Below are 45036 nucleotides of genomic sequence, written 5' to 3' on the forward strand. Positions count from 1 at the left end.
TCTCGTGCGGATGTCCTCAGAATCCGCTGCATCATGGCCTGGAAGGCGCGCGGGCTCCTGTAGCCGACTGCGGCCGCCACCTCATGCCTGGCGCCCCCGCGGGCCTGCCGGGTCAGCGCCTCGAGCAGGCGGACGCGACGCAGCCACGCGCCCAAGCTCAGGCCGGTCTCCTGCCGGAACCGCCGGGTGAGCGTCCGCCGGCTCACCCCCACCTCCTCCGCCCAGGTGTCGATGCCGCCGTCGCGGCCGGGATTGTCGATCAGCGCGCGGCAGAGCCGCCGCAGGCGCGGGTCCTGCGGCAGAGGCAGCGCGAACGGCGTGTCGGGCGCGCGGTCGATCTCGTCCAGCACCAGTGCCGCCAAGTGTCCACCCCTCTTGGCCGGGTCGTAGAGGACCGGCTCGCCGGCGAGCGCAACGAGGGCGGCATCCAGGAGCGCCGAGACCCGCAGGACCCGGCAGGTGGATGGCAGGGTCACGAGCGCCTCCGGGGCGAGATAGGCCGTGCACATCGCTACCGCGCCATGCATGGCGACTTCGTGCATCACGCCGGGCGGGATCAGAAGGGCGTGGCCCGCCGGCACCGCCCATGTCCCGTCCCTGGTGGTCGCGACCATGAGCCCGGCGGTCGCGTACAGAAGCTGGGCGCGGGGATGGCCGTGCCGCCCCGTCGTGGAGCCGGACGGGAAGTCCTTCGCCATCACCGCGACGGGGCGGGGAGCGTCCTGGTAGTCGTCGGCGAGGGTGGAACGCATGGCGGCCGCGCGCAGTTTGACCCGAACGCTGCCGAAGTTGGCCCGACGCCGCGAACGGGTCAAGCTATGATGGAATTCTGGCTCCGCATGCCGGAAGGAAAGCAATGGCCCCCGACGTCCTGTCCCGCCGTACGGTCCTGTTCGTGAACATCGCGCATGCGCTCGATCACTTCGCGCTACTGATCTACCCCACCGCCGTGCTCGCGATGGCCCCCGAGCTGGGCCTGACCTATGCGGCGCTGATCAGTCTCTCGACGGGCACCTTCGTTGCCTTCGGCCTGTTCTCCCTGCCCATGGGCTGGCTCGCCGAGCGCTGGGGGCGGCGCAACCTGCTGGTGATCTTCTTCGGCGGTTGCGGGTTCTCGCTCCTGGGCCTCGCCGCCGCCTCCACTCCGGCCGTCATCACGGGATGGCTGCTCGTGCTCGGCCTGTTCCTGGCGATCTACCATCCGATCGGCTCGGCCATGCTGGTGAGCCATGCCCGCCGCCTCGGCCGCGACCTGGGCCGCAACGGGGTGTGGGGCAATCTCGGGGCGGGCTTCGCCTCGGGCGTCACGGCGCTGATCGCGGCGTGGCTCGGCTGGCGGGCGGCCTTCGCCATGCCGGGTCTGGTGTGCCTCGCGGCTGGAGCGGCGTTCGTGGCGCTGGTGCCAGGGGACGGGGACGGGCACAAGGCCAAGGTCGGTGCGCCGACGATCCCGGTGGCCCATCCGTTCCTGCTGCTTGCGGTCTTCGCCGTCGCGATCGTCGCCGGCGGCATGACGTTCAACGTCACCACCATCGCTCTGCCGAAGGTGCTGGACGAGCGGCTGGGTTCGGCACTGCCCCTTGCCCTGACGGGCTCTCTCGCCACCGTGGTCTTCGTGTTCGGCGCGCTGACGCAACTCCTCATGGGCCGGCTCGTCGACCGCTTCACCCTGCCTGCGGTCTTCGCGTGCTTGGCGCTGCTGCAACCCGTCGGGCTTGGGCTCGCGGCGGCGACCACAGGCGTCCCCCTGCTCGCCGGCCTGGTCATCGCCATGGCGTCTATCTATGGGCAGGTGATCATCAACGACGCGATGGTCGCGCGCTACGTCCCGCCCCGGCTGCGCGCCAAGGCGTTCAGCGTGCGCTACTTCCTCGGCTTCACCACGAGCGGTCTCGCCGTGCCGCTCATCGCCCTGCTGCACGGGTGGGGCGGCTTCCCGGCCGTGCTCGGCGTCTCGGCCATGTTCGGCGCGGTCGTGTCCGCCTGCGCGGCCGGGTTCTTCCTCGTGGCGTCAGGCGGGACGGCGCGCGCGGGGGAGGTTCCAGCCGAGTGAGCCTCGGCACCCGCCGCCGTCTTTGCGACGGTTCCGACCTTTGCGCAAGCGCCCTAGCCGCTCTTGTAGAGCCGAAGCTGGGTCACGCGGCGGCGATAGGTCTCTATCCGCTCCATCAGTCCGGACTTCCTGCGCGTCGCGACGCAGTGCAGCAGAAGGTTGAGCGCCATGGTGAGCCCGCCGGTGGACTCCAGGATCAAACCCGTCTTGGTCTTGAGCGTGACGACGTAGGGCGTTGCGATGTCGCGGGCGATGCCGTACTCGTCGGCGAACACGACCAGGTCGGTGTCCTCGTCCCGGCATTCGCGTGCGAAGGTGAGCCCCGCCTCGGCATAGGGGGCGATGTCGACCAGGATCAGGCAACTGCGCCCGGCCCGACGATCGAGCCAGGGGCCTAGAACGCCGCCATAGAGATCCAGGAAATTGACGTCGGACCGGACCAGCGCGAGGCGGTTCGCGAAATCCTCGGCGAGCCCGCGCACGGTCTGGAAACCGCATACGAAGACGCGCTCGGCGCCGCTGACCACCTCGACGATCTCCCTCCACTGCTCGGTTCCCGCCTGCTCGTAGAATGCCGCCAGCGCCTCGATCTCCTGATTGAGGTTCTCGGCCAACCCGTCGCCGTTGGCCTCTATCCGGTCCAGCAGCGTCTGGCTCAGAAGCGACTGCACCCGGAGGTCGTCGCGCAGTTCCTCCTTGAGGCTCTTGAGGCCCTTGTAGCCGAAGCGCCGGAGGAAGCGGCTCACGGTGTTGGGGCTGACCCCGCTCTTCGCCGCGAGCGAGGCGCCGGTCTCGAAGACGATCGTCTCCAGGTTCGCCGTGATGTAGGCCGCGAGCTGCCGCTCCGTCGGCGTCAATTGGTCGGACAGCTCACTCAGTCGCTCGTGGAACATCGGCCCCGCCGTTCTGACATTTTTCTGTCAGCTTGGTTGATTTTCGCAGAAACATACTAGAGACTTCACGGGTAGCCAAGATGCCGGCACGCGGCATCGGTTCGGCCTCTAGCTGCGCTAAGGGAGGAAACATGATCGAACGGCACCGCCATCGTAAGCTGGCCTCGGTTGCTGCACTGGCCGCACTCGGCACCGCGGTCTTGGCCGGATCGCCCCCCGCCCACGCCGCCGGCGAGCTGAATCTCTACAACTGGGGCGACTACATCAATCCGGAAATCCTGAAGATTTTCGAGGAAGAAACCGGCATCACGGTCCGGCTCGACACCTACGGCAGCAACGAGGAGATGCTGGCCAAGATCCAGGCCGGCGCCACGGGATACGACATCGTCTTCCCGTCGGCCCACATGCAGGACATCATGCATCACCTCGGCCTTCTGGCGGAGACCGGGATCAACGAGGCGAAAGGCTTCGAGAACATCGATCCGGCCTTCCTGCGCGCCGACACCGATCCCGAAGGCAGATACTGCCTGCCCTACGCCTGGGGCACCGTGGGCATCTTCTACAACAAGACCCGCGTCCCGGAAGTGAAGTCCTGGGCGGACTTCTTCGCCATCCCGGAGACCACCGGCGGCGAGATCATCCTGCTGGACGACATGCGCGAGACGATCGCGATCGGCCTCATCGTCAACGGCCACTCCGTCAACACGACCGATCCGAACGAACTCAAGGAGGCGGAGGAGTTCCTGATCTCGAAGAAGCCCCGGGTATCGTCGTTCACCTACGACAGCGTGCCCCTGGTGCAGTCGGGCGACGTCGCCGCCGCCCATTACTTCGTCGGTGCCATGATGTACGTGCGCGAGGACCCCGAGAACCTCGCCTACGTCATCCCTGAGGAAGGTGCGACGATGTACCAGGAGAACATGTGCGTGCTGGCGTCGGCGCCCAACAAGGAGAACGCGCGCAAGTTCATGGAGTTTTACCTGCGCCCCGAGATCGTCGCCGCGAACGTCGCCCAGCAGATGAACAGCACGCCCAATCTCGCCGCCCAGGAACTGCTTCCGGACGAGTTGAAGAACAACCCGAACACGAACCCGCCGCCGGAGGTTCGGGAGCGGCTGCAGATCTTCCGCGATCTCGGCCGGGATCTCAGGACCTACGACCGCGCCTGGACGCGCATCCGCACGGCCCAGTGAGCCCGGGGCCCTCCGCTCATGAGCGAGACCGTCTCCCCCGACATCGTCGAAGTGATCGACGGCGTGAAGTCCTTCGTGACGCCCGAGGGCGACGACATAGTCGCCCTGGGCGGGGTCCGCCTGTCGGTACGCCGCAACGAGTTCATCACCCTCCTTGGTCCCTCCGGTTGCGGCAAGACGACGCTGCTGCGCTGCATCAGCGGGTTCGAGGACCTCGATGCGGGCACGATCCTGCTCGACGGGAAGGACGTCGGCGGCGTCCCGGCGCATCGCCGGCCGGTGAATACCGTCTTCCAGAGCTACGCGCTGTTCCCGCACATGAGCGTCGGCGACAATGTCGGCTACAGCCTCGATGTCGCCGGCGTGGCCCGGCGCGAACGGGACCGGCGCGTGGCCGAGGCGCTCGAACTCGTGAACCTGGCCGGGATGCAGCAGCGCAAGCCCCGGCATCTTTCGGGCGGCCAGCAGCAGCGCGTGGCGCTCGCCCGCGCCATCATCAGCCGGCCCAAGCTGCTGCTGCTCGACGAACCGCTGTCGGCGCTCGACCGGAACCTGCGCGAAGCGATGCAGTTCGAGCTGAAGACGCTCCAGCACGAACTCGGCATCAGCTTCATCTTCGTGACGCACGACCAGGGTGAGGCGCTGACGATGTCCGACCGCATCGTCGTGCTGAGCGGCGGTACGATCCAGCAGGTTGGTGAACCGACCGAAGTCTACGACACCCCGAGCAACGCCTTCGTCGCCCGCTTCGTCGGCGACAGCAATCTTTTCGCCGGGGAGGTGATCCAGCGCGACGGCGACCTCGCGCTGGTCCGCACCGACGACGGCCATCTCCTGCGCGCCCGCGCGGGGATCTTCGCGGTCGGAGAGCGAGCGATGCTCATGATCAGGCCGGAACAGTTCTTCGTCGCGGCCGGGCCCGGCGAGAGTGCCGCGGCCGTCGGCGGGACGATCCAGCGGAAGGTGTTCACGGGGACCGACCACACGCTGGTCGTGCGCCTCGACGGCTCCGGCTCGCTCGTGAAGGCGCTGCTGCGCGACGAGCAGCGCAACCGGGTCACGGAACTGGAAGTGGGCCGGCCGCTGACATTCGCCTACATGCCGGAAAGGGCGCACCTGATGCGCCCGGAGGCGGCCTCATGAGCCTGCAGACGCGTCGGACGGGCCAGCTGGCCTTCCTGCTCGCACCGGTGAGCCTGTTCCTGCTGGTGTTCTTCGTCGCTCCGCTGTCGATCATGCTGGCCTACAGCTTCCTGGAGCCCGGCCTGTACGGCGGCGTGGTCTGGGAGTTCTACCACTGGAACTACGGCCGCGTTCTCGGATGGGCCGACGGGGTTCTGGAGGAGTTCGAGCCCGTCTACCTGTCGATCTTCCTCGGCTCGCTGCGGCTGGCGCTGCTCACGGTCGCCGTGTGCATCCTGGTCTGCTATCCGGCGGCGTTCTGGGTGAGCCGCCTGCCCGAGCGGTGGAAGACGCTCTGCCTCTTCCTCATCACCCTGCCGTTCTTCGCCAGCCTCATCGTGCGCCTGTACGCCTGGATACTGATCCTCAGGCCGTCCGGCTTCCTGAACCATGTCCTGCTGGAGGCCGGCCTGATCGACCGGCCCCTGCAGATGATCTACACCGAGGGCGCCGTCGTGACGGGCATGGTTTACATCATGATCCCGTTCATGTTCCTGCCGATCTACGCGAGCGTCGAGAAGCTGGACACGTCCCTGGTCGCGGCGTCCCAGGACCTGGGGGCCACCCGCTTCCAGACCTTTCGCCGGATCGTCCTGCCCCTGACGCTGCCCGGCATCGTCGGCGGCTCGATCATCGTCTTCATCCCCAGCCTGGGCAACTTCGTCGTCCCGTCGCTGCTGGGCGGCGCGAAGGTCCTGATGATCGGCAACCTGATCGAGCAGCAGTTCCTCTATGCGCGGAACTGGCCCTTCGGCGCGGCGCTGGCCATGCTCGTAATGGCGACGGTGATGCTCTTCCTGCTCGCCTACGTCACGCTGGTGCTGCGCCGCGACGACGTTCCACGGACCGGCTGAGGGGGCGTGATGACGAGAAAAAGCATGCTCGCCCGCCGGCTCCTGACCGCCTACGGCATTCTGTTCTTCGTACTGGTCTATCTCCCGATCGCGCTCATCCTCGCCTATTCGTTCAACGCGAACCCCGTCAACATGATGGTTTGGAGCGGGTTCACCTTGGACTGGTACTGCTCCATCTTCGGGCTGGAGACGGAGCTGTCGCAGCAGATCCTCTATGTCGAATCGACGGATGCGCTGCTGTCGGCCGTCCGCAACAGCTTGGCCATCGCGCTCACGACGACGGCCGTGTCGACCGTGCTCGGAACGGCGACGGCGCTCGCCATCGCGCGCTACCGGTTCCGGCTGGAGAAGTTCTACCAGACGCTGATGTTCATGCCGATGATCATGCCGGACATCGTTCTCGGCATCGCGCTCCTGATCTTCTTCATCTCGATCGGCATCGACCTCGGCATCCTCACGATCATGATCGGGCACTGCACGTTCCTGACGAGCTACGTGTTCATCGTCGTCAGTGCGCGGCTCGCCGGCATGGACCGTTCGCTCGATGAGGCGTCCGCCGACCTCGGCGCGAACGAGTGGACGACGTTCCGGCGGGTGGTGCTGCCGTTGATCATGCCCGGGGTGGTCGGCGGCGCGCTGCTCGCCTTCATCATCTCGATGGACGACCTGGTCATCACCTACTTCATCGCCGGCGTCGATTCGACGACCCTGCCTGTCTACATCTACGGCATCCTGCGCCGCGGCATAAAGCCGGAGATCAACGCGATCGCGGTCCTGATGCTGTCCTTCTCGATCGCGGTCGCAGCACTCGGCCTCTACATCCGGTCGCGCCGCCGATGACCCAAGCCGGACATGAGAACATGATGCCGAAGCCACGCGCGCGCGATCTCGGTCTGCGCTTTCCCGGCACGCCCGGACGGCACAATGCGATCACCGACGTGCCGGGCGTCCAGGTCGGTTACCGGACGCTGATCAGTGGAGGGGACGGCCCGCTCACGGTCGGGCGGGGTCCGGTGCGGACCGGTGTCACGGCCATCCTGCCGCGCGGGAGGATCGATTCGGCCAACCCCGTATGGGCCGGGTTCCACGCCCTCAACGGCAACGGCGAGATGACCGGCACGCACTGGATAGAGGATGCGGGCCATTTCGTCGGCCCGATCTGCATCACCAACACGCACGCGGTCGGCATTGCGCACCACGCCGCGACGCGCTGGATGATCGACACCCATCGCGATCTCTACGGCAGCGAACACCTGTGGCTGATGCCGGTGATCGCCGAGACCTATGACGGCGTGCTCAACGACATCAACGGCATGCATGTCGGAGAAGCCGATGTGCGCGCGGCGATAGATACCGCGGCCAGCGGGCCGATCGCCGAAGGCAATGTCGGCGGCGGCACCGGCATGATCTGCTACGAGTTCAAGGGGGGCACGGGCACGGCTTCGCGCATGCTCGCGATGGACGACGGCCGGGAGCACGTCGTCGCCGCCCTCGTACAGGCCAACCACGGCCTGCGCGACTGGCTGACCGTGCTCGGCGTGCCGGTCGGGCGGGAACTGGCGGACGACCGCCTGCTGGAGGCGGAGCAGGGCTCCATCATCGTCGTACTCGCGACGGACATCCCGATGCTGCCTCATCAGTTGCGCCGCCTGGCGCGCCGGGGCTCGATCGGTATCGGTCGAGGCGGCACGCCCGGCGGGAACAATTCCGGGGACATCTTCCTCGCCTTCACGACCGCCAACCGGATGGCCGCCCCACAGCGTTCGGCAGCGCGCCAGACATTCGAAGCCATCAACGACGACCGCCTCGACCCGGTGTATCGGGCAGCGGTCGAGGCGATCGAGGAAGCCGTGGTCAACGCCCTGGTCGCGGCCGAGGACATGGTGACGCTCAAGCCGCCGGGCCGACGTTGTGCCGCGATCGACCATGGTGCGCTCGTGGCCGTGCTGCGCCGGCACGGTGCGGCCTGACCGGAAGAAGTTTGCCGCGCGCCGGAGATGGCTGCTATATCAGCCACACCTCCTTTCCTGCCGCGGAGTTCACCGTGCCCGCCCCGAGGACCATTGCCTTCGTCCTGTTCGAGAATGCGCTCGCGCTCGACGTCACGGGCCCGGCCGAGGTCTTCTCGACGGCCGACCGACTGACCGGCAATCCGGAACCGGCTTATCGGCTGGTCTACCTCTCGGCCCGCGGCGGGCTGGTCGGCACCACGTGCGGCCTCGCCCTGCAAACCCGGCCTTGCGCCGGGTTCGACCTGGAGGGGCTGGACACGATGATCGTCGTCGGCGGCCCGGCGGCCGCCATACCGACACGCGATGCGGAGCTGATCGCCTGGATCGGGAGGGCATCGCGGGCCGCCCGGCGTACCTGCAGCATCTGCACGGGCGCATTCCTGCTGGCCGCGGCGGGGCTGCTCGACGGCCGGCGGGCCGTCACCCATTGGAGCTCGGTCGAGGCGTTGCGCGCCCGGTACCCGGAAGTGCGGGTGGAGCTCGATCCGATCTATGTCCGGGACGGCGACGTGTGGACGTCGGCCGGCGTGACGGCGGGGATAGATCTCGCCCTGGCGCTCGTGGAGGCGGATGCCGGGCGGCGCCTCAGCCTGGCGGTCGCCAAGGAGCTCGTCGTCTATCTGCACCGCGCGGGTGGGCAGGCCCAGTTCAGCCGCATGCTGGCGGTGCAGACCGGCCTGGAGGCGGGACGTGCGAACTCGGGACTGGACGACCTGCATCTCTGGATCGCCGACCATCTGGGCGAGGATCTCGCGGTGGAGCGCCTCGCGGCCCTGGCGGGGATGGCGCCCCGGACCTTCGCCCGCAGGTTCGTCGACCGCTACGCCTGCACCCCGGCCAAGCTGGTGGAGGATCTGCGCGTCGAGGCGGCGAGCCGGCATCTCGAGGAAGGGGACGCCACCATCAAGCAGATCGCCCTCGCCTGCGGCTTCGGCGACGAGGAGCGCATGCGCCGCGCCTTCATGCGGCGCATGGGCATACCGCCCGCGGCCTATCGGGACCGGTTTGCGGCGCCTCACGTCTCCACGTATGTCGCTTCGTAGGCGATCGGAAAACTCACGGACCGTGCGATGAAGCAGTACCGATGGACCTCGTGGTGGATGGCGTCCGCCCGGTCGAGGTCGGTGCCCGCGGCCACGCCGATCCTCGGCTTCAGCGTCGCCCGGACGAAGCGCCCGGCCCCGTCGGGAGCGGTCTCCCCGATGCCCACGGGATCGTCGGAGTAAGCCTGCACGACAATCCCCGCGGCGCTGGCGAGATGCAGGTACCAAAGCATGTGGCAGGCCGAGAGCGCGGACAGCAGCAGGTCTTCGGGATTGGGCAGCGCGGGGTTTCCGCCGAGCAGCGGATCGTTCGAGCACTGGATCACCGGCTTGCCCGGCGTCCGGATGTCCCAGGTGCGGTCATAGCCGCGGTAGCGCCTGGTTCCTTCGCCGCGATTCCCGGTCCACACGATCTGGCAGGTATAGGGGTGTTCCTTCGTCATTCGACGTCCCGTCCGAGTTCGATGCCTGTCCACGCCGCTCAGCGCTCGTCCGGTGCGATGCCCCGGATGCGCTGGGCGAAGCTTTCGATGTCTTCGCGCGACCGCGTCGTGTGCCGCCGCTCCGTGCTCGCGGGATCGTGCCGCAGGCCCAGGCCCGACCCCAACCGCCATTCCGCCACCGGCCGGATGGGCCGGGGCACGAAGTTTCCTCCGCAGGACGGGCAGACGTCATGCAGGACGGTATCGACGCAATCCGCGCAGTAGGTGCACTCGTAGCTGCATATCCGTGCGTCCTTCGCCGTGGGCGGCAGGTCGCGGTCACATAGCTGGCAGTTCGGCCTCAGCTCCAACATCTGCATGTTCCTTCCGGATGCTCCTCTCCCTGCATGCCATAGTTGGCCCGAGGCATAAATGACATCATGCCCTCGAATCCTGCCGCCCGTGTCCGTGGGGCGGAGCAGCATGATAGAGCCGCTGCGCGCCTATGTCCGCGGCGGTGGAATGCCGATCGGTACGAATGCCGGAGCAATGCTGATGACGCCCGATGTCGCCCCCGACGCCCTCTCCAGGAATGCGCGGCCGATCGTCGCTTTTGGCGACGGCAAGGGTATCACTGTGAGAGACCGACAAATCACTGCAGTGGGACGATCCCTGTGGATCGAGGCGGGAAAATTCGGACCTTCGCGGAAGGAAACTCAGGTTCGTGTGCTTGAGCCCCTTTGCGGGCTGCTGTCCTTTCGCCGAACACCCCCTGGCCCGATAACTCGGCCGATTCACACAGCTGTGCTGGCGACGGGCTCGCAGTAATTGTGATCAAGATCGGTCCGCGAGGAATTCGAGCACGAGGGAATTCTTGTCAGCCCCTGCGCGGCAACGCGGCTGACGCTCGTATAGGGTTGGCGAATGTAGTCTGAGCAAAGGCAGTGGATACGAACGTCAGCGACCGCACGGCGCCGCAGTTGGGCGGGCCGGCCCCGAAAACCAAAAGCCCTGCCAAGTGCTTGACTTGGCAGGGCTTCGTGATGGTAGCGGAGGAGGGATTTGAACCCCCGACACAAGGATTATGATTCTTCATCGTATAGTATTCCTTAGTGCGCCCCAGCTCGCCCGAGCATGAAATTCAAAAACCAAATCAACCACTTATATTCTACCCCGATTTCTCACGTTGCCCCGAGTTTCCTTCCCGCTGCTTACTGCGTGCTTACTGGAAACGGTCAGCGCGGGAAGCGGAAACGGCCATGCGGATCACCAAGAGAAGCGTCGACGCGGCGCAGCCGGGAACCCGGGACACGTTCCTGTGGGACGCGGGCGTGAAGGGCTTCGGCCTGAAGGTCACCCCGGGCGGATCGAGGGTCTACATCCTGCAGTACCGGATGCTGGACGGCCGAAGCCGCCGGTTCACGATCGGCAAGCACGGATCCCCCTGGACCCCGGACCTCGCCCGGCAGGAGGCCGAGCGGCTGCTGCGGGCGGTGGCCGAGGGCCGGGATCCGCAGCAGGAGAAGGAGACCGCGCGGGTGAAGGAGACCGGCGACACGGTGGCGGAGCTGTACGAGCTGTTCATGAAACGGCACGTCAGCCAGACCAGGATCGAGCGGGAATACCGCAGCGCCTTCAAGAACGAGATCCTGCCCTATTAGGGCCGCAAGCGCATCGGAACGATCACCAGGCGCGACGTAATCGCTATGCTCGACCGCATCGTCGACCGAGGCACCAGGATCCGCGCCAACCGCGTGTTCGCCTACACCCGGAAGTTCTTCAACTGGTGCATCTCGCGGGACCTGATCGCGACCTCGCCCTGCGTGGGCGTGAAGCCGCCCGCGGAGGAACGAAGCCGCGACCGGGTCCTGTCCGCCGAGGAGCTGCGGTTGGTCTGGCTGGCCACCGAGCGGCAGGACTGGCCGTTCGGCCCGTTTGTGAAGCTGCTGCTCCTGACCGCCCAACGGCTGAACGAGGTGGCGGGCATGCGCTGGTCGGAACTGGACCTGGATGCGGCAATGTGGACGCTGCCGGCCGAGCGCGCGAAGAACGACAAGGCCCATCACGTGCCCCTGTCGGTTCAGGCGATCGCGCTCATCCGGTCCCTGCCCCGCCTCGACGGAACCGATTTCGTCTTCACGACCACCGGCCGGACCCCGATCTCCGGGTTCGGCCGGGCCAAGCAGCGCCTGGACGAGACGGTCCAGACGATCCGGCGTGAGGAAGCCGAGGTCGCGGGAGAATCCTTCGACAAGGCCGCCGCGTTCCCCGAATGGCGTTTCCACGATTTCCGGCGCACGGCGGTTACCGGCATGGCGGAGATGGGGATCGCGCCCCATGTGGCGGATCGCATCCTCAACCACGTCCAGGGCACGATCCGCGGGGTGGCGGCGGTCTACAATCGGCATGCCTATCTCGACGAGCGCCGCAAGGCGCTGCAGGACTGGCCGATCACGTCGAACGGATCGTCGGGGGTAAAGCCAGCCAAGCTGAAGGCGATGGCCTGGACGCGCGAGAGCGGCCGGCGGCCTGATGTGGGGCCTCTGCCCCGGTCCGGGCTTATGATCTATCTTCGGTATCGGCTTCGTCGAGCAGGCGCGCCCGCTCGGCATGGAGCATAAGGAAAGCTGCGATTTCCTCGACGACGACAGCGAGGTCGAGGGGCTCCGTAGCAAGATCCTCCACGAACGCCGCCCATTGCTGGCGTCTCGGCGGGTCGGCTGAGAAATCGGCGGAAAAGGCGTCCGGGCGGATCGCTGGCAGCGGCGTTCCCCGCCGGCGGAAGGTTGCGTGGATAGCCCGCGCGAGCCGATTGGTATCGAACGCGAAGGTCCGGGACAGGACCCAGACGTCGTAGAAATCCTTGAGCCGAGTGTTGGCGCGGCCGAGCGCGACCATGGCCTGGAACTTCTCGGCGATGACCGTCTCACGCGCGTAGGCCCGCAGCCGTGGCGCCGGCTGGCCGAGCAGGACCGGCAGTTCCACCTCTTCCAGGCCGGGCTCGACCGCATCGCCGAAACCGATATCCACGACGACGTTGACGCGGGCTCCCGCGACGAAGGCACGCGTGCGCAGGCGCAGCCCGCCATAGTCGAAGGCTTCCCGGATAGGCTCGACGCGCAGGGCATCCAGATCGTAGGCGACGCCGTCTTCCTGGACCACGGCACAGACATCGCGGAAGACGGCCAGTATCGCATCGGGCGCCGGATCGCCGAAGCCGAGGAAATCCACGTCGCGCGTCGGGCGGTGCGGGTCGGCGAACCAGGTCACCATCAGCATCGCGCCCTTGAGCACGAACCGCTCCCTGTGGGGCGTCAGGCTCAGACGGTAGAGCAGGCGCTCCAGGACGTAGCGCGTCAGCAGAAGATCGAAGGTCTGGCCGGTCGCGCGCGACAGGGTGAGCAGACGCTGGCGCACGGAGGCGCCCATGTTGCGGGGCGGCGGCTTAGCCATCGATGGTCAGGGCCTCGAGATAGGGGCGCATGGCGGGCCAGACCCTGGCATCGGCGGCGATGCGCGCGACCTCGGCCGGCGTGGCCGTGCGGGTACGCAGGGCCGCCTTCAGGCCGCCGATCGCGAGATCCAGCCCGACCTGCCTGCGGTATCGGAACAGATCGACAACAGTGTGGGACGGTTCGGTAATGCGGACCGGCACGCCTTCCACGTCGTGGGTCCGCAGACCGGCCTCCAGGCGCTCCGGCGGGAAGCGGACGAAGCGGATCGGCGGGTGGAAGATGCGGGGCCGCCAGTCCTTCGGACCGATCGCCAGCCAGACCTTCGACGGGATGCGATCGGTGAGCTCGTGGAAGGCGAGAGCCGAGACGAGGCACACGACCCCTCGCGGCACGAGCTTGGCGGCTTCGGCAAGGTCATGCTCGGTCGAAAGCGGGGCGTCGGCGAGCTGATAGAGGCCGCGGCTCAGGCGGACAACGACACCCTCGCGCTCGAGGCGCGATACGCAAGCCGCCGTGACGCCACCGGCGACCAGTTCGGAAAGCCGCGCCATGCCGCGATCCTTCAGCATGCCGACGGCACGTTCCCGTTGGCTCGGTTCCTGCCGGATCATCGGGCCACACCTTCATAAAAAAGCTCGGGTATTATCCCCTCGTATCCGAGGAATACTATCATGGGGATCGAGGTCGATTCAATGCGCCGCCATCCCACCCATGCTTCGGGCAGCGCATTGTGCGAAGAACGAGGGCTGTCCAGTCGCGACCGCCGGAAGGGAAGCTGACACGGAGCGCATGGGGATCTGCATGAATCGCCCCGGGTTTTCCTGAGGCCATTTGGCTCAAGTTACCGGCATGGCGGAAATGGGTATCGCGCCCCATGTGGCGAATCGCATCCTCAACCACGTCCAGGCACGATCCGAGGGGTGGCGGCGGTCTACAACCGGCGTGCCTATCTCGACGAGCGCCGCAAGGCGCTGCAGGACTGGGCCGATCACGTCGAGCGCCTGGTCGCGGGCGACGCCGGCCGAACCAGAGGCGGCGACCGGGACGCACAAGAGCGGCCGGCCGCCTGATGCGGGGACGCCGCCCCGCTTATGATCGGTCCTCGGTATCGGCTTCGTCGAGCAGGCGAGCCGCCTCGGCGTGGGGCATGAGGATGACCGCACGCTCCTCGGGACGGCGGCGAGATCCAGCGCCCCCCGGGGAGCACGGGGTGCTCCCTCGCTTCACGCACTCCTTGTGTTCTACGGCGAGCGGTTCACCCGAGTGCGCGCATGGCAGCATCAGGCTCACGGTCGATGATCCGCAGGAGCGTCCGTGCCGGCCCCTCGGGCTGGCGCCGCTTGGTTTCCCATTGGCGAACCGTTTCGACATTCAGTCCAAAGCGGCTTGCGAACGTCTCGCGAGACATGCGCAGGCGGTTCCGCAGCTCGCGCACGTCCACCTCCGGAACCTCGACAGCAGTAGCCTTGCCGCGGGTCTTGTCTCCCTCGGCAAAAGCCGCAGCATCTTCCAGGCCAGCCAAGATCCGGTCAAAAGCTTCCTTCGCCATCATTCCGCTCCGTATGCGTTGGCAATCCGCTTAGCCACGGCCGCAAGCGCATTTCTCTCCGCTTTCGAGAGGTTCGCCTTTTCGTTCTTGGCAAACAGCGTCAACAGGAAAATGGGCACGTTGCGGCTGTGATAGTAGTAGATCACGCGAACACCTCCGCTCTTGCCCCGCCCCCGAAGAGCGAAGCGGACCTTCCGTATCCCTCCGCCTTCCTTGATGAGGTCGCCACACTCCGGGTCGGCGGCAATCATCGTTTGAAGATCCATGATCTCCGCCTCGGTCAGCAGGTCCATGGCGCGACGCTGGAATTCGGTCGTCTGAACCAGGGTCTGCAACGGCGTGTTCATGGCCCCATCCTATGTCAGTGACACAGTCGCGGCAACCGGGAAACCGTGTCAGTGACACAGATTCGCGCATGATCGCCATTTCATGCGGGGGCACGATCCGTCGTCGCCGCACACCGCGCCTTGCGCGATATCGGCATAATGGTATAATATGATTTATCCATTTATATCAACGAGGCCCGGACGTGATGTTGAAGACGCTGGCTGCCAACCCGCTTCCCGACCCGGCCGATGGCACCCGGCGGCTCTTCCGCAACGTCCAGCCAGGGACCGGATTCCGGGAAAGACACCGCGCGCGCGGCTGCGGCCGGCCGCCGACACCGGTTTGCCGGCCGGCATCACGCCGCATCGGCGGCTCCCCATGACGGATCCGGCACGCGAGGACGGCGTTCGGATGCCGCGGTCGGCCAATCCGCAATCCCAGGTCACCCGCACCGTCGTGGTGCGCGGCCACCGTACCTCCATCCGCATGGAGAGCGTCTTCTGGCACCTGATCGAGAGCATCTCCACGACCGAAGGATTGGGCGTCGACGACCTCCTGTCCGAGATCGACGCGCGGCGCGGCCAGCTCACCCTCACGGCCGCCGTTCGCGTCTTCGCCGTCACCTATTTCAAGGATGCCCCACCACCGCGCTGACCTCTCACCGGCGCCGGCAGGCCGCTCTCGGCCCAGCCGGCGGGCCGGTTGCGTCGGGTGCCGACGATCCCCGCCCGTCCACACAAATCGAACCGAACGATACCGCCATGACAACACCTGCGGCCCCGACCATCTCACCGGTACCCGCGGACGGTGCCGGACGGACAGGCAACCGGCTCGACGACCCTGCGGTGCTGCTGGCGTTGGCCCGGGACATGGAACGCAGCCTGATCGACCTGCAGGGTCCGCTGGACGCCCTCGAGCTGCTCGCCGACGCGCTCGACATCCGTCAGGCGACGGCGCTCGCCTGGCTGGTCTCGACGGCGGCGCGCTCCGCCAGCGAGCTGCGCGGGCAATGGGAGCGGCTGCACGAGATGGCCTCACCCGCGCGCGGGCGCTGACAGGCGCAGACGGGTGGGTTATCGTCCGGCCCGGCACGACCCCGTTCCCGGAGCCAGCCCATGCACGATCTCGGCACGCGCCTGACCCGGCGGCACGACCAGCTCGGCCTCAACGGGGCCGACACCGCGCGCCGGGTCGGCATGAAGTATCAGACCTTCAAGAAGCTGCTGGCCGGCCGGGCCAAGGGCCTGCCCCGGCCCGAGCTGCTGGTGCGCCTGTGCGAGGCGCTCGCCCTCACTCCGGCCCAGGCCCTCGGGCTGGCGCCCGTGCCCGGTCTCGACGACGCAGCAGGCGTGCCGCGGCGCGCGTTGCTGCTGGCCCGCCTGGGCGCCGCCCTGAGGCGCGCCGGCCCGCAGGAGTTCGCCGCCGCCCGCCGGATGCTGGAAGCGCTCTACGCCGGCGACCGGCCGGCCGGCTGAGCCCGGCGGGCGCCGCGCGCCCCCGTCCTGCCCCGCTTCGCTTCACTTCGCCCTGTTCGCGCAGGCGCGCCCTCAAGAGCGGCGGCATGCCGGTTCAGCGTGTCGAGCAGGTCGACCGCGAGCGCCAGTTGCGCGTCGTCGAGCCGGTCCAGGCTTGCCAGCAGGGCACGGACCTCGGCCTCGTGGGAGGGCGGCGCCAGCACCTCGCCGTCGCCCGGCGCCGGCGTCAGGCCGAGCAGCTCGAGCGGCTGCAGGCCGACCACCTCGCACAGGCGCAGGAAGGAGGCGGCCGGCGGCAAGGTCGTCGCCTTGCCCGAGGCGAGCTTCTTGAGCGTCTGGCGGTGCAGGCCGGTGCGGCGCTCCAGCTCGGCCATGGAGAGGCGCAGATGATCCAGCCGGGCGGTCAGGCGGCGCGCGAGAATGTCCATGGCCGCATTTCGCCGATTGTGGGTATCCGGCTCCACGATGAAATTGGAGAATCGAAAATATCCCTATGTGCGACAACCGGCCGCGCAGGGCCGGTGCGGGGAGTCCGTCTATCTTTATATGATTCATCTGGTGTTGTTCGTGTCACCGGCCGGACGGGGCCCGTCCGGCCCGCGCGCCCGATGTCGCGGCGAAGGCACGCCCGGGGAACGGGACCGTGATCGGCGGAACGGGCCGGCGGCACGCGAACGCCCGCGGCGGCCGGAGTCTCACGACGTCCGGGCCGGGGGCGGGCGGAACGGGGATGGGGGCGGAGGCGGCCGGCTCAGGGCCAGCGGCGGCGTTGATCGAGCTTGCGGGCCAGCGCTTCGAGCGCGTGCAGCTCGGCTCGGCGCTCGGCCAACTCGTCGCCGATGCCGGCCAGGAAGTCGGCCACGCGTGGCCGGCGCGACAGCGCGTAGGTGGTCCAGACGTGGTGGAACGCCTGCTCGAACAGGTCGGAAGGCCAGGCACTCATCTCGGCGACGTCGAGGTCGAGGTCGCCGGGTGCCGGCGGCTCCATGTCGAAGCGCCGATGCAGCCGCGCGAGCGCGCGGGCGACCGCGGCCGGATCGCCGGGGGCGAGGCTGGCGCGAACCTGGGCGAGTGCCGCTGGCAGAGTAGCGGCGATCTCGCGGTCAAACGGGATGAGCGGCGCGGGCTCGGCGCTCCATGAAGCGGCGAATGCACGCGTCCGCCGCACGCTCGTTGCGCTCGGCGAGCTCGTCGCGCCAGCTTCGGCGCGGCCGGCCGGACGGGGGTCGGGGTTGGGCATGGGGCAGCCCTCGCTTGCGATCCAGCAGCCAGGCGCGCCAGGCGGCGGCGTGGTCGTGGTAGCGGTAGCCGTTGGCGCGGCAGGCGGCGATGAAGAACTCGGTGAACATCAGCGGGTCGATGTCGGGCCGGCGCTCGCGCGCTCAGGCGACGTCGGTGGTGCTCGGCAGCCAAGTCGGGTCGACCACCCGCGCCCCGGCCCGGCGCTCGCGCCCAATCTGCGCGCCGGCGTTGCGTGGCTCCTCCGGCCCAGCCTTCCCCGCCGCATCCGCTTCGTCCTCAGAGCCGGCGTCAGGCTCGGGCGCGTCCGCGGCCACTTCGCCCCAGGCCCGCTCGGCACCGGCCGACGCGGACGGCCGTTGGCGCGGGCCACCCGGGTGCTGCCGCCGAGCCAAGCGGTAGAGGCAGGTGCGCATGGCGCCGTTCGCGGCGGTGCGCCGGGTGCGCTCGAGGGCGCCGGCCGCCTCCAGGCGGTTGATCACCTTGATGACCCAGGAGCGCGAGCGCTTGAGGCTTCGTGCGAGCACGGCCTGGCTCGGCCAGCACAGGCCCTGCGGATTGGCGTGAACGGCCAGGGCCGCCAGCACCGCGATCTCGTCGGCGCCGAGGGCGGGATCGGCGAACCAGGCGGCGGGAACGATGCCGAAGCGCTCGCAGCGGGTCGCGGTCATGGACGGGCTCTCCCTGTCGGGCGGTTGCATTCTTCCGCTTTAGCCCCGCCTGCCGGTCCCGGTCAAAGCACCCAAGGTTGTCGGAGTTCCCCTCGATTCGCACCGGCTTACGGAAGGTGCCGTCCGGAGATCTCTGTCCCTCTCGGGCGTCGAAGACCGGTTGCGGCGCATGAGCGGTACCCCGTTTGCCTGAAGCGAATGCAACGCCCGCGCGCGATGCGCTGGAAGCGCGCTTCCGGGCGGCCCTGCGGACGACGGACGATCCTGCGCTCCTCCAGGCGATCCGCCTGCCCGCCACGCCCGATTCCCAAGGTGCCGCCCTCAAGGTCCAGTATTACGGTTGCAGCACTGAAGCGACATCTCTCTTGACGGTTTCTTCGGAAAGTGGCGATGCCCGGTGCGATCGTCGAGAACCTGCTGGAGCTGTGGTCAGTGGAGTTGCATGAGCCGTGGCTCGGATCCGTCCCCTATCTCCCATGCCAGCATGGCGGCCTCAGCCTCGTGCTTTCTGGCCGAGCTGCTCGGTCCGGAACGACGCAGGAGAATGGCGACAGGCGAGGGCCTGAGAGCATTCCCCCCTGACGCGAAGCGCTTCTGGGTCACGTCCAACTTCATGCCTGCACTTTGCATCAAGCAGAAATTGAAGGACCGCTTCCGTTTGACCGGGGATGAAATGAGGCGCATCGGGCAGATGCGGGCGGCTTTCCTGCTGCACGATGTCTTCGGTATGAGCTTCGACGAAGTCTCGGACGCCATCGGACGGAAGGCGACGACCTGCCGCAAACTCGCCGGCCGGGCGCGGACCCATATCCGGGAATCCCGCCCAAGGTTTCCTGTAACCCAAGAGCATGGGCTCGAGCTGGCGGCCGCTTTCTTCATCGCGTCGAGAAGCGGCGATCTGAGTGCCCTGTGCACGCTCCTTGCCGAAAGCGTCGTCGTCTACGCCGACGGCGGCGGCAAGGTTCCGGCATCCATGTCGCCGGCGATCGGGTTCGACGCGTCGATGAAACTCTTTCGTGCTCTTGCCCGGTATTTCACGCAATCGCCGTCCCGACTGATCCGCTACGCGACCATCGATGGGCTGCCGGGCTTCATCACGGTCGAAGCAGAGGACATCGTGCAGACGACCGCCCTGCAGATCGAGAGCGGGAAGATCGTCGCAATCTACGTCACGCGCAATCCCGAGAAGCTGCGGCACTTGGCCGACAAGGATGTCGAGTTCCCCACGCCGGCGGAGAGGATCGGTCGATCTGTCCCTACTCCCCCCGGCGCGGCAACTGAGCTTCCTGCTCCTGCGGACAGGCGGCGACGGCGTTGCCTGTCGGCTTGACGGCACGCAAGGTCCGGCATCACGCGGTCGGCATAGGCCCATGGAACCGGCTTCCGCGAGGCGAGGTGAACCGGCCCGCCCCGGTCCACCCGGATACGACGCAGCCTGCCCCGGCTGCGCAGGGGCAATCGGCCCATAGAACCGGGATTCGACTGGCCTCATCCGTTCCCGGCTGCGAGCCCGATCAGTCCGTCTTTTCGGCGACGGCGTCGACCTCGATCAGCCATTCCGGCAGCGCGAGGCCGGCGACCACGACGGCGGTGGTGGCCGGCGGCGCGCCTTTGAAGTAGCGGTTGCGCAGCGCGGCATAGGTCATGATGTCCTCGGACTTGAGGCAATAGGCGTTGAGCTTGACCACGTCGCCGAGATCCATGCCGGCATCGGCCAGGATCGCTTCGATGTTGGTCATGATCTGCTCGACCTGGCCGTCCAGATCACCGGCGATCGTGCCGTCGGGCCGGGTGCCGACCTGGCCGGCGACGTAGAGGCGACGGCTGCCGGCCGGCACCTCGACTCCGTGGGAATACAGGTTGTTCGTCGGCGCGGCCATGGTCGCGGGATTGTGCCTGAGATTGGCGGATGACATGACGGTCTCCCGGTTGGGTGATTGGAAGGGACGGCGTGGCGGAGGCGCTCATCGCACCCGGTCCCACGACAAGGTCGACACCGACAGCTTGCCGTCGATGGGGCTTGGATCGGGACCGGCCACGATCGTCAGCGCGTCGCCTGCGACCGCGAAGCCGCGCACCTGGTCGGTTCCCGTCCAAAGCTGGTTCCACGAGACCTCGACGTGATGGACGACCTTGTCGCCGACGATGGTGTAGCGGCCGGCATAGGCGGTCAGGCCGTCGAACAGCGCGAGGGCCTCCTCGCTGGTCGGCTTGACCGAGGCCGGGAGCTTCCGGTCGCCGGGGACGTTGAGAACGGAGAAGCGGCCGTCGGCCGTATAGGTCAGCAGGCCGCTCGGACGCTCGCCGCGCGGACTGAACGTCTCGCCGGTCTCGACCGTCTGCTGGCGATGCGATCTCAGCCGCCAGGTCCCGACGAGCAGGGCGGCGGCGGATTTGCTTTCGGACACGCTCTTTCCTCCGATGATCGGCTCACGCGCCTGCCTTGGCAGGGCTGGGCTGCCCGCGCAGCGTCGCCGCCGCCCAGCGCGAGGGATGGGCCGGGCCGTACTGGGCGGGGTACTCGATCGGGGCGCCGAGCCGCTCGGCGGCGTGCCACACCCAGCGCGGGTCGTCGAGGAAGGCGCGCGCCATGGCAACGAGGTCGGTCTGCCCGGACGCCACCGCATCCTCGGCGGCCTGGGCATCCACGATCAGCCCGACCGCCTGGGTGGCGATGCCGAGCTCGGCTCTGACGCGCGCCGCGTCCGGCAGCAGATAGCCGGGATGCGAGGCGAAGCGCTGCCCCCCGACCAGGCTGCCGCTCGACAGGCAGACATAGTCGTAGCCGAGCGCCTTGAGCCCCTCGGCGAACGCCAGCGTGTCGTCGAGGGTGCCGCCGCCCTCGATGAAGTCGCGGCTGTTGACCCGCGCCCCGAGCGCGCGCTGCGCCGGCCACACGTCGCGCACGGCCGCCGCGACCTCGAGCGGGAAGCGGAGCCGGTTGCCCAGTGACCCGCCATAGGCGTCATCGCGGCGGTTGGTGATCGGCGACAGGAAGCTGTGCAGCAGATAGCCGTGCGCGGCATGCACCTCGACCACGTCGATGCCGAGCCGGGCCGCGCGCCGCGCGGCGTCGGCGAAGGCGTCGCGGACGCGGGCGAGGCCCGCCCGGTCGAGGGCCTCCGGCACGGGACGCGTATCGTCATAGGCGATCGCCGAGGGGCCGAAGACGGTCCACCCTCCCGCCTCCGGCCCCAAGGCCGCCCCGCCCCTGCCAGGGGACCCGACAGGCCCCCTTGCGCCCGGCATGGGCGAGCTGGATGCCGATCGGCGTGTCCCCGACCGCGCGGCAGAGGTCGAGGACGCGGCCGAGCGCCGCCTCCTGGGCGTCCGTGTACAGGCCGAGGCACAGCGGCGTGATGCGGCCGGCCGCCTCGACCGCCGTCGCCTCGATCATCACCAGCCCCGGTCCGGACACGACATACTGCCCGAGATGCTGGACATGCCACGCCGATGCTTCACCGTTCGGCGCGCTGTATTGGCACATCGGCGAGACGACGACCCGGTTGCGCAAGGTCGCGCCCGACAGCCGGAAGGGCGAGAACAGGACCGACATCAGCCCACCCGTATCCACACGGCCTTGGTGTTCAGATAGTCGTCGAACTGCTGGACGCCGGACTCGCGGCCGTAGCCGCTGCCCTTGTAGCCGCCGAACGGCATCGCGGGATCCATGGCCTGGTAGCAGTTGACCCACACCGAGCCGGCACGGATCGCCTTGGCGAGATAGTGGGCCTTGCCGACATCGCGGGTCCACACGCCGCTGCCCAGCCCGTAGACGGTGTCGTTGGCGCGCCGGGCGACATCCTCGATATCGGTGAAGGGCACGGCGCTGACCACCGGACCGAAGATCTCCTCGCGCGCGATGCGCATGTCGTCGCGGACGTCGGCGAACACGGTCGGCTGAACGAAGTAGCCGCCGGCGAAGACGCCTTGCGCGAGCCGGGTGCCGCCCGCGGCGATGCGCGCCCCCTCCTGCCGCCCGACGTCGAGATAGCCCGACACGCGCTGCAGCTGCTGCTCGGAGACCAGCGGTCCGATCTGCGCCTCCGGGTCGATGCCGTGGCCGACCTTCAGGCTCCTGCCGTAGTCGGCGACCCGCTCGACGAACTCGTCGTAGATGCCGCGCTCGACGTAGAGGCGCGTCCCGGCGCTGCAGACCTGTCCCGAATTGCCGAAGGCGGCCATGGCGGCCCCGGGCACGGCAAGCTCCATGTCGGCGTCCGAGAAGACGATGTCGGGCGATTTGCCGCCGAGTTCGAGGGTGATGCGCTTGAGGTTGCCGACCGAGGCCTGAACGATCTTCTGCCCGGTCTCGAACGAGCCGGTGAAGGCGACCTTGTCGACGCCGGGATGGGCCGCCAGTGCCGCACCGGCCGTTTCGCCATGGCCGGTGACGATGTTGACCACCCCGTCCGGCAAGCCGGCCTCCAGCAGCAGCTCGCCCATGCGCAGCGCCGACAGCGGCGATTCCTCGGCGGGCTTCAGCACCATGGTGCAGCCGGTGGCCAGCACCGGGCCGACCTTCCAGATCCAGGAGACGAGCGGCCCGTTCCACGGCGTGATCGCGCCCACGACGCCGACCGGCTCCCTGAGGGTGTAGGTCACGTAGTCGCCGGGCAGGGAATTGTCGACGGTATTGCCGTGAAGGGCCGTCGCCATGCCGGCATAGAAATGGAGCAGCCCGAGCAGGCGGCGGCGCGAAGCGCGCGTGCGGCTGATCGGAGCGCCCATGTCGAGCGTGTCGATCAGCGTCAGCTCGTCGAAATGCCGGTCGACCAGATCGGCGAGCTTGAGGATGATCTGCTGGCGGTCGTAGGGCTTGAGCTTGCTCCACGGCCCTTCGAAGGCGCGGCGCGCGGTCGCGACCGCCCGGTCGACGTCCTCGCGGTCGCCGGCGGCGACGCTCGCCAGCACCTGGCCGGTGGACGGGTCGACGGTGTCGAAGGTCTTGCCGGAGGCCGCCGCGACCCATCGGCCGTCGATCAGCAGCCTCTTCGACGTTCCGTCGAGGAAGGCGGGGCGAGTGTCGGCTTGCGCATGCGTCGTCACTGTCGGGTCCTTTCTGGTGTCGCGGTAGCGGGGCGGGCGGGCGGCCCGCCCGGAAGGCGGTCTGCCGGCGGTCATCCCTTGACCGAGCCGGCGGTGAGGCCCTGGACCATGTAGCGCTGGAACACGAGGGCCAGCAGAACCGCGGGAATGGCGGAGAGGAAGCCGGAAGCCGCGATCACGGAGTAGTCGATGTTCGCCTGGCCGACCATGCCGGCGATCGTCACCGGCAGCGTCCCCGTCCCCTGCTTCGAGTTGAGCACCTGCGCCACGAGGAACTCGTTCCAGCACAAGACGAAGGTGAAGGCCCCGGCGGCGACGAGGCCCGGCCCGGAGATCGGCAGGATGATGCGGTAGAACACCTGGAACCGCGTGCACCCGTCGATCATGCCGCTTTCCTCGAGCTCGCGCGGCAGCGTCTCGAAGTAGGACTTCATGATCCAGATGGTGAAAGGAAACGTGAAGGAGCAGTAGGCGAGGATCAGGCCGCTCAAGGTGTTCTGGAAGCCCATCTGCCGCATGATCAGGAACAGCGCCGGCATCAGCACCACGACCGGCAGCATGCGGGTGAACAGGATGGCATAGAGCGTGGCGCTCATCAGGCGATGGCGGAAGCGCGCATAGGCGTAGCCCGCGGCACTGCCGACCACAACGTTGATCGCCGTGACGACGACGCTGACGATGATGCTGTTGGCCATCGACGGCAGGATCTGCGCCGTCTGGTGCCGGGCGTGGAAGTCGACGAGGCCGAGGATCTTGGCGTAGTTGTCGAGGCTCGGATGGGGCGGCACGAGCGGCATCGGCCGCATCAGGAGATCGCGCTGCTCGCTGATGCTCGTGATGAACAGCCAGACGAAGGGGCCGACCAGCCACAGCGCGACGACCGCCGCGAGGCCGTAGATCATGGTCGCCGAGGCCCATCGCCTGGAGCGCCCGTGGATTGGAATGGCGGACATCGCGGCGGCTCCCTACTCGGCCCGGAACTTGGCCAGGACGAAGCGGTGATAGACGACGGTCAGCACGACGCAGATCAGGGTCAAGGTGAACAGGATCGCGGTGCCGGGGCCGAACCTGAAGAAGCTGAAGGCGGTGCGGTAGCCGAGCCAGGTCACGGTGGTGGTGTCGTTGCCGGGCCCGCCGGACGTCATCACGTAGATGAGGTCGAGCATCAGGAAGCCGTTGACGGTGGCCAGCACCAGGACCAGGAACATCATCGGCCGCAGCGACGGCAGCGTGACGTGCCAGAGCCGGCGCCAGTAGCCGGCACCGTCGACCGCGGCGGCGGCATGGAGGTCCGGAGAGATGGACTGGAGGCCGGCCAGGAACAGGATCGCCGCGAACGGCGCCTGGTTCCACACGTAGACGACGATCAGCACGTTGAGCGCGGTGAAGCCGTCGCTGAAGAACGCGATGTAGCTGTCGATGGCGCCGAGACGGTAGAGGACGCCGTTGATCGCGCCGAAATCCGCGTCGAGCATGCCGAGCCACAGGATGCCGACGGCGATGCGCGACAGAGACCAGGGAATGAGCAGCATCGCCCTCATCACGCCCCGGCCCCGGAAGTTGGCATCGAGGACCAGGGCCATGGCGAGCCCGAGGACGGTCGCCTCGATCACGAACAGCGCGACGAAATAGACCGTGCGCCCCAGAGCACGCCAATACTCCGGATCGGACATGACGCGGGCATAGTTGTCGAGCCCAACGAAGCGGAAGAACGGTATCCGCATGCCGAAGATGTCGAGGACCGGACCGCTTTGGCTGAGCAGATCGACCTCCGCGAAGCTCAGCCACACGGAATAGGCCAGCGGCAAGAACACGATCAGCGCGATGAGCAGGAGCGAGGGCGCGACCATCCAGGCGGCGAACCATGCCTCCGAGCGCGCCAGCGAGCGGCCCGGCGAAACGCTCCCCCGCGCCCCGCCGCCCCGGTCCGAGACGGCGGGCCCGGACCTGGGTCCCGCCTTCCGCCACACCGCCCACCAGGGCGCTCGCGCTGTCGATGACGCCGAAAGGTCGGAATTGATCATCGTGTCAGGCCAGTTGGTCGTTTCTCGGACGAGGGCTCGCCGGCCGCGCCGGAGCACGGCTCAGGCCAGGGATTTCTGCAGGGCCACGAGAGACTTGATCGCCTCCGGGACGGTGATGCTCTTGCGGATCATGTCGTGGAGGATCGGAACCGAGCGGGCGTCGTATTCCGGATACCAGGCTTCCTTGAAGGCGCTGATGACCTTGCCCTTCTCGTACTGCCGGCGCAGCAGCGGCAAGTCGATCCAGTTGGCGTAGGAGGCGACGACGTCCGGCTGGTCGTAGAGGGCCGGATAGGGATTGTCGAGGCCGGAAGCCAGGGCCCATTGCCGCTGCACGTGCCAGTCCCCGTGGAGATTGGCGCCGACGAACCGCATCAGCTTCCAGCTGCTCTCCAGCGCCTCGGTCCTGGCGTTCAGGACGTAGGAGTCCGTCCACATGTAGGTGTCGCCGGTCTTCCCGGGATACGGCGCCATCTTCGCCTTCTTCGGCGCCAGCAGCGACTCCTTGGTGTCGCCCGCGATCGTCTGCAGATAGTTCGAATGGTTGGTATGGTACGCGTAGCGGCCGGTGAACATCATCCGGTGCACGTCGGTCGTCGACGGCTTGGTGAAGATCTCCGGGGTGACGAGCCCGAGCTCGTAGACGCGCTGCCAGCGCTCCATGACGCGGGCGATGGCCGGATCCTGGTCGATGATCAGCCTGTTGTCGTCGTCGAACACCCTCGCTCCGTCGGCGAAGCAGTCGGTCAGGAACTGCGGCGTCGTCCCCGTCACCGTCGGGTTCCAGTTCGGAAGGAACGGATACTCCGAGATCTTGTCCGTCTTGAGCTTGACGCAGTGCTCGATCAGCTCGTCCCAAGTCGCCGCGGCCTGCTGGAACCCCCCTTGCTGCAGCATGGGCTCGTTGTAGATCATGATGTACATGCCGGTGTAGTACGGCAGGCCGATCAGCTGGCCTTCCTTGTTCGTCAGGCTGGCCAGATTGGCCGGCGCCATCGCCTTCTTGATCGCGTCGACCCCCGGCAGGTCGTCGAGCGCGCGGATCAGGCCGGTCTGCGACCAGCGCTCCCGGAAGGAGTGGAAGCAGTACATGACGTCGACGATGTCGCCGGCGAACGCGCGCGCCTCCAGCGTCTGATGGAATTGCGGCCAGGGCAGCGTAGAATAGTTGACCTGCTCGCCGTACTTCTCGTTGAACAGGTCGACATAGCCTTGAACCATGTCCGGCCGGAAGGTCCAGCCGACGAAGCTGATCGGCGCCGCCGCCCGCGCCGATCCCGACGCCAGCCCGCCGAACGCGGCGGCCAGAGACAGCGCCCCGGCCCCGGCCAGAAATTCCCGCCTGTTGGTCATTCCACCCTCCAGTTTGGATTCTTGATTGCCGTTGCCCCGAGCATACGGGAGTCACCATACGCTTTCAACAGGAATTGGCCGCCGATATTGCTCATATCGCGGATATATGCGCTTAATAGAGCGTTTTCTGCAAACAGAGCGCGGAAAAGCTGCGCCATGCGCGGGCCTGGCGCAGGCCGGTCGGGGAACGGCCCCGGTCCCGCTCGGCAACCGAGGAGAGGCATACGGCATGTACGAGATCGATCCCTCGCGCCTTGATCTTGCCCGCGAGTTCAAGCGCAGGCCGCTCGGCGCCCACAGCCCCGACCTGCAGGCGGTGCTCGACCGCATGCGCAGCATGCCCATCGAGGGCAAGCACTGCCTGATCGTCACCAAGCCCCATGCGCAGTGGCTGCTGGCCCGGATGAGCGGCACGCCGCCGATGCCGGTGCCGGTGCCGGGCATCGTCTTCACCGACCCCGCAGAGGCCGAGTGGACCGTGTTCAAGTTGCGCTGGCAGGCGCTGACCGGCCACGACCTCGCCTCGGCGCTTGTCGAGCCGGCGCTGCCGCCGCCGAGCGCCGAACCGGTCGCGGCCCCCGATCCGTCCCGCGCGATCCTCGCCTACGCCGATACGATCAGCGTCGCGCCGGGACAGACCGTCGACGTCAAGGTCAGCTGCCTCGGCGTCGAGACCTACCGGGCCGACCTCGTACGGTTGCGAGCCCCCCAGAGCGGGCCGGACGGGGAAGGCTATCGCGAGGACGAGGTTCCGACGCCGGCGAGCGGTATCTATCGAGGCCGGGTTCAGCCGCTGCGGCTCGGGTCGCACCTGGTGCTGCCGGCGCTCGAACCGCCGCCGGAAAGCTTCACGGTCCAGGTCCTGGCCTGGCCGACCCGCCTGGCGAGCGGCGAGCAGGCTCTCGTCGGAACGTGGTCGCAGGCGACGCGGCGCGGCTTTTCGCTCTGCCTGGACGCTGCCGGTGCGCTCGCACTGCGCCTGGGCGACGGCGCCGGGTCGGTGGACTACACCACCGGCGTGCCGCTCGTCGAGCGGCACTGGTATCTGCTCGCCGCGAGCTTCGATGCCGCCTCCGGCATCGTGGACCTGCACCAGCTACCGATCGGCGGCCACGGCTTCCGTTGCGACGGCCCGGTCTCCGTCCGGCACGCGGCGACCATCGAGCCGACGCCCGGCGACGCATCGCTGCTGGTTGCGGCCTGGCATGGCGGCGACGCGGACGGGGTTGCGCCCGGCGGCCACTTCAACGGCAAGCTGGAGCGTCCGCGCATCGCCCGTGCCGCCCTCGCGCTTGCGGACATCGAGCGTCTGGCCAGCGACGCCGACTGCCGCGATTTCCGCGACGTTCTGGTGGCCGCTCCGGATTTTTCGCAGGACATCGGCTCGGACCGCGTCGTCGACCTGTCGCCGCGGCAGGGGCATGGCAGCGCCGTCAACCAGCCGACCCGCGCGGTGACCGGACACAACTGGGATGGACGCGTGACGGACTGGAGGCTGGCGCCCGGTCAGTACGGCGCCATCCATTTCCATGAGGACGACGTCGACGACGCCAGCTGGCAGACCGACATCGCGCTGACGATCCCGCAGACCCTGCGCAGCGGCGTCTACGCGATGCGCCTGCGCGGCGACGGCGCCGAGACCCATGTCCCCTTCTTCGTCCGGCCACCGGCCGGCACGGTCGGCGCGCGCGTGGCCTTCCTCGCCCCGACGGCCACTTACACGATCTATGCCAACAACCGCTCCCGCTTCCTGGCCGCGGGAACCGAAATGCTGCGCGGCCACCTCCTCGACTTCGACGTCACCGACATGCGGCTCCTGCAACACCGGCTGGGGCTGTCGACCTACTGCCTCCACAGCGACGGCAGCGGCGTGTGCTACGGCACGCGGCTGCGGCCCATGACCAATTTCCGGCCCAAAGGCCGGCTGTGGAACTTCAGCAGCGACCTGTTCGTGATCGACTGGCTCGAGCAGACCGGCTGCGGCTACGACGTGATCACCGACGACGACCTGCACGAGCACGGCGCCGCGCTGCTGGCGCCCTACCGGACGGTCGTCACCGGCTCGCACCCCGAATACGCCTCGCTCGAAATGCTCGACGCGCTGGAGACCTATCTCAAGGCGGGCGGGCGCATGATGTATCTCGGCGGCAACGGGTTCTACTGGCGCATCGCCTACCGGCCGGGCTGCCCGGGTGTCGTGGAGGTCCGCCGGGCCGAGGACGGAACGCGCGCCTGGAACGCGGCGCCGGGCGAGTACCACATGAGCTTCACCGGCGAGCAGGGCGGACTGTGGAGCCGCCAGGGACGGCCGCCGAACGCGATAGCAGGGGTCGGCTTCATCGCGCAGGGTTTCGACGTTTCTTCGTATTACCGGCGTCGGGCGGACAGCCGTGACCCGCGCGCCGCGTTCATCTTCGCCGGCATCGACGACGAGATCCTCGGCGATTTCGGCCATCTCGGCGGCGGCGCGGCCGGCGAGGAGCTGGACGCCTTCGACGTCGGCCAGGGGTCGCCGGCGCACCCGCTCGTCGTCGCGTCGTCTGAACGGCACCCCGGCAGCTTTCATCTGGCCAACGACGCGGTGCTGGTTCCCAACGCCGCGACGAGCGCCCTGCACAGCGAGAGGGTCCGCGCGGACATGGTGTTCTTCGAATGCCCGAACGGAGGTGCCGTGTTCTCGACCGGTTCGATCGCCTATGCCGGCGCCCTCTCGCACGACGGCTACGACAACAACATCGCCAGGCTGACCCGGAACGTGCTCGAGCGGTTTCTGGACCCCGCCCCCTTCCCGATGCCGGGCCAGGGCCGCCGCTGACCGGGAGCGGCGGCGGCCGACCTGGTTCCGCCGGCCCGGTCAGTGCAGCGGCGGGGCCGACCGCAGGGTCCGGCCGCTGGCGGCATCGAAGAGATGCACCGCCGGCACCTGCGGCTGCAGCCGGACGATGCTGCCCGCCGCAGGGCGCGCACGGTTCGCCGACACCGAGCAGACCTGCGTGCCGGCGACGTCCGCGAACACGAAGGTGTCGGCGCCGGTCGGCTCGACATGCTTGATCCGCGCAGGGATCGCGTCGTCGCCACCGCCGAGCGACAGGTGCTCGGGACGGACGCCGTAAACGACCGGCCGGCCATCCTCCCCTTCGGCGTCCGGCGGGAGCGGCAGGGCGAACCCGCCATCGGTCTCGACGACGGCGCCGGCGCCGTTCCTGCGGATCGCGCCCTGAATGAAATTCATCGACGGCGACCCGATGAACCCGGCGACGAACAGGTTGGCCGGCCGGTCGTAAAGTTCGAGCGGTGCGCCGATCTGCTCGATCCTGCCCTGATGCATGACCACGATCCGGTCCGCCATCGTCATGGCCTCCACCTGGTCGTGGGTGACGTAGACGCACGTCGTGCCCAGCCTCTGATGAAGATCCCTGATCTCTGATCGCATCTGGACGCGCAGCTTCGCGTCGAGGTTCGAGAGCGGCTCGTCGAACAGGAAGACCTGAGGGTCGCGCACGATGGCGCGGCCCATGGCGACCCGCTGGCGCTGGCCGCCGGAGAGCTGGCGCGGATAGCGGTCGAGCAAGGGGGTCAGGCTCAGTATCTCGGCGGCGCGCGCGACGCGGGTGTCGATCTCGGCCGCCGGCAGGCGGCGCAGCGTCAAGGAGAACGCCATGTTCTTGCGCACGGTCATGTGCGGATAGAGGGCGTAGTTCTGGAAGACCATCGCGATGTCGCGATCCTTCGGCGCGAACTCCGTCACCTCGCGGCCGCCGATGGAGATCGCCCCCTGCGAGATGGCCTCGAGGCCCGCGATCGTGCGCAGCAACGTCGACTTGCCGCACCCCGACGGGCCGACGAGCACGACGAATTCACCCTCCGCAATGGCGAGATCGACCCCGTGAATGACGTCGATGTGCCCGAAAGACTTTCTGACGTTCCGAAGCTCTACCGCGGCCATCGTTCGTTTCCTCCGCCCGCCGGCCAGGGCACTTGCCTTGACCGGCGTTCATTTTTGATGTTTTCGGATATTTCCAGCGCCTATAGTACGGAATCCGCCACCATGTGGCAATTTTCCTGCAGGCACCGCGACACCATGAAAAAAACAACCGACACGTCACCCGCTGTGACGATTCAACTCGAAGATAGTACTCTTCAGGCTGGGCTCGGGCGCCCGGCCCTGGGAAAACCAGCAGCGAGGAATGCAGTGCCGGTCTTGGACGACATCGACGTGGGCATCATCGACTACCTGCATAAGGACGCGCGCGCGCCGGCCAAGGCGATCGCGGAGACGCTCAACGTCCCCGAATCGACGATCCGCAGCCGGCTCGCGCGGCTCGTGGACTCCAACGTCATCGAATTCGTCGCCCTGACGAACCCACTGCATCTAGGTCACTCCGTCTGGGTCATGATGGAGATAGAAGTGGTGACGCGCCGCATCCGCCAAGTAGCTCGCGAGTTGACGGCGATCCCCGAGATATATTTCGTCTATATCACCACAGGCAGTTTCGACATATTCGCTGGAGCAACTTTCATCGACAATACCGAGTTCGTCGATTTCGTCACGAACCAGCTCTCAAAAGTCGACGGAATCGTCCGCGTCAACACACGCACCATTCTCGAAGTCCACAAGCGCGTCTTCAAGTTCAGGCCCCGCGCTTCGGCGGTACGCAGCTCCAAGACACCGCGCAAGAGCACCGTCCAGACACGCTGAGACATCATGGCGCGCCCCCTCGCGGCGGCGGCGGGGCCGGCGCCTCGCGCGCCGCGAGGGCGGCCGCCGCCTCGACGGGACTGACCTGCCCGTCGAGGACGCGCTCCACCCAGTCGGCCAGGGCCGCCCCGAAGGGCTCGCCGGGATCGAGATAGGGAGCGAGCAACGCCGCGCCGAGTTCGCGCGCGACCAGCGAGCGGATGCGGGCGCGTCGGCGTGCCCGCATCCGCTCGCCCGCCTCGCTCCAGGCGAGAAAGGCATCGACCGATGCCGCCAGCTCCGGGATGCCCTCCCCCTTGCCCGCGCTGACGAGGAGCGTCGGCGGACGCCAGACCGTCGCCTCGCGGCTCGGATCGCCGTGCCGGGACATCAATGCCCGGCGCCCTGGCGAGGTCGCCGGCTGCGGTCCGTGGAAGCCGGGGGATACGGCGTTGACGCCCGGCTCGCCGGCATAGGCGGCGGACAGGGCCGTGTCGATCTGCGCCGCGGTCGCGACCGCGCCCGGCAGGTCGGCCTTGTTGACGACGTAAAGGTCGCCGATCTCCATGAGCCCGGCCTTGGCGGCCTGCACGTGGTCGCCGAGGCCCGGCACGCCGACGACGACGGTGCAGTCCGCGGCATCGGCGATGGCGACGTCCGCCTGACCGGCGCCGACGGTCTCCAGCAACACGCGATGGAAGCCGGCCTCGCCGAGAACGGCCAGGACGTCCCAGACGGCCGCGCTCAGGCCCCCGCCCTCGCCGCGCGCCGAAAGGCTGCGGACATAGACGCCCGGCAGGTCGGCGCTGCGGTCCATGCGCACGCGGTCGCCGAGCACGGCCCCCCCTGAGAACGGGCTCGCCGGGTCGACGGCGAGCACCGCGACCGGCTCGCCCGCCTGCGCCCAATGGGCGGTCAGCGCGTCGACGAGGGTGGATTTTCCGGCTCCGGGCGGCCCGGTGACGCCGACAACGCGAGCCGCCCCACCGGCCCGATAGGCGCAGGCCAGGATCTCGCGATGCCCGGCGGCGCGGTTCTCCACGACGCTGATCGCGCGCGACAACCTCCGGACCGAGGCGGGGTCGGCGGCTGGGCCCGACCGCGCGGTCATGGCACGTCGACGAGCAGGGCGTCGCCCTGGCCGAAGCCCCCGCAGATCGCCGCCGCGCCGAAGCCGCCGCCGCGCTGCCGCAGCGCGCTGACGAGGGTCATGGCGACGCGCGCGCCGCTGGCGCCGAGCGGATGCCCGATGGCGACCGCTCCGCCGTGCCTGTTGGTCCTGGCGCGCAGCCGGTCCGCGGCGGCCGCGTCGCCGTCCGCGAGGCGGAGCGTGCTGACCAGCGGCGTCGCCGCGAACGCCTCGTTGATCTCGATCAGGTCGAGGTCCCGGGCAGTGCGGTCGGCGGCCCGCAGCAGCTTGGCGATGCCGATGGCCGGCGTGTAGGAGCCCGATGTCGGGCCGTCGGCCACCTGGGCATAGTGGCTGATGCGCGCCAGAACCGGCAGGCCGCGCTCCTCGGCGAACCGCCGGGACACCAGGAGCAGGAAGGCGGCGCCGTCGTTCAGGCCCGGGGCGTTGCCCGCCGTGATCGTCAGGCTGCCATGGACCGTCGCGAGCGCCGCCAGCTTCTCGGCGGAGGTGTCGCGGCGCGGCGATTCGTCGGCCACGACCCGCGTGGTGCCGCCTTTCGCGGCCGGCGCCTCGACCGCGATGCGCTCGGCGTCGAAGTACCCGGCCGCCTCGGCGGCGAAGTAGCGCTGGTGGCTGCCGAGCGCCCAGGCGTCCTGGGCCGCCCGATCGATACCGTGGCTCAACGCCTCCTGGGACGTATAGGCGGCGATCGGCACGTCGACCGTCGGCGTGCGCAAGGTCAGCGGATCGGCGACCGTCACCGGCCCGACCGCCCCACCCCGCCGCCGCGGCCACAGCAGGGGCGTGGCGCTCAGAACGTCGACACCGCCGCAGATCACCACCTCGGCGAGACCGAGGCGGATGTCGCGCCAGCCGATACCGATCGCGCTCATGCCCGAACAGCAGGCCCGGTCGACGGCGAGCGACGGCGTCGTGTCCGCGAGACGCGACAGCAGCACCGCCTGGCGGGCCGGCGTCAGCGTCGCGGCGGCGATCATCCCTACGCCCATGTAGACCGCTTCCACCTCCGACGCCGAGAGCGCGCTGCGGTCGAGCAGCGCGTCGATGGCCAGAGCGGCGAGGCGTGGCGCCGAGACGTCGGCGAGGACGCCGCCGAACCGGCCGAAGGGCGTGCGGGCGAACGCCGCGACGACGACGTCATTGTGCTGCGACATGACCGTCCTCGCGCGAAAGCTGGGCGAGGCGGGCGCGCAGAAGCCCCTTGTCCACCTTGCCGTTTGGGTTCTTGGGCAGCGCCTCCTCGATCAGGAAGCGCTTCGGCGTCTTGAAGCCGAGAATGTCCCGGCAGCCGGCCCGCAACGCCTCGGCGGAAAGACGGGCACGCGGCGCCGGTGCCACGAAGGCGACGGCGATTTCGCCCCATTCGGCATCCGGAACGCCGATGACCGCCGCTTCGGCGACATCGGCGAGGCTCGTCAGCACCGCTTCGATCTCCTGCGGATATATGTTGAAGCCGCCGCTGATCAGCATGTCCTTGCTACGGCCGGTGAGCGTGATCAGGCCGTCCTCGTCGATGCGGCACAGGTCGCCGGACCACAGCCAGCCGCCGCGCAGGACCGCGGCGGTCTCTGCCGGCAGGCGCCAGTAGCCGTCCATGACGTGGTCGGCGCGCACCGTCAGCTCGCCGATCTCACCGGCGGCGACCGGCGTTCCGTCCTCGGCCCTGGCCACGATCTCGACGAAGCTGTACGGGCGGCCGATGCAGCCGACACGGGGCCGGCCGTCGGAATCGAAGTGGTCCTCGGGCGACAGGAAGGCGCAGGTCATCATCGCTTCCGTCAACCCGTAGTTCTGGGTCAGGATCGGGCCGAACCGCTTCAGGACCTTCTCCAGCGTGTTGCGCGGGATCGGCTCGGCGCCGTAGCCGATGGCGCGCAGGGACGAGGTGTCGGTCCGGTCGATGTCGGGGTGGTTGACGATGCGCGTCAGCGCCGTCGGCACGCAGGTGAAGACGGTCACGCCCAGCCGGGGAATGGTGTCGAGCAGCCCGTCGACGCCGCCCTCGACGATCACGTTGGTCGCACCGCGCAGGAACCACGGCGTCACGTAGGTGCCGCTGGCGTGGGTGAGCGGACCGATATGGGCGAGAACGTCGCTGCCGCGGATGTCGCGGTCGACCAGCATGTTGCGGGTCACGGCGAGCCAGTGCCGGTGACGGAGCATCACGCCCTTCGGCCGCCCCGAGCTGCCCGACGTGTAGTTGATCGAGGCGATGTCGTCGGGCACCGGGCACCGTCCGGCCAGGGCTTGAATCAGCTGGTCGCCAGGGGGAGAGAGAAGTTCGTCGAAGGACGGCCCGCCCTGCGCGGCACCGCCGTCCACGGGGCAGGTCCAGGTGGCGGTAGCCGCCAGCCGCGGCGAAGTGCCGGCGTCGCAGAACACGGCGGCGGCGCCGCAGTCGGCGACGATCGCCGCAGCCTCGGCCGCGGTCAACCGGGCGTTCATCGGCACGCGCACCAGCCCGGCACGCTCCAACGCGCTCTGGAGGAACAGATACTCCGGCCGGTTCGCCATGAACAGGCCGACCCGGGCGCCGGACGGCAGCGCGCGCGCCAGCCGCGCCGCCAGCGTGTCGGCGAGCCGGTCGACTTCCTGGAAGGTCCAGCGGCGCTCGCCGCAGATCAGCGCGGTGCGCTCGGCGAAGCGACGCGCCGCGCGCCGGGTCAGGGTCGCAAGCACGGGGGGCGTGGCAGCGTCAGGCATGGGATGTCTCGGCCATCAGGTAATCGACGATCTCGGAAACCGAGGTGCCCGACAGGAAGACCCGCGACACGCCCGCCTGCGTCAGCCGCGGAATATCCTCCTGGGGGATGATGCCGCCGGCCATGATGCGGATGTCGTCCGCACCGCCCTCGTCGAGGAGATGCCGCAGGCGCGGCAGGAGCGTCATGTGGGCGCCGGAGAGGATGCTGACGCCGATCCAGTCGACGTCCTCCTCGATCGCGGCGCGGGCCACCTGCTCCGGCGTGCGGCGCAAGCCCGTGTAGATGACCTCCATGCCGGCTTCGAGCAGCCCGCGGGCGACGACGCGGGCGCCGACGTCGTGGCCGTCGAGGCCGACCTTGGCGATGAGGATGCGGATCTTGCGCTTCGAGGAGAGTAAGGACATGGCAGCCGATCAGAAGTCCGTTGACGGCGAGAAGTGACCGAAGACGTCGCGCCAGACATCCACGATCTCGCCGACCGTCGCATAGGCGCGCACAGCCTCCAGCACCGAGGGCATGACGTTGGCGCCGCTCTGCGCCGCCGCGCGCACCTCACGCAGCGCCGCGGCGACGCGCGCGCCGTCGCGTTCGGCCCGCACGCGATCGAGACGCGCCAGCTGCTCGCGCGCAAGGCTCGGATCGATGCGGAAGGCCGTGTTGGCGACGTCGGGCTTCTGGGGCCACAGGTTGACGGTGACCCAGGGCCGCCGGCCGGTATCGATGGCCTTCTGGCGGCGGACCGCGCCCGTCGTCATCAGCTGCCGGCCGAACCCGTCCTGGATGACCGGGAGTGCTCCGCCTCTGGCCTCGATGACCTCCAGCGCGTCGAGGATCTGCCGCTCGACCTCGTGGGTCAGGGTCTCGACGTAGTAGGAGCCGCCGAGCGGATCGATCGTGTCGGCGAAGCCGTGCTCGTGGGCGATCACCTGCTGGGTGCGTAGCGCCACTTTCAGCGACGCTTCGCCCGGGGTCGACACCGCCTCGTCATAGGAGGCGATATAGACGTAGGAGGCGCCGCCGAGCACGTAGGCGAGCGTGCCGAAGCCGATGCGCGCGACGTTGTTGAGCGGCTCTTGCAACGCCTCCTGGCCGTGGCCGTAGACCGTGGTGCGCAGCGCCATGGCCTCGGCACGCGTGGCGCCGTAGCGCTCGCGCATGCGCCGCGCCCAGATCCGCCGCAGGGCGCGGAGATTGGCGATGGCGACGAAGAAGTCGTGCCGCTCGTCCGGGAACATGTGGATGAGCGGCGCCACGTCGTCGATCGAATGGCCGCGCGCCAGGAGATCGTCGATGTAGTGGCCGGCATTGGCCAGCGCGATGGCCGTTCCCAGGCTGGAGCCGGCGCCGCCGGCATTGATGTGATTGACGCACACCGTCATGGGCGACCATCCGGGCGCGTTGGCGATGCACCATTCGACGGCGTCGCAGGCGAGCTTGGCGGCCGGCGCGGCGGGCAGGATCTGGGTGCCGCGGGCGATGTATTCCTTCAAGGGGTCGTTCTGCAGGTTGACGACGTAACGCGACCACGGCACGCCCTGCTTCTCGCCGAGAGCCGCGAACAGGGCGAGCACGATCGGGCCGATGGAGTTGCCGAGCGTCCCGACACGCTTGAGGCCGTCGAGCGGAATTCCCTCGAACAGGAGCTCCATGTCGGCGAGCGAGCTGACCGCGACGCCGACCTGCCCGACCTCGGCCGTCGCCATGGGGTGATCGGAGTCGTAGCCGCATTGGGTCGGCAGGTCGAAGGCGACGAGGATCTGCTCGACGCCCCAGTCGAGCAGCGTGCGGAACCGGCCGTTGCAGACGCGCGCCTCGCCGAATCCCGAATAGGCGGAGACGACGAAGCCTTCGCCCCGGTTCATGGCGCCGCGGTCGCCGCGTGTGAACGGATACTCGCCCGGAAAGCCGAGATCGGTCCGGTAGTCGAAGCCGGCGGCCTCGAGGTCGGCCGGTGTGTAGAGCGGCTTCACGTCGATGCCGCAATCGGTGACTGGGGCCGGTCGGCCGAGGCCCCGCGCCGCATCGACGGCAAACGTCCCGCCCAGCCAGCGCGCCGTCTCTTCGGCGATCACATCCGCCTTGCTCGCAGCAGGAGACGGGCTCCCCCGCGCTTCGTCGGCAACCGGGAACTTGGAAGCGGTCACGACTTCATCCTCTTGCTGGCTTCCCGCAGGCGGCCGGGAACGGGGGCACTGGCTGCGCTTGGCACAAAATCCGGCTGGCATGATTGCGCTTTCAGTGATATTGGTCAATAAGAATTGCTTTTTACGCCGATTTTTGCGGCCAACACGGCGGAAAACCCGAAAGCGGCCAAGCCCGATCCCTCCTGGCGGATCGGAACGGTCCTCGCATTGCCGATGGGAGGGATGTCACGATGCTGTCGAGACGGTTCATACTGGGCGGGGCCGGCGCGCTCGCCGCCAGCGCCATCGCCGGCAGGAGCCGGGCCGAGTTCCGGCCGAGCCCCCGCTATCCGGATCCCGCCGTGCAGGCGCTCGATCCGAGCTTCAACAAGTACATCGTGTTCTTCGCCGCGGTGGAACGGATCGCGACGGGCGAGACGCGCTACACGGAGGGGCCGGTGTGGTTCGGCGACGGCCGGTACCTGGTGTGGAGCGACATCCCCAACAACCGGATGCTGAAGTGGGACGAGGCGACCGGCATCGTCAGCGTCTTCCGCGAACCCGCCAACTACGCCAACGGCAACACGCGCGACCGCCAGGGACGGCTCATCACCGCCGAGCACGGGCGCCGTGTCACCCGGACCGAATACGACGGCTCGATCACGGTGCTGATCGACGCGTTCGAGGGCAAGCCGCTCAACTCGCCCAACGACGTGGTGGTGGCCTCCGACGATGCGATCTGGTTCACCGACCCGCCCTTCGGCATCAGCGGCCACTACGCGGGCAACCAGGCAAAGGCGGAACTGCCCAACAACGTCTACCGCCTCGACGCCCGCACGGGGCGCGCGACGGTGGTCGCCGACGATGTCGCGGCTCCCAACGGCCTGTGCTTCGCGCCGGACGAGAAGAAGATGTACATCGTCGATTCCTTCTCCAGGCCGGTGAGCATCCGCGTCTACGACGTCGTCGGCAACGGCACCCGGCTCGCCAATGGGCGCGTGTTCTTCACCTGCGGCGAGGGCGAGGCGCCCGACGGGATCCGGTGCGACGTCGACGGCAATCTGTGGTGCGCCTACGGGGCCGTGAAGGAGGGCATGGACGGCATCCTGGTCCTCTCGCCCGAGGGCCGGCCGATCGGCCGCGTCGCCCTGCCGGAGCGCGCGGCCAACCTGTGCTTCGGCGGCCCGAAGCGAAACCGCCTGTTCATGGTGACGGGCCGGGCCGTCTACGCGCTTTTCGTCAACACGCAGGGCGCTCTGGGCGGCTGAGCCGCCCGATCGCTCTCAGGAGGCAGGGACCATGAGTGAGCGGACGACACCCCCCGCACGGGCGGCCGGACACGCCGCAGGCGGCAGAACCGGCCTCGTCGCCACCTGGCGCCTCGTGGGCCATCTGCAGGAAGTGGTCGAAACAGGAGAGAAGGAATATCCCCGCGGACACGCCCCGCAGGGCTTCCTGACCTATACGGCGGACGGCCGCTTCTCCGTCGTCAACGTGCCGGGCGGGCGCGCGAAACCGAAAGGCGTTTCTCCTACCGACGAGGAGGCCCTCGCCCTGTTCAAGGGGCTGACGGCCTATGCCGGGCGCTACAGCGTCGATGGCGACAAGGTCGTCCATCACGTCGAGGTTTCCTGGAACGAGACCTGGACGGGTACCGACCAGGAGAGGCGCTTCAAGCTCGACGGCGACGCCCTGACGATCGTGAACGGGCCGATCCTCAGCCCCTGGGACGGCAGGAGGATCATCGCGACCATGACCTGGCGGCGTGTGCAATGAGCCCTTCGAAGGACCGGCCGGGCGGCCTGGCGTCTATAACGGGTGGTGGCAGGCGACGGCCCGCCCATCGAGCGGGCTCATGTCCGGCATGGTCCGGCGGCAGAGCTCGGTCGTCCGGGCGCAACGTGGATTGAAACCGCAGCCCGGCGGCGGCGCCGTCGGGCTGGGGAAGTCGCTTTTGAGCTGCAGCGAAGGAAGCTGCATTCCCGGTTCCGGCCGCAGGACCGCGCGCAGCAGTTCGCGCGTGTAGGGATGATGCGGTGCCGCGAAGATGCCGTCGGTCGTTCCCACCTCGACGATGCGTCCGAGATACATGACCGCCACCCGATCCGTCAGATGGCTCACCACGGCAAGGTTGTGGGTGATCAGCACGACGGTGAGCTTGAAGGCCCGATGCAGGTCGGCGAGGAGGTTGAGGATCTGCGCCTGCACCGAGACGTCGAGCGCGGAGGTCGGCTCGTCGCAGACGAGTATCTTCGGTCTGCCGACTAGGGCGCGCGCGATCGCCACCCGCTGGCGCTGGCCGCCGGACAGCTGGGACGGATACGCGTTCGCCAGGTACCGGGGAAGACCGACGGCGTCCATGATCTGGTGCACCGCCGCCATGCGCGACCGGGAGGTTTCTCCCCCCTGCACGTCGAGCGGCGCAGCGACGATGGCCGCCACGGTCTTGCGGGGGTTGAGCGAGGAATAGGGATCTTGGAACACGGGCTGGATCAGCCGCGCGCGCTCGAGCCGGCCGTAGCTCGATATCGGCCGGCCGGCGACTGTGATCGTGCCGGCGCTCGGCTCCTCGATGCCGATGAGGAGGCGGGCAAGCGTGCTCTTGCCGCAGCCGGACTCGCCGACGAGGCTGAGGATCTCGCCCTCCTCGACCGCCAGATCGATGCCGCGCAGGGCCTGCAGGACGGCACGGCGCCGCAACCCGCCCCCGAGGTGGTACGCGCGCGTGACGCCGTGAATGTCGATCAGGCTCATCTTCCCCTCATGAGGTGATGGGGCGGGTCCAGGCGTCCGGCGCCCGCCCGCTGCCGTCGAGCGGCAGGGCGCACCGCATGGTCCGGCCATCGGGCGCGGTGCGCAGCGCCACCGCCCCGACGCCGCAGGCCTGATCGGCGTAGGGGCAGCGGTCGAGAAAGCCGCAACCGGTCCGGACCGCGTCGGGGCGGGGCACCATGCCCGGAATAAAGCCCAGCGCCGCCCGGCGCCCGACCTTGCCGGGCACCGGGATCGAGCGCATGAGGCCCTCGGTGTAGGGGTGGCGCGGCGCTCCGATCACCGCGGCGGCGGTGCCGGTTTCGACCACCTCGCCGCCGTACATGACGACGACGCGATCCGCAACGCCGGCGACCACGCCGAGATCATGAGTGATGATGACGAGGCCGAAGCCGGTTTCCTTCTGGATATCGACGAGAAGCCGGAGAATCTGCGCCTGGATCGTGACGTCGAGCGCGGTGGTCGGCTCGTCGGCGATGATCAGGTCCGGCTCGCAAAGCAGGGCGGTCGCGATCATCACGCGCTGACGCAGCCCGCCGGACAGCTGGTGCGGATACTGCCGCAGCCGCTCGTCCGGGGAGGCGATTCCGACCCTGGCCAGCATGGCGGCCATGCGCCCCGCCGTCGCCGAGGCGGGGCGGTGCTGTCGCAGAATCTCGGCGATCTGGTCGCCGATCCGGTAGCACGGATCGAAGGCCGTCATCGGGTCCTGGAAGATCATGGCGATGCGCTTGCCGCGTATCGAGCGCCATTGCCGGCTGCTGAGGCCGATCAGGGACTGTTGCGACAGCGCGATGCGGTCGGCCGCCAGCCTGGCGCCGCGCGGCAGCAGCCCCATGATGGCCAGTGCCGTAAGGCTCTTGCCGCAGCCGGACTCGCCGACGATGGCGACCGTCTCCCCCCGGGCCACGGCCAGGTCGACACCGCGGACCGGGCGCAGCGTGCCGTCGGCGGTCGGGATGTCCAGCGTCAGGTTTCGGATGTCGAGCAGCGGCACCATGGCGTCAAGCCCGTCCTTCCGGCGTCGTCACGTCGCGCAGCGCATCGCCCAGGAGATTGATCGACAAGATCAGCAGCACCAGGGCCGTGCCCGGAACCGCGATCAGCCAGGGCCGGAACAGGAACTGGCTTTTCGCCTCCGCCACCATCAGCCCCCAGGAAGTCAGCGGCGGCTGAACGCCGAGACCGAGAAAGGTCAGGGTCGCCTCCATCAAGATGGCGCGCGCGAGCTCGATCGTGCCGATGACGATCAGCGGCCCGGTGATGTTGGGCAGGATCTCGTGGAGCAGGATCGCCGGCGTCGAACAACCGATCGACTTCGCCGCGACGACGAACTCGCGCCGGACGAGCTGCTGGGTCGCCGTCCGGGTGACGATCACGAGCCGGTCCCACAGCAGACCGCCGATCACAATGACGAGGAGCGGCAACGACTGCCCGAGGACGGATACGGCGACCAGGGCGACGAGCACGACGGGCAGCGTGAGCCGGACGGTGAGCAGGAAGTTCACCGCCTGGTCGAGATACCCGCCCCAATAGCCGGCCGCGATCCCGAGCGTCACGCCGATCAGCGTCGACAGGACGATCGTCGCGAAGCCGACCAGCAGCGAGATCCTCCCCCCATACAGCAGCAGGGCGAAATAGTCGCGACCGAGATGGTCGGTGCCGAGAGGGTGCTCCCAGCTTCCCGACGCCGCCCAGACCGGGTTCGCGAGTCGATGCGACAAGTCCTGCGTGGCGGGGTCGTAAGGGGTGAGCAGCGGTGCGGCGAGCGCGGCCAGGACGAAAAGGAGAAGAATGCCGCCGCCGATCCAGAACCCGGGATGGCGCAGCGCACGGCGAAACGCGATCCGGCCCGGGGACGGCACGGCCGCCGCTGCCCGGCCAGACGCAGAAACCGCTGGGGTATCGTTCGCGATCGTACTCACCGGATGCGGATCCTCGGATCGAGTGCGGCGTTGAGCAGGTCGGCGGCCAGGGTCAGCAGGGCATAGGATCCCGCGATCACGACCAGGATCGCCTGGATCACCTCGATGTCGTGGCGCCGGATCGACAGCCAGGCGAGATTGCCGATGCCGTTCATCGAGAACACGGCCTCGATCACCACCGACCCCCCAGCAAGTAGCCCAGTTGCACGGCCGCCAGCGAGACGACCGGGACGATGGCGTGACGAAGCCCGTGCCGGATGACGACGCGCCAGGCCGGCAGCCCGTAGGCGCGCGCGGTGCGGACATGATCGGATTGCAGCACGTCGAGCATCCCCGAGCGCGTCAGGCGCATGATCGCCGGCGCGGCGTAGTAGCCCAGCGCGACCGACGGCAGGATGAAATGGAGCCAGGTCGCGCTGCCGGAGATCGGAAGCCAGCGCAACGCCACGCCGAAGGCGTAGATCAGCACCAGCGCGGACAGGAAGGACGGCATGGCCTGGCCGGCGACGGCTACGACCAGCGCCGCGCGGTCGACCAGGCTGTTCGGGCGCAGCGCGGCGACCACCCCGAGCGGCACCGCGACCACCAGCGCGAAGAGCAGGGACAGGATGCCGAGCCGGGCGGTGACGGGGATATGCCGCGCCAACACCGACCCGACCTCCTCCTTCAGGTAGGTGGAGCGCCCGAAGTCGCCCTCCACGAACCTGCCGACCCAGTTCAGGTACTGCTCGTGGAACGGGCGGTCGAAGCCGTAGAGCCTGCGGATGCTGGCAATCTCGGCCTGCGACGCCTTCTCGCCCGCGATCGCCACCGCCGGATCTCCGGAGAGATGCACGAGCGAGAACGAGATCATCGAGGTAACCACGAGCACCAGGGCTGTCACGATCAGCCGCTTGACGACGAAGGCGCCCATGCCGGTCCTCCCTGACGATGCAGCGGGTCGCGGCCACGGCCGCGACCCTGTCTCCAGCAGACCTCGTTCACTTCCATCCGGCGAGATAGAAGTGAGCAATCTCGTCCGGGGTCACAGTATAATCGAGCTTATCATTGAATGCGTAGGCACGCCCATAGGTGAAGAGAGGAATGGAATACGCTTGATCGTTGATTTTTTCCAATGCCTTCTCGTACAGCTTATTTCTCTCGGCGACATCCATCGTGCTGTCGGCGGCTTCGAGCCAAGCCGTTACCTCCGGGTCGCGAGCATAGTCGTCAACGCCACCCCTGAAATAGAGACTGACCGATGCGGACGCATCCTGCATGCCCTGCGACCCCCAGGTCAGGTGCGCCATCTCCGCCTTGCCCTCGATGACGAGGGGCCGCAACGCAACGTTCTGGATGAAGCGGAAATCCGGCCGGATGCCGACGGCGCGCAGATAAGCCAGGACCGCTTCGGAATAGGCCCGGTCTCGATAGGCGTAGAAGGGGAGGTCCAGGCCGTCGGGATAGCCCGCTTCGGCAAGAAGTTTCCTTGCCTGCTCGGGATCATAGTCCCATTGCGTGACGTCGGCGGTGCAGCCGACCTGGTCCGGGTGGCACATCGACCTCAGCACTTCGGCGGAGTTGCCCACCAGCTTGGCGATCGCCTCGCGGTCGATCGCGTGGAAGATCGCCCGCCGGACCCGGACATCCTTCAAGGGCGTGTCGCCGGAGCGGCCGGCGGCATCCAGGGCCAGGAAGGACATGCGCGTCGTCGGTGCCGTCTCCACCGTCACGTCGCCCATGCCGGCGAGCTGCTCGACGTTCTCCGGCGGCACGCCCCAGATCCAGTCGATGCTGCCGGTCAGGAGCTCTGCGAGCTGCGCCTCGCTGTCGCTGACGGTACGGTAGACGATCTTGCCGATCGTCGGCTGGCCTTTGGGCCCTCCCTGGAAATAGTCCGGGTTCTTCTCGAAGGTCGCGGAGGTGCCGGCCTCGAAGCCCGTCATTCTGTACGGGCCGGTGCAGACCGGGCGGACCGCTCCCCAGTCCCGCCGCATCTCGCCGGCGGCGTTGGTGACGCTCGGCGCCTTGTCGTAGTGGCCGGACGGGTAGATCGGGGTATTGCCGGACAGGAACTCGAGGGCCGCCGGCGTCGGCGCCTTGGCCACGATGCGCACCCGGTGGGGGCCGAGCGCCTCGACGCTGTCCATCCAGTCGACGGCCAGGCGGACATTGATGCCGCTGTCGGGCTTCATCACGTGCCGAAACGTCTGGACCACGTCCTCGGCGTCGAGATCGGTGCCGTCGTGAAACCTGACGCCCTCGCGCAGGTCAAGCTCGAGGGTGACGTCGTCGACCCATCGATAGGACTCGGCAAGCAGAGGCTCGTAATCGCCGGATATCGGATCGCGGTAGATCAGGGAGTCGCAGTTGTACAAGGTCGTGATGACGACCTCCCGCAAACCCTGGTAATAGATATCGAACGTGTCTATTTCGGTCGCGGTGACCCATGTCAGCGTGTCGTCGTCCTTCCCGGCCTCCGCGACCGTCGGCACCGCTGCCAGGGCCAAGGTGTTGCAGACGAGCAGCATCGGCAAACGTTTCGGCATCGTTTCCTCCCATGCATCGGCTTCGCCGCCATCCGGCCTTGCCGGCCTGTCCGCGACCACCGTTGTCGTTCTCGGCCATGGCGGCCCGCCACCGGCGGCAGCTGCGCTAAGGAGTCCGGTACGGAGGGCCACCTGCCGATGAGCTAATAAGATTGCCGAATACGCGGTTTCGGTCAACTATAATTGCTATATCAGCGAGATTGCCGGCCATAACCCGCGGAATGAGTGGTGTTGTCCGGAATGATGCGGGCAGGCAACGGTCCGCTCGCTGGTCAGCATGTCGAGCGCCGGCCAGCCATCGAGCGGCCGGCCCGGATCGGGCCAGTCCAGCGATAGGGCTGCGCAGGGAAACCCGCTA

49 protein-coding genes and 1 pseudogene are annotated in these 45036 nt (G+C 68.4%); 18 read left to right on the forward strand and 32 right to left on the reverse strand.

Features of this window, described 5'->3' with window-relative positions; all coding sequences use genetic code 11:
• Positions 1-752: AraC family transcriptional regulator (locus VGO20_RS16380; RefSeq protein ID WP_327503444.1), on the reverse strand; the 752-nt coding region annotated here is incomplete at its 3' end.
• A gap of 104 nt (positions 753-856) precedes the next feature.
• Here VGO20_RS16380 and VGO20_RS16385 point away from each other — a divergent pair.
• Positions 857-2053 carry an MFS transporter gene (locus tag VGO20_RS16385; RefSeq protein WP_327503445.1) on the forward strand — a complete coding sequence of 399 codons (1197 nt, stop codon included), beginning with the start codon at positions 857-859 and terminating at the stop codon, positions 2051-2053.
• Between the two features lie 53 nt (positions 2054-2106).
• Here VGO20_RS16385 and VGO20_RS16390 read toward each other — a convergent pair whose 3' ends face one another.
• Positions 2107-2946: a MurR/RpiR family transcriptional regulator gene (locus VGO20_RS16390; RefSeq protein WP_327503446.1), complete on the reverse strand. Its 840-nt coding sequence runs from the start codon at positions 2944-2946 to the stop codon at positions 2107-2109.
• Between the two features lie 131 nt (positions 2947-3077).
• Here VGO20_RS16390 and VGO20_RS16395 point away from each other — a divergent pair, with 131 nt between their 5' ends.
• The 6 genes from VGO20_RS16395 (at position 3078) to VGO20_RS16420 (ending at position 9230) form a co-directional block, all read left to right on the forward strand.
• Complete coding sequence (locus VGO20_RS16395) at positions 3078-4139, forward strand: polyamine ABC transporter substrate-binding protein (protein WP_327503447.1); 1062 nt, start codon at positions 3078-3080, stop codon at positions 4137-4139.
• An 18-nt stretch (positions 4140-4157) separates the two neighbouring features.
• Positions 4158-5282 carry an ABC transporter ATP-binding protein gene (locus tag VGO20_RS16400; protein ID WP_327503448.1) on the forward strand — a complete coding sequence of 375 codons (1125 nt, stop codon included), beginning with the start codon at positions 4158-4160 and terminating at the stop codon, positions 5280-5282.
• Positions 5279-6175 carry an ABC transporter permease gene (locus tag VGO20_RS16405; RefSeq protein ID WP_327503449.1) on the forward strand — a complete coding sequence of 299 codons (897 nt, stop codon included), beginning with the start codon at positions 5279-5281 and terminating at the stop codon, positions 6173-6175. The genes VGO20_RS16400 and VGO20_RS16405 overlap by 4 nt, the downstream gene beginning before the upstream one ends.
• Before the next feature lie 9 nt (positions 6176-6184).
• Positions 6185-7015 (forward strand): ABC transporter permease, encoded by an 831-nt coding sequence (locus tag VGO20_RS16410; protein ID WP_327503450.1) that lies wholly within the window; start codon positions 6185-6187, stop codon positions 7013-7015.
• Positions 7016-7035: 20 nt separating this feature from the next.
• Positions 7036-8145, forward strand: coding sequence for a DmpA family aminopeptidase (locus VGO20_RS16415; protein ID WP_327503451.1), 1110 nt, complete (start codon positions 7036-7038; stop codon positions 8143-8145).
• Between the two features lie 74 nt (positions 8146-8219).
• Complete coding sequence (locus tag VGO20_RS16420) at positions 8220-9230, forward strand: GlxA family transcriptional regulator (protein WP_327503452.1); 1011 nt, start codon at positions 8220-8222, stop codon at positions 9228-9230.
• Here the strand turns inward: VGO20_RS16420 and VGO20_RS16425 are convergent.
• Together VGO20_RS16425 and VGO20_RS16430 are read right to left on the reverse strand one after the other, a co-directional pair.
• Positions 9203-9673, reverse strand: coding sequence for an OsmC family protein (locus tag VGO20_RS16425; protein ID WP_327503453.1), 471 nt, complete (start codon positions 9671-9673; stop codon positions 9203-9205). The genes VGO20_RS16420 and VGO20_RS16425 overlap by 28 nt on opposite strands.
• Before the next feature lie 38 nt (positions 9674-9711).
• Positions 9712-10026 carry a DUF1272 domain-containing protein gene (locus VGO20_RS16430; RefSeq protein ID WP_327503454.1) on the reverse strand — a complete coding sequence of 105 codons (315 nt, stop codon included), beginning with the start codon at positions 10024-10026 and terminating at the stop codon, positions 9712-9714.
• 885 nt (positions 10027-10911) lie between these two features.
• Here VGO20_RS16430 and VGO20_RS16435 point away from each other — a divergent pair.
• Together VGO20_RS16435 and VGO20_RS16440 are read left to right on the forward strand one after the other, a co-directional pair.
• Positions 10912-11313 carry an Arm DNA-binding domain-containing protein gene (locus VGO20_RS16435; RefSeq protein ID WP_327503455.1) on the forward strand — a complete coding sequence of 134 codons (402 nt, stop codon included), beginning with the start codon at positions 10912-10914 and terminating at the stop codon, positions 11311-11313.
• Between the two features lie 45 nt (positions 11314-11358).
• On the forward strand, positions 11359-12273 hold the full coding sequence (locus tag VGO20_RS16440) for a tyrosine-type recombinase/integrase (protein WP_327503456.1): 915 nt from the start codon (positions 11359-11361) through the stop codon (positions 12271-12273).
• Here the strand turns inward: VGO20_RS16440 and VGO20_RS16445 are convergent.
• Together VGO20_RS16445 and VGO20_RS16450 are read right to left on the reverse strand one after the other, a co-directional pair.
• Positions 12212-13105 (reverse strand): nucleotidyl transferase AbiEii/AbiGii toxin family protein, encoded by an 894-nt coding sequence (locus tag VGO20_RS16445; RefSeq protein WP_327503457.1) that lies wholly within the window; start codon positions 13103-13105, stop codon positions 12212-12214. The two genes, VGO20_RS16440 and VGO20_RS16445, sit on opposite strands and share 62 nt — an antisense overlap.
• Positions 13098-13718: a type IV toxin-antitoxin system AbiEi family antitoxin domain-containing protein gene (locus VGO20_RS16450; protein WP_327503458.1), complete on the reverse strand. Its 621-nt coding sequence runs from the start codon at positions 13716-13718 to the stop codon at positions 13098-13100. The genes VGO20_RS16445 and VGO20_RS16450 overlap by 8 nt, the downstream gene beginning before the upstream one ends.
• A 309-nt stretch (positions 13719-14027) precedes the next feature.
• On the opposite strand from VGO20_RS16450, the gene VGO20_RS16455 reads away from it, so the two are divergent.
• A complete protein-coding gene (locus VGO20_RS16455) occupies positions 14028-14177 on the forward strand; it encodes a hypothetical protein (RefSeq protein WP_327503459.1) in 150 nt (49 codons plus the stop codon).
• Between the two features lie 185 nt (positions 14178-14362).
• Here VGO20_RS16455 and VGO20_RS16460 read toward each other — a convergent pair whose 3' ends face one another.
• Together VGO20_RS16460 and VGO20_RS16465 are read right to left on the reverse strand one after the other, a co-directional pair.
• On the reverse strand, positions 14363-14659 hold the full coding sequence (locus tag VGO20_RS16460; protein WP_327503460.1) for a helix-turn-helix domain-containing protein: 297 nt from the start codon (positions 14657-14659) through the stop codon (positions 14363-14365).
• A complete protein-coding gene (locus tag VGO20_RS16465; protein ID WP_327503461.1) occupies positions 14656-15003 on the reverse strand; it encodes a type II toxin-antitoxin system RelE/ParE family toxin in 348 nt (115 codons plus the stop codon). The genes VGO20_RS16460 and VGO20_RS16465 overlap by 4 nt, the downstream gene beginning before the upstream one ends.
• A 358-nt stretch (positions 15004-15361) precedes the next feature.
• Between VGO20_RS16465 and VGO20_RS16470 the strand changes: the two genes are divergently transcribed.
• The 3 genes from VGO20_RS16470 to VGO20_RS16480 all read left to right on the forward strand — a co-directional run bounded on the left by VGO20_RS16470 (position 15362) and on the right by VGO20_RS16480 (position 16458).
• The gene (locus VGO20_RS16470) at positions 15362-15637 is read left to right on the forward strand and encodes a ribbon-helix-helix domain-containing protein (protein ID WP_327503462.1); all 276 of its coding nucleotides are present in this window, start codon (positions 15362-15364) and stop codon (positions 15635-15637) included.
• 107 nt (positions 15638-15744) lie between these two features.
• Positions 15745-16038, forward strand: coding sequence for a hypothetical protein (locus VGO20_RS16475; RefSeq protein WP_327503463.1), 294 nt, complete (start codon positions 15745-15747; stop codon positions 16036-16038).
• A gap of 60 nt (positions 16039-16098) precedes the next feature.
• Positions 16099-16458: a helix-turn-helix domain-containing protein gene (locus tag VGO20_RS16480; protein WP_327503464.1), complete on the forward strand. Its 360-nt coding sequence runs from the start codon at positions 16099-16101 to the stop codon at positions 16456-16458.
• On the opposite strand, the gene VGO20_RS16485 is transcribed toward VGO20_RS16480, so the two are convergent.
• From VGO20_RS16485 to VGO20_RS16500, 4 genes are all read right to left on the reverse strand, one after another.
• A complete protein-coding gene (locus VGO20_RS16485; protein WP_327503465.1) occupies positions 16431-16886 on the reverse strand; it encodes a helix-turn-helix domain-containing protein in 456 nt (151 codons plus the stop codon). The two genes, VGO20_RS16480 and VGO20_RS16485, sit on opposite strands and share 28 nt — an antisense overlap.
• 323 nt (positions 16887-17209) lie before the next feature.
• A complete protein-coding gene (locus tag VGO20_RS16490) occupies positions 17210-17626 on the reverse strand; it encodes a hypothetical protein (RefSeq protein ID WP_327503466.1) in 417 nt (138 codons plus the stop codon).
• Positions 17562-17807: a hypothetical protein gene (locus VGO20_RS16495; RefSeq protein WP_327503467.1), complete on the reverse strand. Its 246-nt coding sequence runs from the start codon at positions 17805-17807 to the stop codon at positions 17562-17564. The genes VGO20_RS16490 and VGO20_RS16495 overlap by 65 nt, the downstream gene beginning before the upstream one ends.
• A 33-nt stretch (positions 17808-17840) precedes the next feature.
• Positions 17841-18368 carry a helix-turn-helix domain-containing protein gene (locus VGO20_RS16500; protein ID WP_327503468.1) on the reverse strand — a complete coding sequence of 176 codons (528 nt, stop codon included), beginning with the start codon at positions 18366-18368 and terminating at the stop codon, positions 17841-17843.
• A 544-nt stretch (positions 18369-18912) separates the two neighbouring features.
• Here VGO20_RS16500 and VGO20_RS16505 point away from each other — a divergent pair.
• Positions 18913-19698: a sigma factor-like helix-turn-helix DNA-binding protein gene (locus VGO20_RS16505; protein ID WP_327503469.1), complete on the forward strand. Its 786-nt coding sequence runs from the start codon at positions 18913-18915 to the stop codon at positions 19696-19698.
• 184 nt (positions 19699-19882) lie between these two features.
• Here VGO20_RS16505 and VGO20_RS16510 read toward each other — a convergent pair whose 3' ends face one another.
• The 9 genes from VGO20_RS16510 to VGO20_RS16550 form a co-directional block, all read right to left on the reverse strand.
• Positions 19883-20284, reverse strand: coding sequence for a RidA family protein (locus VGO20_RS16510; protein WP_327503470.1), 402 nt, complete (start codon positions 20282-20284; stop codon positions 19883-19885).
• Positions 20285-20332: 48 nt separating this feature from the next.
• Positions 20333-20776, reverse strand: a complete 444-nt coding sequence (locus VGO20_RS16515; RefSeq protein WP_327503471.1) for a lipocalin-like domain-containing protein — start codon at positions 20774-20776, stop codon at positions 20333-20335.
• A 22-nt stretch (positions 20777-20798) separates the two neighbouring features.
• A complete protein-coding gene (locus VGO20_RS16520; protein WP_327503472.1) occupies positions 20799-21497 on the reverse strand; it encodes an oxidoreductase in 699 nt (232 codons plus the stop codon).
• A 13-nt stretch (positions 21498-21510) separates the two neighbouring features.
• Positions 21511-21924, reverse strand: coding sequence for an oxidoreductase (locus VGO20_RS16525; protein ID WP_327503473.1), 414 nt, complete (start codon positions 21922-21924; stop codon positions 21511-21513).
• Positions 21924-23417: an aldehyde dehydrogenase family protein gene (locus tag VGO20_RS16530; RefSeq protein WP_327503474.1), complete on the reverse strand. Its 1494-nt coding sequence runs from the start codon at positions 23415-23417 to the stop codon at positions 21924-21926. The genes VGO20_RS16525 and VGO20_RS16530 overlap by 1 nt, the downstream gene beginning before the upstream one ends.
• A gap of 71 nt (positions 23418-23488) precedes the next feature.
• Positions 23489-24370: a carbohydrate ABC transporter permease gene (locus VGO20_RS16535; protein WP_327503475.1), complete on the reverse strand. Its 882-nt coding sequence runs from the start codon at positions 24368-24370 to the stop codon at positions 23489-23491.
• Between the two features lie 12 nt (positions 24371-24382).
• The gene (locus VGO20_RS16540; protein ID WP_327503476.1) at positions 24383-25267 is read right to left on the reverse strand and encodes a carbohydrate ABC transporter permease; all 885 of its coding nucleotides are present in this window, start codon (positions 25265-25267) and stop codon (positions 24383-24385) included.
• Positions 25268-25501: 234 nt separating this feature from the next.
• Positions 25502-26794, reverse strand: a complete 1293-nt coding sequence (locus VGO20_RS16545) for an ABC transporter substrate-binding protein (protein WP_327503477.1) — start codon at positions 26792-26794, stop codon at positions 25502-25504.
• The gene (locus tag VGO20_RS16550) at positions 26791-26952 is read right to left on the reverse strand and encodes a hypothetical protein (protein WP_327503478.1); all 162 of its coding nucleotides are present in this window, start codon (positions 26950-26952) and stop codon (positions 26791-26793) included. The genes VGO20_RS16545 and VGO20_RS16550 overlap by 4 nt, the downstream gene beginning before the upstream one ends.
• Before the next feature lie 71 nt (positions 26953-27023).
• Here VGO20_RS16550 and VGO20_RS16555 point away from each other — a divergent pair, with 71 nt between their 5' ends.
• Entirely contained in the window at positions 27024-29609 is a 2586-nt protein-coding gene (locus VGO20_RS16555) for a N,N-dimethylformamidase beta subunit family domain-containing protein (RefSeq protein ID WP_327503479.1), read from the forward strand.
• Positions 29610-29648: 39 nt separating this feature from the next.
• Here the strand turns inward: VGO20_RS16555 and VGO20_RS16560 are convergent, their stop codons facing one another.
• Entirely contained in the window at positions 29649-30740 is a 1092-nt protein-coding gene (locus VGO20_RS16560; RefSeq protein ID WP_327503480.1) for an ABC transporter ATP-binding protein, read from the reverse strand.
• Here VGO20_RS16560 and VGO20_RS16565 point away from each other — a divergent pair.
• A complete protein-coding gene (locus VGO20_RS16565) occupies positions 30681-31493 on the forward strand; it encodes an Lrp/AsnC family transcriptional regulator (RefSeq protein WP_327503481.1) in 813 nt (270 codons plus the stop codon). The two genes, VGO20_RS16560 and VGO20_RS16565, sit on opposite strands and share 60 nt — an antisense overlap.
• A 4-nt stretch (positions 31494-31497) precedes the next feature.
• Here VGO20_RS16565 and meaB read toward each other — a convergent pair whose 3' ends face one another.
• The 5 genes from meaB to VGO20_RS16590 are packed head-to-tail and all read right to left on the reverse strand — an operon-like array spanning position 31498 to position 37474.
• Positions 31498-32583 (reverse strand): methylmalonyl Co-A mutase-associated GTPase MeaB, encoded by a 1086-nt coding sequence (gene meaB, locus VGO20_RS16570; RefSeq protein ID WP_327503482.1) that lies wholly within the window; start codon positions 32581-32583, stop codon positions 31498-31500.
• Positions 32580-33779 (reverse strand): thiolase family protein, encoded by a 1200-nt coding sequence (locus VGO20_RS16575; RefSeq protein ID WP_327503483.1) that lies wholly within the window; start codon positions 33777-33779, stop codon positions 32580-32582. The genes meaB and VGO20_RS16575 overlap by 4 nt, the downstream gene beginning before the upstream one ends.
• The gene (locus tag VGO20_RS16580; protein ID WP_327503484.1) at positions 33763-35328 is read right to left on the reverse strand and encodes a class I adenylate-forming enzyme family protein; all 1566 of its coding nucleotides are present in this window, start codon (positions 35326-35328) and stop codon (positions 33763-33765) included. The genes VGO20_RS16575 and VGO20_RS16580 overlap by 17 nt, the downstream gene beginning before the upstream one ends.
• Complete coding sequence (locus VGO20_RS16585) at positions 35321-35734, reverse strand: cobalamin B12-binding domain-containing protein (protein ID WP_327503485.1); 414 nt, start codon at positions 35732-35734, stop codon at positions 35321-35323. The genes VGO20_RS16580 and VGO20_RS16585 overlap by 8 nt, the downstream gene beginning before the upstream one ends.
• A gap of 9 nt (positions 35735-35743) precedes the next feature.
• Positions 35744-37474, reverse strand: coding sequence for a methylmalonyl-CoA mutase family protein (locus VGO20_RS16590; protein WP_327503486.1), 1731 nt, complete (start codon positions 37472-37474; stop codon positions 35744-35746).
• 230 nt (positions 37475-37704) lie between these two features.
• Between VGO20_RS16590 and VGO20_RS16595 the strand changes: the two genes are divergently transcribed.
• Both VGO20_RS16595 and VGO20_RS16600 read left to right on the forward strand, forming a co-directional pair.
• Positions 37705-38721 carry an SMP-30/gluconolactonase/LRE family protein gene (locus VGO20_RS16595; protein WP_327503487.1) on the forward strand — a complete coding sequence of 339 codons (1017 nt, stop codon included), beginning with the start codon at positions 37705-37707 and terminating at the stop codon, positions 38719-38721.
• Positions 38722-38752: 31 nt separating this feature from the next.
• Complete coding sequence (locus VGO20_RS16600; protein ID WP_327503488.1) at positions 38753-39229, forward strand: lipocalin-like domain-containing protein; 477 nt, start codon at positions 38753-38755, stop codon at positions 39227-39229.
• A 33-nt stretch (positions 39230-39262) separates the two neighbouring features.
• Here the strand turns inward: VGO20_RS16600 and VGO20_RS16605 are convergent, their stop codons facing one another.
• The 5 genes and pseudogenes from VGO20_RS16605 to VGO20_RS16630 all read right to left on the reverse strand — a co-directional run bounded on the left by VGO20_RS16605 (position 39263) and on the right by VGO20_RS16630 (position 44678).
• A complete protein-coding gene (locus tag VGO20_RS16605) occupies positions 39263-40207 on the reverse strand; it encodes an oligopeptide/dipeptide ABC transporter ATP-binding protein (RefSeq protein ID WP_327503489.1) in 945 nt (314 codons plus the stop codon).
• A gap of 7 nt (positions 40208-40214) precedes the next feature.
• Positions 40215-41225, reverse strand: a complete 1011-nt coding sequence (locus VGO20_RS16610) for an ABC transporter ATP-binding protein (protein ID WP_327503490.1) — start codon at positions 41223-41225, stop codon at positions 40215-40217.
• Between the two features lie 4 nt (positions 41226-41229).
• Positions 41230-42090: an ABC transporter permease gene (locus tag VGO20_RS16615; RefSeq protein ID WP_327503491.1), complete on the reverse strand. Its 861-nt coding sequence runs from the start codon at positions 42088-42090 to the stop codon at positions 41230-41232.
• A gap of 56 nt (positions 42091-42146) precedes the next feature.
• Positions 42147-43063: pseudogene (locus VGO20_RS16625) on the reverse strand (ABC transporter permease).
• A 67-nt stretch (positions 43064-43130) separates the two neighbouring features.
• The gene (locus VGO20_RS16630; RefSeq protein ID WP_327503494.1) at positions 43131-44678 is read right to left on the reverse strand and encodes an ABC transporter substrate-binding protein; all 1548 of its coding nucleotides are present in this window, start codon (positions 44676-44678) and stop codon (positions 43131-43133) included.
• Positions 44679-45036 lie beyond the last annotated feature (358 nt).

The organism is Arenibaculum sp., from assembly GCF_035998295.1.
Classification (GTDB): Bacteria; Pseudomonadota; Alphaproteobacteria; order Azospirillales; family Azospirillaceae; genus DASYHS01.

Excerpts from the sequence above, each read along its gene's own strand:
- VGO20_RS16560 (WP_327503480.1), bottom strand. The coding sequence starts at position 30,740 with ATGGCCGCGGTAGAGCTTCGGAACGTCAGAAAGTCTTTCGGGCACATC.
- VGO20_RS16395 (WP_327503447.1), top strand. The coding sequence starts at position 3,078 with ATGATCGAACGGCACCGCCATCGTAAGCTGGCCTCGGTTGCTGCACTG.
- VGO20_RS16630 (WP_327503494.1), bottom strand. The coding sequence starts at position 44,678 with ATGCCGAAACGTTTGCCGATGCTGCTCGTCTGCAACACCTTGGCCCTG.
- VGO20_RS16550 (WP_327503478.1), bottom strand. The coding sequence starts at position 26,952 with ATGGCGCAGCTTTTCCGCGCTCTGTTTGCAGAAAACGCTCTATTAAGC.
- VGO20_RS16480 (WP_327503464.1), top strand. The coding sequence starts at position 16,099 with ATGCACGATCTCGGCACGCGCCTGACCCGGCGGCACGACCAGCTCGGC.
- VGO20_RS16610 (WP_327503490.1), bottom strand. The coding sequence starts at position 41,225 with ATGGTGCCGCTGCTCGACATCCGAAACCTGACGCTGGACATCCCGACC.
- meaB (WP_327503482.1), bottom strand. The coding sequence starts at position 32,583 with ATGACCGCGCGGTCGGGCCCAGCCGCCGACCCCGCCTCGGTCCGGAGG.
- VGO20_RS16535 (WP_327503475.1), bottom strand. The coding sequence starts at position 24,370 with ATGTCCGCCATTCCAATCCACGGGCGCTCCAGGCGATGGGCCTCGGCG.
- VGO20_RS16495 (WP_327503467.1), bottom strand. The coding sequence starts at position 17,807 with ATGTTCACCGAGTTCTTCATCGCCGCCTGCCGCGCCAACGGCTACCGC.
- VGO20_RS16510 (WP_327503470.1), bottom strand. The coding sequence starts at position 20,284 with ATGTCATCCGCCAATCTCAGGCACAATCCCGCGACCATGGCCGCGCCG.
- VGO20_RS16475 (WP_327503463.1), top strand. The coding sequence starts at position 15,745 with ATGACAACACCTGCGGCCCCGACCATCTCACCGGTACCCGCGGACGGT.
- VGO20_RS16545 (WP_327503477.1), bottom strand. The coding sequence starts at position 26,794 with ATGACCAACAGGCGGGAATTTCTGGCCGGGGCCGGGGCGCTGTCTCTG.
- VGO20_RS16445 (WP_327503457.1), bottom strand. The coding sequence starts at position 13,105 with ATGGCTAAGCCGCCGCCCCGCAACATGGGCGCCTCCGTGCGCCAGCGT.
- VGO20_RS16385 (WP_327503445.1), top strand. The coding sequence starts at position 857 with ATGGCCCCCGACGTCCTGTCCCGCCGTACGGTCCTGTTCGTGAACATC.
- VGO20_RS16585 (WP_327503485.1), bottom strand. The coding sequence starts at position 35,734 with ATGTCCTTACTCTCCTCGAAGCGCAAGATCCGCATCCTCATCGCCAAG.
- VGO20_RS16465 (WP_327503461.1), bottom strand. The coding sequence starts at position 15,003 with ATGAACACGCCGTTGCAGACCCTGGTTCAGACGACCGAATTCCAGCGT.
- VGO20_RS16405 (WP_327503449.1), top strand. The coding sequence starts at position 5,279 with ATGAGCCTGCAGACGCGTCGGACGGGCCAGCTGGCCTTCCTGCTCGCA.
- VGO20_RS16415 (WP_327503451.1), top strand. The coding sequence starts at position 7,036 with ATGATGCCGAAGCCACGCGCGCGCGATCTCGGTCTGCGCTTTCCCGGC.
- VGO20_RS16505 (WP_327503469.1), top strand. The coding sequence starts at position 18,913 with ATGGCGACAGGCGAGGGCCTGAGAGCATTCCCCCCTGACGCGAAGCGC.
- VGO20_RS16525 (WP_327503473.1), bottom strand. The coding sequence starts at position 21,924 with ATGTCGGTCCTGTTCTCGCCCTTCCGGCTGTCGGGCGCGACCTTGCGC.
- VGO20_RS16575 (WP_327503483.1), bottom strand. The coding sequence starts at position 33,779 with ATGTCGCAGCACAATGACGTCGTCGTCGCGGCGTTCGCCCGCACGCCC.
- VGO20_RS16605 (WP_327503489.1), bottom strand. The coding sequence starts at position 40,207 with ATGAGCCTGATCGACATTCACGGCGTCACGCGCGCGTACCACCTCGGG.
- VGO20_RS16390 (WP_327503446.1), bottom strand. The coding sequence starts at position 2,946 with ATGTTCCACGAGCGACTGAGTGAGCTGTCCGACCAATTGACGCCGACG.
- VGO20_RS16410 (WP_327503450.1), top strand. The coding sequence starts at position 6,185 with ATGACGAGAAAAAGCATGCTCGCCCGCCGGCTCCTGACCGCCTACGGC.
- VGO20_RS16430 (WP_327503454.1), bottom strand. The coding sequence starts at position 10,026 with ATGTTGGAGCTGAGGCCGAACTGCCAGCTATGTGACCGCGACCTGCCG.
- VGO20_RS16470 (WP_327503462.1), top strand. The coding sequence starts at position 15,362 with ATGACGGATCCGGCACGCGAGGACGGCGTTCGGATGCCGCGGTCGGCC.
- VGO20_RS16500 (WP_327503468.1), bottom strand. The coding sequence starts at position 18,368 with ATGACCGCGACCCGCTGCGAGCGCTTCGGCATCGTTCCCGCCGCCTGG.
- VGO20_RS16450 (WP_327503458.1), bottom strand. The coding sequence starts at position 13,718 with ATGATCCGGCAGGAACCGAGCCAACGGGAACGTGCCGTCGGCATGCTG.
- VGO20_RS16580 (WP_327503484.1), bottom strand. The coding sequence starts at position 35,328 with ATGCCTGACGCTGCCACGCCCCCCGTGCTTGCGACCCTGACCCGGCGC.
- VGO20_RS16435 (WP_327503455.1), top strand. The coding sequence starts at position 10,912 with ATGCGGATCACCAAGAGAAGCGTCGACGCGGCGCAGCCGGGAACCCGG.
- VGO20_RS16555 (WP_327503479.1), top strand. The coding sequence starts at position 27,024 with ATGTACGAGATCGATCCCTCGCGCCTTGATCTTGCCCGCGAGTTCAAG.
- VGO20_RS16425 (WP_327503453.1), bottom strand. The coding sequence starts at position 9,673 with ATGACGAAGGAACACCCCTATACCTGCCAGATCGTGTGGACCGGGAAT.
- VGO20_RS16400 (WP_327503448.1), top strand. The coding sequence starts at position 4,158 with ATGAGCGAGACCGTCTCCCCCGACATCGTCGAAGTGATCGACGGCGTG.
- VGO20_RS16485 (WP_327503465.1), bottom strand. The coding sequence starts at position 16,886 with ATGGACATTCTCGCGCGCCGCCTGACCGCCCGGCTGGATCATCTGCGC.
- VGO20_RS16460 (WP_327503460.1), bottom strand. The coding sequence starts at position 14,659 with ATGATGGCGAAGGAAGCTTTTGACCGGATCTTGGCTGGCCTGGAAGAT.
- VGO20_RS16440 (WP_327503456.1), top strand. The coding sequence starts at position 11,359 with ATGCTCGACCGCATCGTCGACCGAGGCACCAGGATCCGCGCCAACCGC.
- VGO20_RS16600 (WP_327503488.1), top strand. The coding sequence starts at position 38,753 with ATGAGTGAGCGGACGACACCCCCCGCACGGGCGGCCGGACACGCCGCA.
- VGO20_RS16540 (WP_327503476.1), bottom strand. The coding sequence starts at position 25,267 with ATGGTCGCGCCCTCGCTCCTGCTCATCGCGCTGATCGTGTTCTTGCCG.
- VGO20_RS16595 (WP_327503487.1), top strand. The coding sequence starts at position 37,705 with ATGCTGTCGAGACGGTTCATACTGGGCGGGGCCGGCGCGCTCGCCGCC.